Raw genomic sequence first — 57,671 nt, 5'->3', positions numbered from 1 at the left:
CAGGAAGGCCGCCGCCGTACCCGGAGCCGTCGGTGTATTGATGGGCGACCTTCCCGGGGTAGGGCGGGTTGTGTCCGTAGGCGGCCACCACCAGTCGGATGCCCGCTGGTTTGTTCGGCCACAAGTTGTTCAGGTCACCGACATTGCCGTATCCGATCACCTTGGCAGTCGAGCCGACGAACGCACCGACGGCCTCATATGCCGCGTTGATGCCCGCCGACTGATTGCCGCGGATCTGTCCGCTCCACGACTCGACATCGAGCATCACCGCCATCTTCGGATGCGGCCTGCCGACCATCTCCTTGAACACCTCGACCGTTTGCTGCCAATTGGGCCGCCAGACAAAGTAAACGATGAAGAAGGTCAGCCTTCCGGCCTCGGCGTTGCGCAGACACCAGCCATAGTTGTTGGTCCAGCGACGATCTCGATGCGTGCCGTCGTTGGACCGGATGCACAGCACCGGATACGGATAACTGTCGTTGACGCCGACCTGCCACTCGGACACATCGGCGTAGAGCGTGTCAGCCACACTTCCAGTCTGCGGGCAACTACGACAAGGGGACGTCGACGCCGGTACTCGTCGGCTCCCCGTGCACTTCGAGCGATTCGGCGGAGGTCCCCGGTGGCACATCGAAAGCGATTGCTACATCTGCAGAACCGTTCGGATCCAGGTCCGCCCAGGTGCCGTTGAGATAGGCGGTGGCCTGGTCGTCGACGTTGTACGTGGTGCCGCCTGCCTTGAGCTTCTGCCAGGTCGCGAGGAACGTGCCTTTCGCGTCACCGGAATTCAGCACGGTCATGTGGACGATCAGGAACTCGCCCTGCGCCTGCTTCTCCACCGGCGCGTCCTGGAACTTGACCGTCGGCGCGTTCTCTACCCCGGTGATCGCGAAGGTCAGTCCGCCGTCGGATGCCTGCGGCCCGGAACCTGAAGGGGCGCTTGGTGATTGGCTCGGGCTTTCGGTGCTGTTGCCCCAGCCGTTGTCCGACGAGGTGGTCGCAGGTGCAGGCTTCGATGTGCTGGTCTTTCCTGAGGACGCCTGGGTGGTGTCGTCGGACTTGGTGAAGAACAGCCCGTAGATGACGACAGCGACGAGCACCGCCAGCAGCGCAGCGCATGCGGCGACGAACTTGACGATCAGGCTGCGGCGCGGATCCGACGGCTGTGGCGTGCCGCCGGCACCGAACGACGTCGGCTCGGTGGCCGACGTGAGTTCAGACGCGGTCGACGTCGGCTCGAAGGCCTGTTGAGGCCTGCGGATCACCGACGTGGCCTGCTCGCTCGGCGCGCTCGGCACCGCGTCGAGGTTGATGACAGCGGTCGGCCCGGGCTCGGACTCCGCCTTCGCCTCTGGCTCGGGCGCCCGATGGGAGCCGACGTGCTCGCCCGCCGGCTCCTGCGCGGCGGGGGCGCGGTGCTCGGTCCAGGTGGACCCGTCCCAATATCGTTGGCCGCCTGAGCCGTCGGGATCCGGATACCAACCTGCGGGTGTGGTCACCGCGGGAGGATATCCCGATTCATATGAAGCGGCGCGCGTTTTGCTCACGCACTCAGTAGGGGGCGGGGTTACGCGCCCATCAACATGCGCCACTGATCCAAATTGCTCGCCCGATACACGTAGTTGGTCCGCTTGACCTCTGACAGCGACGCACTGGGCTCCGCCGAATACCAGTGGCCGGGAAACACCATCGGATCGCCGGGCAACTGCGCCAGCGCCTGCAGGCTGTGGAAGATCGCGTCGACGTCACCGCCGGGGAAGTCGGTGCGCCCGCAGCCCTCGAGGAACAGTGTGTCGCCCGCGACCAGCCGTCCGTCGACGAGAAAGCATTGGCTGCCAGGGGTGTGGCCGGGAGTGTGCAGCAACTCGATGTCGATATCGCCGACCTTGACGACATCGCCGTGCTCATGTCCGGTCAGCTCCGACCGGGCGATGCCGGTGACGCGCGAAACCCAGTCCGCCTCAAGGGAATTCACGTGCACAGGCACGCTGGTCCGCTCCAGCAGCTCGGCGAGGCCCTTCAATTCGAAGCCCATCATCGACCCGCCGACATGGTCTGGGTGGTGGTGGGTGACCAGCACACCGGACAGCCGCATGCCGTCGGCCTCGATAGCGTCGGCCAAATCACCCGCGGCGTAGGCAGGGTCGACGACGACAGCGTCGCCGGTTTCGCGGTCACCGATCAGGTAAGCGAAGTTGCGCATCTGCGCGGCGATCATGTCGCCTGCCGCGAAGTCGCGCCCCGAGAGCAGCTGCCGAAAATACAGGCGGTCGGTCATGTGCTCAGACTAGGTGGCGGTGGTCTTGAGCCGCACCAGGCGGGTGGTGCTGCTCTCGTCGAGGTCGACCACGTCGGTGCGCGCGCGCAGGAAGTCGCTGAACGACTTGTAACCCAACGACTTTTCGGAGAACGACGGGTCCATTCGCTTCATCTGCGCCTTGACCGCCGAGTTGTGCAACCAGTCGGCGTCGTCCTTCTCGTGGCCGATCCGCAGGGCGCGCTCCAGCAGTCCCGTCGCGGCGGCCTGCGGATCGGGCTGCTCGGGCTCGTCGTCGGGTTCGGCCGCCTTGGCGCGCCTTGCCCGTTTCTTCGGCTCGGCGACGGGGACGCCGGGCAGCGCGTCGTAGCTGACGAACTCGTCGCAGGCGGCCGTCAGCGACTTGCTGATCGAGCCGGTGATGCCGATGCCCACGACGTAGCGGCCAAGGCGTTTACACCGCTGGGCGAGCGCGATGTAGTCGGAATCGCCTGCGACGATCACGACGTGGGTCAGGTCGGGCAGCCGGAACATATCCTCGACCGCGTCGACGGCCAACCGGATGTCGGCCCCGTTCTTGGCGTATGCGGCGGCAGGAAACAACTGGACGAGGTCGACCGCCCTGCCGACCAACTGCCCGCGGTAGTCGGCGTTGACGTCGGCCGACCAGTCGGCGTAGGCCTTCGTCAGCACCAGCGTCCCGAACGACGACGCGAAGTCGATGATGGCGCCGACGTCGACGGTCGCCTGGGTAAGCCGCCCCGGCTGCTTGTGAAAGCCCGCCGTTCTGTCCTTCTGGAACGAGTTGCGGCCGTGCACCTGGTCGTAGCGGGAGATGACGATGTTGTCGAAGTCGAGGTAGACGGCCACGCGGGGTGCGCCGGGATCAGTCACGCTTACGGTCTATCACCTCCTCGGCCCCGGCGCGCCGCCATCGAAGTCATGGCTAACGGGGTTCCAATTGCTGCGTGCCCAGACATGCCGCCACCCCCAAGCGGTCGGGTCGTGAGCGGGCCCTGCTCGTTGGCATGGGTGTGGCGGTCGTCGCCGTCGTCGGTGCCATCGTTGCGGGAGTGATCCTGGCGCTGAGGATGAATGTCGCCGCACCGACTGTCACGGCGCAAACCAGCAGCGCAGCACCGTCGGCTACGGCCGCGGTGCCCGGACCGACTGCGACCGAACCCACGGCGACCGACGTCGCCAGGCCCGACGTGCCGCCTGCCGCGATGGGCCAGGAGGTGCGCGACGGCGACTTCTCGTTCGTCGTCACCGGCGTGCAGCGCATGGATGCCGTGGTCAATCCCGAGCACCCCGACATCGAGAAGACGGCGCAGGGCGAATACGTCGTTGTCCAGATGACCGTGACGAACACCAGCGCCGAACCGCAGACCTATTCCGGGTCGTTCAACACGCTGTCCGACGGCGGCACGGTCTATAAATCCGACGACGAGGCCTGGCTCTACTTCGGCCACTTACCGCCACGGCTCAACCCCGGCGACTCTTTCGACACCGCCGTCGTGTTCGACGTGCCGAAGGGCACGGAGGTCCAGTCCGTCGACCTGCACGACGGGCCAACCTCGACAGGCGTCACGGTCGCGCTGTAGCGCGGCGAAGACCAGCGGTTTGGCGCGTTAAACCGCGAGAATGTACCCTCTTTAAGGCCCACGCCACGGCTGCGCGGGTCAGGCCCCCTTAGCTCAGTCGGTAGAGCGTTTCCATGGTAAGGAAAAGGTCAACGGTTCGATTCCGTTAGGGGGCTCGGTGGTCGCCAAGCTTTTCCAAGGCGAAGTGGCACCCGGATGGCGGTGTAGCTCAGCTGGTTAGAGCGCACGACTCATAATCGTGAGGTCGGGGGATCGAGTCCCCCCACCGCTACAAGACAACCGCAGTATTTGAGAAAGAGGCACTTGACGTGGCGTCCAGTACAGACGTACGGCCGAAGATCACTTTGGCCTGCGAGGTGTGCAAGCACCGCAACTACATCACCAAGAAGAACCGTCGCAACGATCCCGACCGGCTCGAGATCAAGAAGTTCTGCCCGAACTGCGGCAAGCACCAAGCTCACAAGGAATCGCGCTAACGCGCCAGCCCGAGGGCGCCTGCCCGGGGTTGACCAGAGGTTCATCGAACGTGGGCTTGTCACAGAGCATCGTCGGCATGCACTACCGGCACCCTGACCACTACGTCGTCGGCCGGGAGAAGCTTCGTGAGTATGCCGTCGCCGTCAAGAACGACGACGCGGCGTTCTTCGACGAGAAGGTCGCTGCCGAACTCGGGCACGATGCGTTGCCCGCCCCGCTGACGTTCATCTCGATCTTCGGCTACCAGGCGCAGTCGGCGTTCTTCGCCGCCGCCAACATCGGGATCACCGAGATGCAGATCGTCCAGGTCGACCAGGCGCTGAAGTTCGTCAAGCCGATTCATGCCGGCGACACGCTGCACTGCGACGTGTACGTGGACTCCGTCCGTCAGGCGCACGGCACAGACATCATCGTGACCAAGAACATCGTCACCAACGACAAAGGTGACATCGTGCAGGAGTCCTACACGACCCTGGCGGGCCGTACGGGTGAAGAAGGAGAAGAGGGTTTTTCCGATGCCACTGCGTGAGTTCGATTCGGTGAAGGTGGGTGACACGCTTCCCGAGAAGGTGATCCCGCTGACGCGGCAGGACCTGGTCAACTACGCCGGCGTTTCCGGCGACCTCAACCCGATCCACTGGGATGACGACATCGCCAAGCAGGTCGGTCTGGACACCGCGATCGCCCACGGCATGCTGACCATGGGCCTTGGCGGCGGTTACGTGACGTCGTGGGTGGGCGATCCCGCCGCGGTGACCGAATACAACGTGCGCTTCACCGCTGTGGTGCCCGTCCCAAATGACGGCGTCGGCGCGGAAATCGTGTTCAATGGACGCGTGAAATCCGTTGAACCCGAGACGAAGTCAGTGACCATCGCGTTGTCGGCCACCACCGGGGGGAAAAAGATCTTCGGCCGCGCTGTCGCGACCGCAAAGCTGGCATAACTGATGGCACTCAAAACCGATATTCGGGGAATGGTCTGGCATTACCCGGACACCTTTGTTGTGGGACGCGAGCAGGTTCGGCAGTACGCGCGGGCGGTCAAGTCGCTCGATCCGGCCACACATGACGACAAGGCCGCCGCCGAACTGGGGCATGACGCGCTCATCGCTCCGCTCACCTTCGCCTCGATCTTCGCGGTGATGATCCAGAACCATTTCTTTCAGCACGTCGACGTCGGCCTGGAGACCATGCAGATCGTCCAGGTGGATCAGAAGTTCAAGTTTCACCGGCCGATCAAGGTTGGTGACGCGTTGACAGGAACCATGCACATCGAGTCTGTCGACGAGCGGTTCGGCGCCGATATCGTCACCACTCGCAACGTCTGCACCGATGTCGACGGTGAGGTCGTGATGGAGGCGTTCACGACGCTCATGGGCCACGAGGGCGACAACTCGATTTCGGCGAAGTGGGATCCCGAGACTGGCCAGGTCGTGCGCACTGCCGTCGCCAAGAATGGGCAGACCGCGGATTAGTAACTAGTACGGGTGGCGCGCTACACTCGGACCTCGGGGTTTTCCCAGTCCAGCGCGCTGTCCATCGGTTACCAAGCGACCGAACGGGGAGCGCGCAAATTGTGTGAGCCCCGGGTTTGAAGGGGCGTAGCTCAACTGGCAGAGCAGCGGTCTCCAAAACCGCAGGTTGCAGGTTCAAGTCCTGTCGCCCCTGCTCAACTGAATACTCGACAAGTGTGGACACTGGTAGGTGACCACACAAACCCAGACGAAAGGCATGCGGTGAGCGATTCCGACCCGGCACGCCGCGACTCGATAGACGACGGCACGGTAACCGACAGCGTCACTGACAGCACCGGTCAGACCGCGGTGGTGACCCGTCCGGCGCGTCCGACAGGCAAGCGGTCGCGGCGCGGCGCGGTGGATGCCGACAGCGAGGCCGTCGACCTGGAGACGGGCACGAAGGCCAGCCCCACCAAGAACGGCGGGGGCACCGCGACGAAGACGGCCAAGAAGTCCGCCGATCGGCCGTCACGCAACCCGTTCACGTTCGTCTGGAACTTCCTGCTGCAGGTCGTCGCCGAGCTGCGCAAGGTGATCTGGCCGAACCGCAAGCAGATGGTCAACTACACCGCGGTGGTGCTGGTATTCCTGGCGTTCATGGTGGCGTTGATCGGCCTGGTCGACCTGGGCCTGGCCAAGCTCGTCATGCTGGTGTTCGGCTGACGAGAACTAGAGAGGACTGACAAGTGACTTCCTTCGAGGGCGAATCGCCTTCGGCCGTGTCGGATGCGCTCGCCGAGGCAGCGGACCCGGCGACCGTGATCGTGGACGAGGCCGCTGAGCGTCTGGAGGACAGCACAGCCGCCGAGGCCGTGGAAGACGCTGCGCCGGTCGAGGAGGCTGCGGCTGACGAGGCTGCCGCTGACGAGGCGCCGGCCGAGGAAGTCGACGAGGATGAAGATCCCGCCGTCGCGCTGAAGAAAGACCTGCGCACCCGGCCGGGCGACTGGTACGTCATCCACTCCTACGCGGGCTACGAGAACAAGGTGAAGGCCAACCTCGAGACCCGCGTGCAGAACCTCGACGTCGGCGACTACATCTTCCAGGTCGAGGTACCGACCGAAGAGGTCACCGAGATCAAGAACGGCCAGCGCAAGCAGGTCAACCGCAAGGTGCTGCCGGGCTACATCCTGGTGCGCATGGAGCTCAACGACGAGTCCTGGGGCGCGGTGCGCAACACTCCGGGCGTCACCGGCTTCGTCGGGGCGACGTCGCGACCCTCGCCGCTGTCGCTCGACGATGTGGTGAAGTTCCTGCTGCCGCCCGCGGCCGCCAAGAAGCCGGCCAAGAGCACCGCAGGCGCGGCCGCGTCCTCCGAGGCATCGATGGAGCGTCCGGAGATCCTCGTCGACTTCGAGGTCGGCGAGTCGGTCACCGTCATGGACGGGCCGTTTGCGACGCTGCCTGCCTCGATCAGCGAGGTCAACGCCGAACAACAGAAGCTCAAGGTGCTGGTGTCCATCTTCGGTCGCGAAACACCTGTCGAACTGACCTTCAACCAGGTCGCCAAGATCTGATCGCGGACGCGATCCCTAGAAAGGAACACCAACACTCATGGCCCCGAAGAAGAAAGTCGCCGGGCTGATCAAGCTGCAGATCCAGGCCGGGCAGGCCAACCCCGCCCCGCCGGTGGGTCCGGCACTCGGCCAGCACGGCGTCAACATCATGGAGTTCTGCAAGGCGTACAACGCCGCGACGGAGAACCAGCGCGGCAACGTCATCCCCGTGGAGATCACCGTCTACGAGGACCGCAGCTTCACCTTCAACCTGAAGACGCCCCCCGCGGCCAAGCTGCTGCTCAAGGCCGCCGGTGTGCAGAAGGGCTCGGGCGAGCCGCACAAGACCAAGGTCGCCAAGGTGACCTGGGATCAGGTGCGCGAGATCGCCGAGACCAAGAAGGAAGACTTGAACGCCAACGACATCGATCAGGCGGCCAAGATCATCGCCGGCACTGCCCGGTCGATGGGGATCACCGTCGAATAAGACGGCTCCCGTGGGAGGGCCAGCTGCGGCCCGCCAACCACAACTCATCAATTAGGAGATTTCAATGAGCAAGACCAGCAAGGCATATCGCGAAGCCGCCGAGAAGATCGACCGCGAGCGGCTGTACACCCCGCTCGAGGCCGCGAAGTTGGCCAAGGAGACGTCGTCGAAGAAGCAGGACGCCACCGTCGAGGTCGCAATCCGGCTCGGCGTCGATCCGCGTAAGGCCGACCAGATGGTGCGCGGCACCGTCAACCTGCCGCACGGCACCGGCAAGACCGCCCGGGTCGCCGTGTTCGCCGTCGGCGACAAGGCCGAGGAGGCCACGGCGGCCGGCGCCGACATCGTCGGCAGTGACGACCTGATCGAGAAGATCCAGGGCGGGTTCCTGGATTTCGACGCCGCGATCGCAACGCCCGACCAGATGGCAAAAGTGGGCCGCATTGCGCGCATCCTCGGTCCGCGTGGTTTGATGCCGAATCCGAAGACCGGCACCGTGACGCCCGATATCACCAAGGCGGTCAACGACATCAAGGGCGGCAAGATCAACTTCCGCGTCGACAAGCAGGCCAACCTACACTTCGTGATCGGCAAAGCGTCGTTCGACGAGAAGTCGCTCGCCGAGAACTACGGTGCTGCGCTTGACGAGATCCTGCGTGCCAAGCCGTCGTCGTCGAAGGGCCGCTACCTGAAGAAGGTCACCGTCTCGACGACCACCGGTCCGGGTATCCCGGTCGACCCGCAGATCACTCGCAACTTCGCCGAGGCGTAGGAGTCAACGCCTACCCGACGGCGTGAGCCGCTGGGGTACCCCCGGCTGGTGGCCACGTTGATCCGAGCAACACATCCGAACTGAGTCGCTCGACGGGAATCCCGGCTTGTTTGCATGTCTGGACGACGCTGTCGGGGGAGTACGCGCTGAAGGTTGCGTAGAGCACTTCGTCGGCGGGGACGGCGAGTGTCATCAGCAATTGCACCTGAATGCCTTTGGCACGCATTGCACTGGCGGCGGTTTGGAGCGCGGCGACGATGTCGTCGATGGTTCGTGAGGTGACGTCGGGTCGATACCACTCCGCGAGGAAGCACGACGACGGCGAAACGTTGCTCACCGTCGTTAGGTTAATGACCCCCGGCGCTGTGCGAATCGGTTGATTCCCCCAGATTGAGCTGGCTGATCTGCTGCCCTAATTCGGCGCGGGAGTGGATTCCGAGCTTGCGGTAGGCGCGTGCCAGGTTGTGTTCAACGGTTTTCGGACTGATGAACAGGGTGGCGGCGACGTCGCGGTTGGTCATCCCCGAAGCGGCGAGTTCGGCTACACGCAGCTCTGACGGGGTCAGCCCCAGATCGTGGGTCGCGCTGACACGGGTGCGCGCGATCTCCGCTTGGACCCGCTCTGCCCACAGGGGTGTGCCCATCTCCTCGAATGCGTCGAGCGCCTCGTGCAGAGCGGCTGCCGCGAGATCCTTTCGGCGTTGCCGACGTAACAACTGGCCGCGCAGTAGCTGGGTGCGCGCGCGCTCGAAAGGCATGGCCAATCGCTCATGCTCGTGTAGCGCTTGTTGGGCCATCTGATCGGCAGCCGCGACATCACCGTGCGCGGCCAGCCACATGCTTCGACAGCGGGCCCCCACGGCCAACATCCAAGGACGGTCGAGCCATTGGCCGTTGTGCTCCAGCGCGTCGATGAGCAGTTCGGCATCGTCGAGCCTGCCAACGGCAATCATCGCCTCGATCGCGTCGGGCAGAAACGAGGCGGTGATGATCTCAGTGCCTGGTATCGCGTCGAATTCGGAGAGTAAAGGCTCCAACGCAGCGAGCGCCTCGGCGTAGTTGCCGAGCGAGACTTCCAGGAATCCCAGAGTCACGGCAGGCCATTGGGTCAGGCTGCGCGCCCCACAGCGCTCTGCGGCCTCCAATGCGGTGCGCGCATGGGCGCGGGCCTCCTCGTCGTGGCCGGCGTATGCGTCGACCGCGGATTGGATTGCCATTGCGACAGCAAGCATTTGGTCGCCGCCGAGTTGCTCTGCGCGTTCCATCGCGTCGGTGGCAATCTGTGCGGCGTCAACGAAGCTCCCGCGCCAGATTTCGATCAAGGCGCAGTGCAGGGACAGGTCCATGAGGAGGCCCTCTGCACCACGTTCGATGCAGTGGCGGCGCACCTCGTACATCTGTCTGCGCGCCTCGGCCAGTCGTCCTGTCCAGGCCAGTGTCAGGGCGTAGGCGGTACTGGCGCGCATCGGATACGGCACGTCGAGCTCGGGGTCTTCGAGTTCCAGTGCACGCGACAGGCTGAGCTCGTCGACTCCCTGGCCGCACATGCAACTCACCTTCACCCACATCGCCAGCGCCTGACTGCTCAGCATCGGATTGCCGAGTTCTTCTGCCAGCACCACGGCTTGCCGGGTGTGGTGCAGGCTCTCGTCGTATTCACACGTGGCGATCAGTGAGTTCGACAACAACAGCAGTATTTGCACCAACAATGGGTGATCGTCTGCGGCGTCGCTCAGCGCTGTCCACAGCAGATCGACGGCCTGCTCGAAACTACCGTCAGCGATCAGCATTTCGGCGGACAGGGTGAGTGCGGTCGCGCGCTGCGGTCCGGGTTCGAGCTGGCTGATCGTCGGCTCGAGCAGGGCACGGGCCCGCTTGTTATCGCCGGCCTGGAAGTAGTGGTCGGCCGCCCGCAACCGGCGCGATGGGGTGTCACCGCCGAGTCGAATCGCCGATTCGACCAACTCGGCTGCCGCCGCTGGGGCTCCGCGGGCCCGCGCGGCGTCCGCGCCTTCGTCGAGTGCGCGAAGAGTGACCGGGTCGGTATTGGTGGTGGCAAGCGCGAGGTGCTTGGCCTTCAGTTCGGGCAGGGCCTCGACGTCAGCGAGTGCCCGGTGCATTGCTCGGCGGCGCGACGGTGTGGCGTCGGTATAGACGCCGCGGGCCAATAGCGGGTGGGAGAACTGCACATGGTTGCCGTCGATGCCGATGATGTCCTCACTCTCGGCCTCTTCGAGTAACTCGACGGTTTGTTCAATGGAATTCCCTGTGGCCCTTGCCAATAGGTCGACCGTCGGCTCGGCGGAGCAGGCGGTCGCCAACAACATCTCCTGCGCTTGGGTGTCCAGGCGTCCGATTCGTGCGCGTACCAGGTCGGCGAGCGTGGCGGGTAAGTCTGATTCTTCAGATGGTGAGCCCGTGAGCATTGTGCGTGCCAACTCGAGCGCGAAATACGGGTTGCCGCCGGATATCTCGGCTATTCGTACGATTGTCGGGCGGGGAAATGATCGACCAAGTTTCTCATCGAACAAGTCGCGTAGACGGCCTAGGCTCAACGGGCGCACGCGAATTCGCTCGACGCCGTCGGGTCTGCGCAGCCGCAGCCACGATGTCGCGGTCTCGACGCCGCGTTGCGACCGTTCGGTGACGAGCACTCCGACGCGGCCCGTCAAACGACGTGCGACGAACGCGAGTATGGCCTTGCTCGACGGGTCCAGCCATTGGACGTCGTCGATCGCCACCAGCACCGGTGTCGTGTGTGCGAGCCCTTCCACCACAGAGAGGAAAGCGGTTGCGACGACCCGTTGGTCGCAAGGCATGCCGCCGCTGAGGTCGGATCGCAACAGAACACGGTCCAGCGCGACACGTTGCACCTCTGGAAGTTGGTCCAAGACAGACGCTTCGATCTCGCCGACCAGGTCGGCTGCGGCCGCGTAGGCCAGCCAGGATTCGGCCTGGCCCGCCTGGGCGGAAAGCACTCGAAAGCCACGCTCGCGCGCCTGTGCGATCGCAGCCAGCCAGAGTGTGGTCTTGCCGATGCCGGCTTCGCCGTCGACGACAAGGCACGACGGCTGCGCACTGGCCTCCGTCAAGAAGTCCCCTACCGCCGCCAGCTTCCCAAAGCGGTTCACGCCGACCCCCGACACAGGGTGGAGTATTCACCTAGCAAATCCCGATTTTGCCAGAATCCTTCAAGTTTCTCGTTATGATTTACCTAGGCGTTAATAAGTTTCCCGCGGGGTGCAGAGATGGCAAAGCTGAGTGTTCGGCGCAGACCGAAAATCAACTTTTTGCGTCTGCAACTGTCCGCTGCGCTGAACCAGAGTGCGCCGCCGTCTGCGATATCCGGCCTGAACAGCGTGTTTACCGGGGGCGGTATGTTGCAGAGGCAGCTTGGGGACTTCGCAAATCGGACATTGGCTACTGCGCCGAACACGCACAGCGGTGCAGATATAGCAAGCAATGGCCGCTTCGACGGCCGAGTCGATGTCCCAATCACTCAAAATCACCGTCGCCGGGAGCGGTGGTTCGGGCTGGGCCGGGGGGCCCGGAAAGCGAGGGCAGCAAATGATTAGTTGCTTTCCCAAAGAGAACACAATCCATACGGCGCTGTCGCTCGCAACGCGTGCGCCGTCGGTCGGCGACTGCCAACCGTGGCTATGGCGGGTGGGCACGCAGAGTCTGCATCTCTACGCGGACGCGAACCGGCGCGGCGCTCACACGGACGCGGAAGATCGAGACGTATTGCTGAGCTGTGGCGCGTCGCTGCACCACTGCCTCGTCGCGCTGGCGGCGATGGGCTGGCGTGCGAGGGTGCAGCGATTGCCCGATGCCGCCGAACCCGAACATCTCGCGGACTTGGAGTTGTATCCGCACTCGGCCAGTGCACTCGACGTCGCGCTTGCCTCCGCAATACCGAGGCAGCGAAATGACTGGCGGCCATACAGCTCGTGGCCGGTGTCTGCCGCTGACCTGGCGCTGATCGGCGCACGCACCGCAGTTACAGGGGTGACGACGCGGCGGGTCGAAGGCGTGGAGAATGTGCAACACGTTGTGGCCCAAGAAGTCTGGCGACACCGGACAGGCCACGAACACCATGGCGACGCGGCCGGCCAAAGCGAACGCCATGTGACGTTTGCCGACGGTCCGCACTGGAACGCGGCAAAATCCGACGCTGATGCCGCGGTTGACAACGCGGTCGTATTGGCGCTTGGAACCAAAGATGACAGTAGGCTCGCACGCCTGCGCGCTGGTGAAGCGATGAGCGTGGTGCTGCTGTCGGCTACCGCGTTGGGACTTGCGAGTTGTCCTGTCACGGAGGCGCTTCAGTGCGGCGACGTACGAGACACCATGCACACAAACTTGTTCAGTGTGGTTGGAGTTCCGCAGATTTTGATGCGTGTCGGCTGGCCTCAGGTGGACGCCGATCCGCTTCCTTCGACTCCGCGCCGGCCGTTGGCGGAGGTCTGTCAGTGGCCGAACGATCAGTCGCTGACCAGCGCCTGACGTCGCTGACACGTTGTTGTAACGATCTGCTGATTGCTCTGCGCACAGTCGTTAGCTGGCGGGTACCTGCGGTCCTGGGCGGCAAACGGCTGGGGGTAGGGGAGGCAAAGCAGGGGAAAACAACCGATTCATCACCATTCCCCCTCGCAATAGTGTCGGTTCAATAGCGACAGTGGCCGCATCGAGCGGCTTCGGACGCGCCGGCAATATGCGGTGGAACCGGTGCGACGTGATGCGTGTTGCCACGAGGAGGGGTTCGTGATCAACGGTTTGGTTGGACGGATACTCGGTGTCGCTGGTGCGGCGGTCCTCTCGGCGGTGCTCAGTTGCGGCATCGCGTCCGCAGCTGACCCATTGGCCGGGCAGAAATACGGCGACGCTGCATCGGCGATCGCCAAGTGGAACGGCAAGCCCGTGATTGGGACGATCACCGGAAGCGAACTGACGACGGACGACTGCATCGTGACGAGTTGGCACATGTCGAAGTTCCTCGATGCCAGCGGTCACAATATGCGGAAAAACGAGTACATACTCAACTTAAACTGCACCAACCGCGTCGCCTCGCCAGGTCATCCCGGCAACTCGGTGATGACCCCGCAAGGCGCCATGGGGAAGAGAGATCAGAAAGCAGCGGCAATCATCAACAAGGACCCCACATGGTGCAATTCGAGCGACGAGCGCCTGCATCAATGCCAGGTCATCTGCAAACGTTCAGGGCTATGTGAAATCTGAGCGGGCGGAAGGCGCGGCTGGTGACCCAGTGCACACGTGGCGAAAAACGGCTCTGCCGTTTAGTTCTCGAACGCGCAACCCAGATTGCCCAATCATTTCAACGTAATTCGTTGCGCGACCTTGCGGATTGAATGGGACCCGCCGATCACGGTGTTGCGCTAACGCATGGGCTCGCGGCGTGAGGGTGCCCACGCAATTCCCTGTCGCGCAGACAGAGCGCCGACGGGTCTATCCCTAAAGAATGCGCCTATAGCTGTGAATTCCGGGGGTACTCACGCCAAAAACGTTAGGGAAACACCTCATTTCGTAAAGCGCCCGGGGTGAATAGGCTAAAGATCAGGTGAGGCAGTGTCACTCGGCACCGACAAGTCGGCTCTGAGACTGTCACTCTCACGGGCCAAGTCGTTATCGGCGGCAACAGGGGGCTACGGATGTTTTCTTGGCAGGACGCGCGCGAACATGCACTTGCGGCCAACGCAGCTCCGACATGGGGACGGCCGACAGTCCACGTCCGCACGCCAGGTGTTAAACAGTGACCGGTGTCCTCGATCCCATGACGGTGACTGCTCCTCGGCAGTCCCCGGTCGCCGATGTCAATGCTCGCGGTGATCTACCGACCAGCGTCCTCACCCTCGACAATCCACTAGCGGGCCCTGATCTACCTGCGGCTGCCGGGAGCAATGATCGCACAACGGTTCTCGATAGTGCAGAAGATGGGCGTCGTACCAATTCCTATAACTGCAACAGTGGTCTCAGCGTGCGATCCGACAGTCATTTCTCCGCGCGCATGGTCGTCCCGATTGTCGACTTTGTCCTGATTCTTACTCCCCTTCTCTGGCGTCCCGCCCAGTTCTCTTCGATGGCGATGATGGCAGTGCTGGGCGCCTACCTCCTGTCTGATGGCGGTCGGTACGTTGTACCCCTGCACATCAGCGCGCTAGATGAGCTGCCCTCTATCGTCGGTCGGTTGCTGACCGCCATGGCGATTGCGTCCATAGCCGTCCTCTACCTTCGCCCACGGCCGGAGGTAGTGCCTTTCCTCCAAACTGCGTGCGAGGCAGCTCTTCTGGTTGTTTTCGGCCGGGTCCTAATCATGTGGATACTTGTCATAAGTCGGCGAAGAGGGATAATGCGGCGTCGCGCTATCCTCATCGGCGGCGGGCCGGTAGCAGCAGAACTCGCACGAACTCTATTGCAGCACAGGGAGTATGGACTCGATCTGACGGGCTTCCTCGATGATGGCGACCACTGTCCAGTCGAGAACTATCTACCATGCCTCGGCCATCTTGCTGATCTAGACAGGGTGGTGTCGACAACTGGTGCAGACAGTCTGATGTTGGCGGACAGCGGTATTGATGAACGTGCCTTGATTGAATCGGTTCGTACCGAGACGTGTCGAGACGCGGAGCTGCTCGTTGTCCCACGTTTGCATCACTTCTACACCGCGACGGGGAGAGCTGACCGTATTGGCTCCATCCCGATCATGCGTATCCGCAGTCCCCGTCTCTACGGTCCCGCCCAGGCCGTAAAGCGAGGGCTGGACGTCGTAGTTGCGACCGTCGCGCTGATTGTCTTGCTGCCGGTCATCATTGGTGCTGCGGTGGCCACCAGGATCGAGGGTGGTCGCGGGGTCATCTTCAGGCAAGTCAGAGTTGGGCGCGATGGAAGGCACTTCCAGCTTCTTAAGTTTCGTTCTATGCGGCCTGCCAATGATGCCGAGTCAGAAACGATGTGGTGTGTGGCCAATGACAGCCGCGTTGGCCCGGTCGGACGGTTTCTGCGATGCACTTCGATCGACGAGTTGCCTCAGCTGTGGAACATTCTTCGAGGCGACATGGCTGTGGTAGGTCCGCGGCCGGAACGGCCGCACTTTGTGGCGCAGTTCTCCATGCAGTTCGATCGGTATAACGCGCGTCATCGCGTGCAAGTCGGGCTTACCGGCTTGGCTCAGGTCTGTGGCCTCAGAGGTGATACGTCTATCGCCGACCGCACTCGGTACGACAACTTTTACATTGAAAACTGGTCGCTTTGGCTCGATATCAAGATCATCTTGCGGACATTCCGCCAGGTCTTTTGCTACCGGGGTCGGTGATCTCCATGTCGAACGCACAATGCCTCAGTGGGGCCGCCCGCCCCGTAACCATGCCTGCAAGGGCGGACATTACATAATGGCGGGGGTCATCATTCACGAGTGGATATCGGCACACGGCGGGTCTGAAAAGGTTTTCGCGGCGATGAGCCGAGCATTTCCTGATGCGGACTTGCGCACGCTTTGGCGCGATTCCGGATCCGTTATGGCCGGACGCGATATCTCCGAATCGTGGCTTTCGAGTACACCACTCCGTCGTTCCAAGGCTCTTGCGTTGCCCTTTATGCCCACGACGTGGCGTGCGCTTCGGAGTGATCATCAGTACGACTGGGTCTTGGCGAGCTCTCACCTGTTCGCTCATCATGCTCGGTTCTCGGGTGTGAATCTGTCTGCGCCGAAGTTTGTGTACGCCTATACGCCGGCGCGCTATATCTGGACACCGGAAGTTGACATTCGTGGTAACAATCCACTCGTACGCGTCGCTTCGTCCCATTACCGGCAGCTCGACCGTCGTCGGGCCGCTGAGGCCGTTGCAATCGCCGGAATCAGCGGATACGTGCGAGATCGCATCCGCAGGTACTGGAATCGGGACGCTAAAGTGATCTTTCCGCCCGTCGCGGTGGAGGCGATCGCAGAGTCTGCGCGAACCGGTGCAGGCCTAAGCGATTCTGATCGCCGCGTCATTGACCAACTGCCAGCCCAATTCATCCTTGGTGCATCACGTTTCGTCCCCTACAAAGGGCTGGACAAGGTAATCAAAGTCGGTGAACTCATCGGACTCCCAGTCGTGATCGCAGGTAGCGGCCCAGAGGAGTCGCGCCTGAAAGCTCTGGCGGCAAGTGCCGCAGTGCCCGTCGAGTTGGTGTTGTCACCTTCGGATGCCCTTCTTCATGCGCTCTACGCGAGAACGGCCGCCTACGTGTTTCCGTCCGTCGAAGACTTCGGCATGATGCCCGTCGAGGCGATGGCGGCGGGAGCACCCACAATTGTGAACTTCGCCGGCGGCGCCCGGGAGGCGGTTGCGAGTTCGTTGGCAAGCGCAGCAGTAGATTTCGCGGATCTCCATGAAGTCGCAGAGCAGACACGACAGCTGATAAACGAGGGATGTCGCCCGACCCTCTGCGAACTGCTGGAGCTCTCTGAATCCAGATTCGCTGAACGCCTCGTCGCCTGGGTCACCGGCGGTCCCAGCCCCGACGAGATGCGCAATGCGCGAAATGCCCGCTCAACACGTCAACCACTCACATTCACTCACAGGTATCACCCGCAGGAGGTCAAGTGAACACACACGGCAAAAACGCTCTTGTCACGGGCATCACCGGACAAGATGGTGGGCATCTTGCGGCCCTGTTGCACGAGAAGGGCTATCACGTTTACGCGATAGTGCGCGGTCAGAGCAACCTCAAGAAGGAGCAGATCCTCGAGGAGTTTCCCTTTGCCGTCCTCCTCGAGGCGGACTTGTTGGATCCAGCGTCAATTCTCCGCGCCGTCGACCAGTCTGATCCGGATGAGTTCTATAACCTGGCGGCGATCAGCCACGTCGGGTACTCGTTCAAAAATCCGGCACTGACGATGGACACTACGGGTCGAGGGGTCTTGGCCTGCCTCGAGGCAATTCGGATGACGGGCAGGTCCGGCAAGACGCGGTTCTATCAGGCGTCGACATCTGAGATGTTCGGCGGCCTCGAATATAACCGCCCTGTGTTGGGCTACGACGAGAACTCAACCTTCCATCCCCGTAGCCCGTATGGGGCGGCCAAGCTATACGGTCACTGGATCGCGAGAAACTATCGCGAGAGCCACGGAATCTTCACGTCGTGCGGCATCTTGTTCAACCACGAAGGAGAGCGACGTGGCGTCGAATTCGTAACTCGCAAGATCACCCATGCGGTCGCCCGGATTTACCTCGGCCTACAACAGTACGTGGAGCTAGGTGACCTTTGGCCAGAGCGGGATTGGGGTTACGCCGGCGACTACGTTCGCGGAATGTGGCAAATGTTGCAACACGATGAACCGGACGATTTCGTCCTCGCTACCGGTGAGACACACTCGATTGGTGACTTTTTGACCTTGGCGTTCAAGGAGATTGGTATTGACGATTGGTCGCCATATGTCAAACGTAATCCGGCGTTCGTGCGCCCCGCCGAAGTCGACATCTTGCTGGGCAATCCGGCGAAGGCGGAGACGGTACTCGGCTGGAAGCGTGAAGTAGATTTCCCGGAGCTGGTTAGCCGAATGGTCCACCACGACATCGCATTACAGCGCGGCCGCTATGGTGCCCTTGCAATTCCGGTTAGCGCATGAGGCCCGTCCGCCCAGGGGATCGGATCGCAGTGACGGGCGCAACGGGTTTCGTCGGCCAAGTGTTGGTAGAAAACCTCGCGACCGCCGGCTATCGCGTCATCGGGATATCCGATCCGGACGAGCCGCCTGCGCGTATCACACAGTGGCTAGAGGAGTATTACCCCTTCGACCTGACGCGAGGCTGGCCGAAGGTAGGCCCGATCAATGGGCTGGTTCATCTGGCCGGCTTGGCGGCTGTCGGACCGTCGTTCGACAACCCCCAGGAATACATCAACACCAATAGCTCGATGGTGACCCACATTTTCGAAAGCGCTCTCAAAGCCGAATGGCGGGGGCGAGCGATCGTTGTCAGCTCCGGCGCCGTCTATGACAACACCCGAGAGAGCCTCGGGCTGACAGAAGGATCTCCGCTGCTGGCTACGTCACCGTACGTCGTTTCAAAGTTGTTGGTGGAACGGCAGACTGAGTACTACATGCAGCGAGGAGTTGACGCGGTCGTTGTTCGCCCGTTCAACCACGTCGGGCCGGGGCAATCCCCAAACTTCATCGTGCCCGATCTGGTTGCGAAGGTGAAAGAATGGGAACCAGGAACAGTAATGTCTGTTGGAAACCTCGATTCGGCAAGAGATTACACCGATGTTCGCGACATTGCCTGGGCGTACCGGCTTCTGCTAGAGCAGCCTGAGCCGCGCCACACGACCTACAACGTATGCACCGGCATCGCCCGATCAGGCTGGCAGATGCTGGAGGCGGTGTGCGCCGCGTTAAGTAAGCCGATCCCGCCCACGGACGTCACAGTTGATCGCGTAATCGATCCTTCGGCCAATATCGGGAATGCTCAACGCCTTTGCGCCGAGACGGGATGGCGGCCAGGAATCCAACTGCAGTCATCAGTCGAGGACTATGTGAGCATCGCGGTTGACTCAAGCAGCTCACTCGGCTCGGCCGACGGCGGCGCAATGGTCGGAGCCTGCCGATGACGACTTTTGTTGTGCCTCTGCTGGGCGGACACATAGTTTCGCGCTCGGGCCGTGGCCGGTGTCGATTGCACGAGATACTCGGATGTAAGGAGTAGGACGAGTGGAGCTACGCGACTACATCCGAGTGATCCGGAAACGATGGCTACTTATCGCTTTGTCAGCAATGGCTGGGCTCGCCATCGGTGCTACTGCGAGCATCCTGATTACCCCGCAGTATGAAGCAAGGACGCTGTCTTTTGTCTCCGTGCAGAACGCGGGGACGATGCAGGAGTTCAATCAGGGAGCTCTTTACACCCAAAGCATGATCAAGTCGTTCACTGAGGCGATTTCCTCGCCAGCAGTACTGAGCAAGGTTGTAGATGACCCGCAACTCGGGCTCACCGAGACGGTCGCGGATCTCGCATCTGACATCACAGCGAAGGTAGCGCCAAACACGGTGAACATTGAAATCGCCGTTACACGTGAGAACCCAGTAGAGGCCGCGAACATCGCGAACGCCGTCACCGCCAGTTTTCGCGATGAAGCGTCGATGCTGACCCGCCCCCGGGCGGATGAGCAGTCTCCCGTGGCGGTGACGATTCTGACGCCAGCCCAAGTCCCAACTGCCCCAGTGGTGCCCAGAACCAAGTTGTACCTTGCCGCGAGCCTGCTTGTGGGCCTTGCGGTTGGCGTCGTCACGGCAGTGCTGATCGACGCGCTCGACACGCGCATCCGCGGTCGTCAGCATGTCCGCGGCATCACCGATGCACCAATCCTAGGTGGCGTCGCGTTCGACGAATCCGCGCAGACGCGCCCCCTGATCGTCCAGTCTGCGCCGACAGATCCACGGGCGGAAGCATTCCGAAGCCTACGCACCAACCTGCAGTTCCTTGATGTCGAAGGCGGCCCGCGAAGCTTCGTCATTACGTCAGCATCGGTCGCCGAAGGTAAGTCAACAACGACCGCGAATCTTGCCATCGTCATCGCGCAGTCCGATGTCCGCGTGCTCGTGATCGACGCGGACTTGCGGCATCCCAACGTCGCTCCTATTTTCGGCCTGGAGGGCGCAGTCGGGCTTACAGATGTACTCATCGGAAAAGTGGAGCTGCCTGACGCAGTGCAGAACTGGGGCCTGCGAAATCTCGACATCTTGCCCGCCGGCAGGATCCCCCCGAACCCCAGCGAATTACTTGGGTCAGAAGCGATGATGAAATTGCTTCAGTTGGTGGAGAAGGAATATGACGTCGTGTTGGTTGACACCCCGCCACTGCTGCCCGTTACTGACGCCGCCGTGCTGTCAAAGCATGTACGTGGTGCATTACTGGTAGTCGCATCCGGGCGTACCCATAAGGCGCAGCTCCAGTCGGCAATCGATGCCCTGAACAACGTCGATGCCCGGATTGCCGGAATCGTGTTAACGATGATGCCGACTAAGGGGGCCGAGGCGTACGGGTACGCCCGATATGGATACCGGGCGTACGGGATCGCCGGCCGAGAGACGAATGGGTCACCTTTGGACCCGGGCCAATTTCTGAACATGAGCAAGACAGTGACCAATACGAGGGGAACCTGAAACTTGTCCGCCGCACCTCAGTCTGCACGCTTCTGCATCCTCTCGGTATGCACCGGGAACGTCTGCCGATCCCCCTATGCCGCGCTGCTGCTACGCGCGGCGATCGCTCGTCTCGGGTGGGCTGACGGAGTTGAGATTATTAGTGCCGGAACTGAGGCACTACGTGGCGCCGTGATTGCACCCCAAATGGCCGTTCTTGCAGGAGATGTTGTTGTGGACGTCACGAGCCGCACTGCGCGTCAGTTGGACCGACTACAAGCCGAACAGGCTGACTTAGTCCTCGCGATGACCCGCAATCACCGGCGCGAGACCGCACTGCTCGTGCCCTCGAAGAGCCGGGTTTCCTTCACACTCAACGAGTTTGCCCGGTTGACAGAAGACGCCCGCGCTGCGGGACTCTTGCGTTTCAAGGAAAGGGTTCCGGTGCCGGAGATGATGTCTACATTTGTTCGCATCGTCGCTTCTCGACGCGGATTCGCAGTTCCGCCAGCGGATCTCGCCGATGACGACATACCCGATCCATACGGCCGCGATGATGGCGCGTACGCGGCGTCGGCCGCCCTCATCGCCAATGCCGTCGCGCGAATCGAGCGCGCAGCCTCAGCGGCGATATCAGAGGTGGCCGCATGAAGAACCAGAAGACCCTGGCCAACAGTCGGGGGATGTTGCTATGGAGGTGGCAGATAATCGCCCTCATCGTCATGGTGATTGCAAACATCATGCTGGTGTCGGCGTCGCTGCGTCCGCCTCATGTAGACCTGGGCGGGCAAATGCTGCTGCCGATGTCCTCCTTCGAGACGACACCTAGCCCCGGATGATCAACACGATAGCCCTTTCTGCGCTGGGAGGCTTGAATTGAAGACAGCTTGGGTACACTCGAAACTTCGTGTGTTGGCGACTGTTTCGGATATAAGGGCGAAAATCGCTGGGCCACACTGCCTCGGCTTCCTCAACGAGGTAGACGGCATGTTCCTGATCGCCGCGGCTAGGGATTTCGGTGTCGGACGCAGATTGGCGTTCGATGGCTGCTACGACGCGCGAAACCTCGAGGAGTACCGGTCCCTGGTGACGCCCGAGACGCGGCTGTTGGTGGTCGGTACCCACGTCGGCGCCATCATGTTGCCGCTTGCCGCAGTCGTACGGGAGGCGGTCGGGGTCGAACCGAATCCCGAGAGCTACCGACTGTTAGAGATGAATGTGGCGATCAATGGACTGACAAACTGCCGGCTTTACAACCTGGCGGCGTCCGAAGCGCCCGGTGTGCTCGAGTTCGTGGCGTCGAAGGCGAACAGCGGTGGCGCGAAGATCATGCCGCCCGATCGACAGTTTGAGTTCTTCTACGACCAACCGGAAATCATCAGCGTGCGCGGCGCTAGCCTGGACGACGAATTGAGTGGACAGTTCGACGTCGTCATCATGGACATCGAAGGTGCGGAATACCGCGCGATGGCAGGCATGCAGCGCATTCTCTCGAGTGCAAGGCATTTCGTCTGCGAGATCGTGCCCAACCACGTCGAACACGCCTACGGGTGCTCATTCGAGCAGTTCGTTGAGCGGATTCCTCCTCAGTTCCAATGCTTTTCACTGACCACCGACAAGCGCGTCGTGGAACGAAGTCGACTTCCAGAGCTCTACCAGACTGTCCGCCGCGACTACTACTACGGCGGCTCCGACTTGATCTGTTCCGTGCGACCCAGGTAACGATGAACCGCATGCCTAACGTTCGGGACACGGTGCGCATGAGCGAAGCATCGGGCGCGATAGAGGCTGCCGGGCATGTTGGAGCAGTTGTATTGACGTGGCGCGATACCGAGAAGACTGCACGCTGTGTCTCCGAGCTCATCAGATCTCCGCTGCTGACGAACATCGTCGCTGTGGACAACGAATCTGACGGTAGCCTCGAAAGTGCGCTCCCCTCGGATGCGAGGATACGCATCATTCAGCACCGTCTGAATATTGGTTTTGCTGCCGGAGTCAATTCGGGTATCCGCGACTTACTGAGCCATCCGAATGTTGAATCAGTCTTGGTGATAAATAATGATGCCGTTCTTTCGGCTGAATCCCTAGCAAGATTGGTTGCCGCTCTGAATGACGACACATCGTTGTCAATGGTCGGCCCGAAAAACTTGACGCCACAAGGCGAACTCATCTCCTCAGGCGGTGTCATTAATCGTTGGACCTGGAACATGGACGAGCGCAGTCGCCGGGGCGACATAGATTTTCTGACCTGGGCTTGTGTGCTGGTGCGCGCCTCAGCATTTCGACAAATCGGACTGCTCGACGAACGATTCTTTATGTACTGGGAGGACGTAGATTTCGGATTGCGAATGAAGCAAGCCTCATTGCGATTCGCTGTGGTGCCCTCTGCTCATTTGATCCATGAAGTGGCGTCATCCCACGCTCGTGCAGGTACACGTGTGACAGCGTATGAGACAGCCTCATTTCGTTACTTCTTACACCTGCATGCCGGCGGTCGAATATGGATCGGCGTCCTTCGCCTATGGGCGAGGCTGGCTCGTTCGTTGCTGTCGGGAGATGGATGCCGAGCCCGGTACATAACTGAAGGCTGGCGATTAGGTCGAACAGTAACGGGTCCGGCATACATCGCGTTTGAGGGCCTGCGTTAGCGCTCCCTCGGCCGTGTTTGCGCGAGCAAGGGCTACCATTGCGCCAAAAACAATCCATCCGATCAGGTTCGCAACCTTGCCATAGAAACCAGTGTTGATGAACCCGGCAATCGCAACCTGAGAAAAGAAATATATCGCAATTGCGAATGGAATGTGCTTGAAGCTGAGGGGGAAGCTGTGGTACGCCCGCACCGCTCGAAAAATGACTGCCAACAAAAACAGAAGCGTCGGAAGGAAGAGGAATAGCCCACCCTCGACTAAGGTAGAGTAGTGGAATCCATCTGTGATCACCACTGACGACATCGCGTTCTCTGAGTATTGGCTCTGGGTACCAAGACCGATCCCGAACACCGGATGTCGTGAAAACGATTCAATCGCAAATGTCGCGTATTGGTAATGCCGTTTATTTGATCCTGCCGCCGTGGCATTCTCGCCGAGGAAAAGTCCTTTCCAGATAAAGGATCCCGTCAGCGTATCCCGCCAGCTCTCGTTGCCGATGAAGCCGATCGCCAAGAGTGCACCAGCCAGCGACAATGACGCCAGCAGCGGGATGCGGCGGCTCGGACGGATGCGCCACAGCACAGCGGCCAGCATGCAGAAACTAATCAATGCCGCGCAGAGTATGGATGCACGGGAAAAGGTGGTGACGATGCCGGCCGCCATTAGCGCTGCGTTCGCGAAGGTCATGACGCGAGGACGCCACAGCGCCTGGGCCAGCCAGAGCGAGTAAATGAGCACCAACAGCGTCGCAAAAATTATCGAGTTACCTACCAATCCAGTTGAACGGGATATGTCGGTGCCATAATAGGAAAACAGAATAGTGTCACGCGAGAAAAGGAGCCATTCGGGCAAGATATCGCGGAAGAAAAACTGCACACAGCCGAATGCCGCGAGCACCAGACCCAATCGCATAACGAGGGTCATGATCGACATTGCACCATCTCTGTCTCGAACTGCGACAGCGGTATATAAGCCCGCAAATGCGTAGAAGACCTGATTGCGGACCGCCCGGAACTGTGGTCCTACGGCCTCGGGTCCCTGAAGCATTAGTACCACGCTGGCCACGAGCAATAGAATCAAAGCAATCATCCAGAATTCCAACGAAGCACCACGGCACAAGGCGATGAACGCTAAAAGCGCCATAGCGGCGACGATCGAGTCAATGAGGAATGTGGCGGGCATGAATTCGCCAGCTGGGATCAGATTGATAAACCCGCTGAACATTGCAACAACTACCAGCGCCTTGACGAGTAGGAGTCCGCCGGCGGGCGCGGTTACTGCGATAGTTCTTGCGGCAGCCGGTTCGCGAACGATGGTCACCTAGTAACTGTAGGCGTAGCCTAGCTGTCTTGTGTGGCTTTCGCCGCGTCAACATTCGCGGTGTGCAGGGATCGGCGGCGGCGCCCAAAAGGCGTTTCTTGTTGATCGCAAGTGAATGCTGTGTCAGTAGTTATTTGTGTTATCGATCGAGCTCAGAAAGAGCTGCTGCTGCTGCAAAATCGGCGTCCTCATTAGAATTTTGTCGAGATCGAACGGGAGAGGTGGTACGTGGCTAAGCTGGCGTTGTACAAATGTGGAATCTGCGGGCGTAGGGAAAATGGCGATGCGGGTTTTGGTCCTTTGGGCTGACGGAACCAAGAATTACAACCTTGGTGTACGAGCGCTAGCAGAGGGCATGTCGATGCTGGCTCGGCGGACGTGGGGTGACGACACCAAGGTCGAACTACAGGACTTCGCGTGGGGCGAATCCGGCGTTAGTTTTGGCAAACGATCGGCCGCTCAAGAGCTTCTTTCGTTTAGAGGGCCAATCACGAAGCGCCTGAGCGACTTCGACATGGTCCTTGACTCAGGCGCGGGTGATAGCTTCACCGACGCCTACGGCTTCAAGCGCCTCCTGCTCATGGTTTACGTCCAGAGCGTTGCGCATCGGCTTGGTATCCCAGTCGTCTTTGGTCCACAGACGATCGGGCCATTTAGCACCCGTATCGGTCAGATGTTGGCGCGCCGCGCGATCTCCCGCGTCGCGTGCATCGTTACTCGGGACAGCGTCAGTGCGGAAGCTGTTGCACGGCTGGCTCGACCGGCAGACGCGATCTCAACTGACGTGGTGTTCGCGCTACCGCAAGTTCCGGTAGAGAAGACCCGGGACGTCATCTTCAACGTGTCTGGCTTGCTGTGGCCGCCGAACCATCATGTGGATAATCTCGCTTACCAGCGGGCAGTGCGCAGCTCGATCAAAGATCTCCTCAATCGGGGCCGCCGGGTGACGCTGTTGGCCCATGTTGTGGGTCCAGACGTTCCCATTAATGAACCTGGTGCCGGAGACAATGACGTACCCCCCTTGAAGCTCTTGGAGCGAGAGTATGGCGGGGACAGCAGCCTCGAGTTTCTGGCCCCGCCGAATCTCACTGTGGCCCGGGTGATTCTAGGTAGCGGCAGGCTCGTCATTGGCTCGCGGATGCACGCTTGCCTTAATGCGCTGTCCATGGGTACTCCAGCCATACCCCTTGCCTACTCCCGCAAGTTCGAGCCACTCCTGAGGGACATCGGGTGGAATCACATCATCGACCTTCGAGAAACTCCGGACTTCTCTTGCCGATTGTCTGAATTGCTCGACGACATGACACTCGAGGGACGTCTTCTAGAGCAGCTGCCGATCAGTCTCGCCATCGCTCAAAGCCGTTTGGAAGAAGCGGTCTCGACGCTAAGGCGCATAAGGCCATGACTGGTCGAGACGAACTTGAAGAACGCATCGCACATGTCGTCCGCCGAGCAGATACCTGCTCGGGCTGCGGCGCCTGTTCGCATGTGTCGTCTAGGGTGACCCTTGCGTTGGACGAGCGTGGTCACTTACGGCCGCGGGTCAGTTGTCCGCCAGCTACGGCGGCGGAAGCCCGCGAGGAACGACACCAATTCGACGCGATATGTCCCGGCCTCCGGTTAGAGGCTCCTGACCTCGCAAAGCTCAAGCATCACAAGGTTTTTGGCGGCTACGTTTCGGCGTGGGAGGGTCAGGCAAGCGATGCGCAGATCCGTTTCGCCGGAGGCAGCGCAGGCGTACTCACCGCGTTGACGTTATGGATGATCGACTCTGGAATCGCGAAAGGCGCGGTCGGCGTCGCTCCAGATGCCGACGAGTCGCGCCGGACCGTCTCCGTATCCGTCATGAAGCGCGAAGAGGCGCTGCGCTCCGCCGGTTCGCGTTACGCGCCCGTCTCCACGCTAGCCGCCTACGATGTCACAGGGCGAGATGTCTATGTGGGCAGGCCGTGTGAGGCAGGCGCGCTTCGTCAGCTGCAAGACTATCGACTTGTTCCCGCCGGCGATCGGCCTCCATCGCTGAGCTTCTTCTGCGCCGGCGTGCCGAGCCAAGCTGCTACCGATGATCTGATCCGTTCATTCGGGACGGAACCGGCGAAGGCTCGCATCCTGAGGTATCGCGGCAACGGGTGGCCGGGCGACTTCACATTTGAGGACGAATGCGGCAACGCGAAACGGCTGTCGTACGAGAAATCCTGGGGTGAGCACCTTGGGCGTGACCTGCCTTGGCGATGCAAATTGTGCCCCGACGGGACCGGAGCATCTGCCGACATCGCGGTAGGCGACTTCTGGGAAGCAGATGAGCGTGGGTTTCCAACATTTTCCGACAGGGACGGAACGTCGGTTGTTATCGCCAGGACCGAGCGTGGGCATAACTGGCTCCTGCGGGCAGCCAGCGAGGGTGTACTCCACCTCTCCAGCATCGACCTGGATGGCGTGGCCCGAGTCCAGCCATTACAGACTGAACGCAAGCGCACCCTGGTCGTGCGGCTTATCGGGCGCGTACTCGCGGGCCGACCGGTTCCGAGCTACCACGGCTATCACCTTGTTGCTTCTACGACTTTGAATCCGAAGAAGTTGGCCAAAGCGTTCTTAGGGACACTCGAACGGAGTCTCTTCAAGGCGAGGTACCGAACTCCAGAATTATGACGATGCAAGCGGGTCTGCTGAGGCAGCGATCCGTCCGTCGTCAATCGCGTCTCAGCCGTTGGATCACGCCGGTGAAGTCACGCGCGTGAGGAACAAACGTTCGTGACGAAACACGATGGGAGCCAAGCAGTATCGCTAAGAGCGTGAAGTAGCCGAGAGTCGAGGCAATTGCTGCTCCGACTGCGCCAAGCGCGGGGCCCATGACCACCAAGCCGACGAGCCCAGTAATGAGCGAGACCACTTGGGCGATTGTCATCTTGATTCCTCTACCGGCGGCGGCGAGTGACATCGATGCAACATAGGCGGCCAACATCGCGGCGCTTCCCAGCAGCGAGATCATGGTCACCGGGACGGAGGCCGAAAACGCTTCGCCGAACAGCACAGGTATTGCAACCCAGGCCATCACTGCAATGAGCGGTGTAGTCATCAACGCGACCGCGATAGCCGCGCGGATTGCCTCGCTCTGTATCTGTAACCGGCGTTTACCTTCTGCCTGCGCGACCGGAGCGAAATAGCTGGCACCCAGCGCATGCCCAATTGCCAACGGAACTGCACCGATCGTGGCGGCAACTGAGTAAAGCCCCGCTTGGTAAGCACCTATGAGGGGCAACGCCAGTACCTGATCCGCTCTACTGGTCGCCGCCTCCGCGACAGCGCTTCCAGAGAACGAAAGACCCTTCCGCAAGAGTGATTTCGCGTCGACACGCTGACCTCGAACCGAAACACGCACCAGCAGTTGCCCGGCGAAGAACGTGGCCGCTGTGCCGCCAATACTTGCCGAGAGAATGGTTGCCACCGTCGCAATGTCGAGGACCCAGAACAGAAGAATGAGTGCGACGTATACGGCCGGCTGTAACAATTGCATCAGTAAGACAGCGCCGTACCGCCGATGCGCGACGAGGACGCTGACGTCAATCGCCCAGCTCGTCGACAACGGCGCTAACGCGATGCCCAACGTTGCGATTGCACGTCCGCCAGAGCTGAAGCCGGAAAAGATTGTGAAGTAGGTGAGCGCCGCGATCGCTGCGGCGCCGGTCGTTGAAAGAACGACAAGTGTTCTGGCTGTGCGCATGACAGCGTGCCCGTCGGACGTCGCGGCCTGTCGCCGTACTTCTAACGGGATTCCCAACCCGAGGACGACCGGCACGATGAGGAACAGGGCAAGGGCGGCGGCCGTTTCGCCGCGGCCCTGCGGGCCAAGGGTCCGCGCGACTATGGGCGCACTCACAAGTGCCAGGGATACGGCACCAAGGCGACCAATGATGAGAAGTGACGGTGATCGGCGGCGAGGCGCTGCTGCTGTCGCAGATCGATTGGCTGCGAACACTAGCCGCGCGGCTTGTCACGGATTGAGATGAGCGCTCGTGCTGCTTCTGCGGGCGGCAGGAGCCACGGTTTCGCGTCAAAGAGCGCGTCGCGCTCGGACTCAGTGAGCCGCGTGCCAATGGTTCGTGCGGGGTTGCCCGCTACCATGGTGAAGTCGGGGACATCCTTGGTCACAACTGATCCCGCGCCAATCACCGCGCCCACGCCGATCTTTCTGCAGCCTGGAAGGATCGTGACGTTGGCTCCAATCCACGAATCGTGACCGATCGATATCGCCGTGCGCGGAACGTCGCTACCGCTGGGTACTACGCCGAGCGCCGGGTTGTACCAAAAGGGATGCAGGCTGAGACTCGACATGGGGTGAGCAGCACCGAATCTGCGCACATTCGGCCCGATAGAGACGTACGCTCCAATGACCGTATGGCGATCAGCATTTCCCGGAATTAGCAAAGATCCGTACGAATACGGCCCGACCTCGACGTCGTACCACCGCCGCAAGGCTGCTCTGAGAGTGGTCGAATAAAGCTGGCCCCCTTCGACCTTGACAATCAGCGCCAGCATTCGATCCCGCCAAGGGATGCGGCGGCAGTGCTGGGAAAACCATCGGCCGAACGCGCTGCTACGCATGACTGTTTCAGCGTGACTGATTTCGAGGTTTGTTCTCTGGAGGACAGGAGTAACGCGTTCGTTCGTCTCGGCGGTCGTGTCAGATCGTCGAGATACACGGGAGGCAGTGGGTCCGCTCTTCATTCGTTCAAATTTCAGTTTTTGACTGGTCCGATGGCACTGTCGAGGGCTTCTTCTTCGCGATGAACATGAAATAGGAAGCCAGGCGGGGGTTGCCGAGCGCGTTGCGCAGGTAGTCGAACCCGAGGTGTGCGAGGAACAGGGGCACGAAGAACCGAAAATATCCCGCGGAGAAGAAGCTTGCGTACGCGCGCTCGACCTCGAAGCCAGAGTTGACCAGAAGTCGTTTGAATTCGCGGTAACTCGCGCGATCATAGAATGCCCTGAAGCCGAGGAGCCCAGACGTGCCTGGCACGAGGCGTGATAGGAGCCATTCCGAAACACGTTGGGGGAGAGCCTGGTTCAACAGCGCGAATGGAGCATGCTTGCTTGCAAAGGTGACAATGAGACGGCCGTCTTCGCGAAGGGCCCGATTTGCGTTCACCAGGAACGCCCCGTTGTCATGGAGATGCTCGATCACGGCCCGCGCCATGATCAGATCCACGGATTGGTCGGGCACCCCCAGGCTTGCGCACGCGTCTCCGGAGACTCTCTGATCGAGCAATAGATTCTGCGCCATCTCGGAGCTGTCGATGTCAAAGCCGATCAGAACCATGTCCCGCGTCTTGAGCGAAGGTTCGAAATGCCATTGTCTACCGGCGCCCACGTCGAGGACACACCGCGGCTCGCGCTGGAGTAGGGCTACGCCTGCCTCTCGATACTTTTCGTACGCATGTGTCCGCTGGACGATGGAAGGCGTGATGCGGTCGCAGAGTTCGACGTTCGCTTGGACGAACTGACGCAGAGCGTCGCAGAACATCAGCCAGCCCCGATTGAGGAATCTTGGGCCGGTCTTCCCGGCTCGGATCTCATGCCCGCCGTCGCTGGGGATGACGTCTTCGTTGATGTGCATCATCGAATCAGGCGCGTACATGATCGGCCCTCATTCCAGCCCGGAACATATGGCCTCCGCGGCCGCGGAGAATGAAATCGTCGATTGTCGTCGGGTGACGTGAGACCAGCCGCGTTCAGTCAGTTGCGCACGGGCCTCCTGATCGGAGCAATACCTTCGCATGAGGTATGCCAGTTCTTCAGGATCGTGGGGATCGAAGTAGTCGGCGCCATCCCCGCAGGTTTCTCTCAGCGCTGGGATGTCTGACGCGAGTACAGCAGTGCGGCATGCCATTGCTTCGAGCGGAGGGAGTCCAGCACCTTCGTGCAGCGACGGTAAAACCAGAAGATCTGCACCTGCGACAAGCGAACGGAGAGCGTCGAAGTCGAGTCTCCCCACCAGCTCAATGTTGTGCGCGTTATTGCCGACGAGAAGTTCGACTCTTTCGTCGACTCTGCTGGCAACATTACCGCCCCCGGCTATCACGAGTTTGTGGGGTACCTCCGACGCAATTGCGGCGTGAGCATTGATTAGAAGGGGTAGGTTCTTATGGCGCTTGGGCAACCCGACATACAAAATGTACTTCCCTTGGATGGGTGACAGGGTGGTGTCGACGGGCTCAAACCAGGAACTGTCAATTGGGATCGGTGCCATTGTCACCGGTGCGGTTGGCGCCAGGCGAAGGAGATTCCTCGCCGTTGCGTACGAAGGTGTAATTATTTGACGGCATCTTCGCACGTCGAGGCTTAGCATTGTGCGCGCGTACATTCGGCGCCCGAATCCCAAGCCGCTGATATTTCTTTCCAAGAGGTGGATCGTATCCAGCACCGTGACAAAGAGCTTGACTTCACTATTGCGCGGTCGAAATAGAGCAAGCGGGCATGGATAATGTGGCAGCCAAACCGCGCGTGGCCGAACCGAGTCCAAAGCATCACTCCAAGCTTTCTGCTCGCGAATTGAATACATTGGAGCGGCGGATTGAGGAGATGATATAACTTTCGTGCTTCCACGGACAGGTGGTACTGCGTCTTCATCCGCCAAGACGGCGAGCGACTTCTGACGTTGAAACAGCGCCTCTTCCAGATATGGTAATTGGGCGCTTATGTAGCTGCCGATGCCGGTCTGCCGAATGTGTCGCGCATCGAATAACAGATCAACCTGGTCCAATGTGGTTTTCTTCGCCGTGAAGGTCGACGTAGCCGTCGAGTCAATGCCGCTTCTGCGGCTTATCCCCTGCACTCGGGCACCTTGACGACGGGACTGATGTTGTCGACGAGTGGCTGGGTGGGCACCTGCGGTGTGCCGGGGGAGGTAGGTTCGGACAGCTGGAAGCGCAGCTCGCCCCACTTGCCGGGGGGTATGGCGACCTGTACCTCGAAGCTCGGATGGCCCCGTTCTGTGTTCGTGAAGGCGGGCACCTTCTGGCCATTTGCAAGTACGCTCAGCAGTTTGGCATTTTTCGTCGCGAGTAGGCGGACGGAGGTGAGCATTGTGCCGGCCGGCGCCTCGATCGGTATTTGGGGTGATATGCCAGCTAAACCAGATACGTAGTCGGGAAGAGATTTGTCCGGCGCAATACTCATTATCTGGACAACTACTATAGATTTCCTCGTATCTCCTGCGCATCCGTCCGCCGTGTATTCGATGTGCCGTCGCAGATAATAGTCGAGCTTATTGCCACCGAGATTGTTGATCACAACCTCGGCGTACGGGGCGGAGTCGTCGGGAATTACATGTGCCAGCGGCGTTTCCTCAAGTAGCTTCTGATCGGCAGGCGATGAACTCCATACCGCGATGCGACGCTCGCTGATAGCTCTCCCCAGGGCATCGAGCAGCTGGCGTGGTGAGTCTACCCGTCCAGTCATTCGTTTCACCACTTGATTTGCGATGTCCTGTAGATATTGCTTGCGCGCAGTTTGGTCTGTCGGGAACCGGCGATAGGCAGTCGACTCCGTTAATTCAACGACATTATCTTTCGTTACCACCTCACCATTCGGAATCGTAACCGGGCCGACCGCGCCGAGGATATAACTCAACGCGACGGGGTCGATAGCGATGACCCCGTCTACGTTCATCCCGGACCGCTGCGCCCACATGGATTGCCAAATTTGGGCAGCGTATGGGAAGTGGGAGCTCAAATTGCTATTGCGAAAGTCCGTAAAAGGATTGGTGAACCCGTACACGCCCGAAAATTCCGAGCCGAGATCAAGGGAAGCGGACGCGCCCTTGAGTTCAGTGTCGGCTGCCAATGTATCCACGGTCGCGGTTCCATTGTCGAACCGAAGTATCCCGAATCCGCCGAGGAGCCCGCCAGTCCCTCGGGCTTCTGCGTTCGTTTGAAAGCCCATGAAATATGTGCGCGGCCCATCGGCGCCCATCATCGATGGCGCAAGACGCGCGGTTAGGGCAGTGTTTTCAAGTACCTTTGCGATTTCCGACGTTTGCCCCTGAATCGCGGACCGAGCTTCGCGGAGACGCGAGACATATGTGGGGTCTGAGATTGCCTTGGCCTCAACATTCAATCGCGCGGCATCCGCCGATATCTTGCTGAGTCGGGGTTCTTCGTTTCGGAGTAGTTCTAAGTCCACCCGGCCGTTGTTGAGCAACCGGTCCGGCGAGATCGCTACGCCGATACGCGTGGTGGGCTGCAGCACCTCTGTCGTCAGGTCCACAACAACGTCGGTCATCTGCTGACCACTCTTGAACGGGCTGCCTAACCACGGTACAGCCGCGACAATGTTCCACGGCAATGAGTGAGCGGCCGCTCGTGCGGATAGAGCCTGCGAATTTGCGTCGTCCGCGAAGCGCGCGGCGTCAGCGGTTTGTCCTTTGACCAGAGCATCTTTCGCATGCTGGGCGCTATAACGCGCCTGTTCGAGATTCGACTTTGCTTCGAGGGCTCGGACGCCCAGCCAGCAACCGAACGCTATGCCGCCTATCAGCAGTGCCAGCCCAGCCCACATCATGCGGCGGTGACGCCGAGACGTCTTTTTCGGGGACTGGTGATCTCCGCCGTTCGGTTCATCGCTAAACGGCTGTCGCGAAAGGATATGCACTTGAGAGTTCCCGTGCTCTAAGGCGAGGTCCGTGCTACGAGGGGTGCAGCACCGACCGGACTAGCTCGGGCGCCGCACTAGCTGGGTGACTCGCGTCGGACTAAAACTAGGCACAGCCTCGACTGTATGAGCCACTGACGGCACCGTAAGGCCCGATGTGCAACGTGAAGCCCAAGATGCACGCTTCGTAGTTGATGTCTGCGAACCAACTGAAGAGCGGCCGGATGAAACCCGGAAGCAAGTTCAGCGGGTAAAAGGTGAAGACAGGCGTTTGTGTCGGGGGATTCGTATTGGGCGGCCCGAACCACCACAACGGATTTTGCAAGATTGTGTTACCGCCAGGAAGAAGGCTCGGGAGTGCGGCCGCGCTCGGCGCGAGCGTGGTGGCGCAATCTGACGGCGTCGTGGGGACGCAGTCCGTCGGGATGGCGATGAGCTCAGCTCCGCCACCTGCCGACCCGCCCAGTGAACCCGGCGAGGCCGCCTGGGCCGCCGGCAGCGGCATCAACACTGCAGCGGCGGCGACCGCGCATGTAGCAGTGCCAATCTGAAGCTTCGTACCGAGCTTGTTCATTGCGGCCCCCTTGACCTATTCGACATTGCTGTCAATAAGTCGAGGCTAGCCAAGCGCAACCCGCCGCGAATCGGTTGTTTCCCTAACGCTGTGTCGCCTACGAACCCCCCCAGTGGTCGTTCCGGGCCCAGGGTTGTCGGAGCGCCTCAACTACCAAGCCGACCAGCTTCTTTCTCCGAACTCGTCCTTGTCGTCGGAGTGCCTGCCAGCCCGGGTGCGTCGGGTTACCCGCAGCTTCGTGTGTAGCGATGCCGCGAACCGTGTCCGCCGAACAGTCGACGCCAGATGTAGCTAACCGAATACGCGCCCGGGCCCCGCTGATTGCCGCTGGCCGATCTGCGACTGCGCAAGGCTGCTCCGACGTTTGCCTGATGCAAACCTGCGTGCTCGGCAACTCGGTCATTTTAAACGGCAGCGTTAATTATAGCAAAGTTTTACCCAGTTCCTGTAATCGCGAGCGTGCGGTCGCCCAGCGGCCATTAATACGAGGTAGAACGGGTTAGCAGAACGTAAATATAGGGAAACACCTGATTCGCTGGCCACTACCTGGTTAATACGCTATGTTTCACTTTGAGAAGTTTGGAGGCCGTGCTGTTGGTTCGCACGAGGGGTTGCAGCAGGCACGAAGTGGTCGAAAAGACAGGGCAGCGTTTCCGGACTCTCAGCAGCAAAGTTGCCGATGTACGACAACCGGGGGGTTGAGGATGCTAACGGCGAGCGTCGCGCGGGGGCGCGTGATTGACGTGTGCCGAGGCCGCGATGCGGGGGTCTTGCGATGACCGTCGTCGATCCGGGCCGGCCGACTGGTCCTTGGACATCAGAGCACCCGAGCGGGCCGATCCCGCTCGTTTCGCAACTTGACGCCGCTGCGCTAAGAGAAGCTTCATCCCTGACGGCCCCACCCGAGGCCGTGGGGGTAGGGGTCCTGCGCCGTGTCCGGGCCTGGATGCTTGTACCGCTGGTCGACTTCGTGCTGATCATGCTGCCACTGCTATGGCGGCCGCATCAGGTTCACGCGGTCGTGGCGATGGCGGTGCTGGGCACCCTGTTCTTGACCGGCGGAGGTCGTTATCGCGCACGGTTGCACCTGAGCGTGCTGGATGAGTTGCCGACCATCCTGACTCGGATGCTGACCGCGACCGCTGCGGTGGCCGCGGTGATTCTGTATCTACATCAACGTGAAGCGGTCATCACGTTCCTCGAAACCGCGTGTCAGGCCATCGCGCTGCTCGTCGTGGGCCGTGTCATCACCACCCGGCTGATCGGTTTCGCGCGACGCCGGGGGATCGCGCAGTATCACACCATCCTGATCGGCGGCGGCCCCATGGCCGCTGAGTTGGCCAAAATCCTTGAGCAGCACCCGGTTTACGGTCTCAAGGTGGACGGGTTCGTCGACGACGGCGAGCACTTCCCCGCCGAAGACCACCTGCCTCGGTTGGGCCGCCTGTCTGATCTCGATATTGCCGTCGAAACGACGAACGCGAGCACTCTGCTGGTCGCTGACGGTAATTTCGACGAACGCGAGTTGATGGACGCGGTGCGCACCGAGGAGTGCCAGGCGGCCGACCTGCTCGTGGTCCCGCGGATGCATCACTTCCACACCCAGACCGGAATGGCCGATCACATCGGCTCCATACCGATCATGCGGATTCGCAATCCCAATCTTCAAGGGCCGGCACGCCTGATCAAGCGGGCCTTCGACATCGCTTTCGCGATCACGGCGCTATCAGTTCTGTCGCCACTGCTGATCACTGCCGCACTAGCGGTCCGCCTAGAGGGTGGCCCCGGTGTGATCTTCCGCCAAGTACGGGTGGGCCGCGACGGAAAACAGTTCGAGCTGTTGAAGTTTCGCTCCATGCGCCCTGCTGATGAGTGTGAGTCGCAAACGAAGTGGTGTGTAGCCACCGACGATCGCATCGGTCCGGTGGGACGGTTCTTGCGCAGCACCTCGATCGACGAACTACCGCAGCTGTGGAACATCGTTCGCGGCGATATGACGCTCGTGGGGCCAAGACCCGAACGGCCACACTTCGTCGAACTTTTCTCCGCCCAGTACGACCGCTATGCCCAACGTCACCGCGTCCAGGCGGGACTCACCGGTTTCGCTCAAGTCAGCGGACTACGCGGGGATACCTCGATCGCCGAACGGGCTCGTCACGACAACTTCTACATCGAAAACTGGTCGCTGTGGCTCGACATCAAAATCATTCTCAGAACATTCCGAGAGGTGCTTCTTCGCCGCGGATGCTGAGCGGCAAGGCCATTCACTGCGTGCGCTTGAACAACGCGTCGACTTGAGTTGGTCCGTACTCACGTGTGGCGATCTGATCGAAGACGCCTGCGATGGTGAATCCGCGGCCGGCGAGATACTCTGCGACCTCCCGGAATAGCGGTTGGGCCTCGTAGACTTCCACGAACCCGAGCTCCGCGTAGACGAAGTCGAACTCCCCTAGCGCGTCACAGCCCGCAAACACGCTGAGCTCGCCGCCTTGCACATCGACCTTCAACAGGCTTGGGCGATTGAGCGATGCGACGTCGACGCACTCATCGAGTCGCCGGACCGGCACCTCGATTGTCCTTGCTCGGTGTAAGCGGTCCTGGCCCTTGGCCGGTCTGAGAAGCGAAGAGCTGTCGGTCCTGTCGGTGACGTAGAACTGCGCCTTGCCACTGCTGGTCGAGAGCGCTACACGCTGGATGCTGACCAAGCCGTCTTGGGCGAAGACCTTCTCGTAGACGTCAGCCGCTTCGGGCAACGGCTCGAAGGCAATGATTTGCGCGTCGGGACGCACAGCCCGGAACGCAAGACTGAATTGGCCTTTGTTCGCGCCGACATCGACCAAGGTGTTGGCCGCGCAGAGACGAATCGCCTCCAGGTGTTCGGTGGCGGCGGCGACGCGATGGCCGACCATTGCCCGGACAAAGGCCGGGTGACTTAGAACGACCGCTCCTTTTCGCAACCATCGACGGTTCTGGTCCCTGGCACGCGCGCTGATCGCCAACTTCACCCTCACTCCCTCGGCCCAGCCAGGATATCGGCACGCAGCTTCAACTTGTGGCAAACTCCAGCAAACACTTTACGGACCCCCTAGCCGCCAATAAATGGTATTGTGCACTGCGAGGGGAGCAGGGGGATCGGGATGCAGCGAACGATTCAGGTTGAGTTCAACGAGCTGAGTCCTGTCTTGATCGACGAGTTCATCGAAGCCGGCGAGCTACCGAACTTCCGACTGCTGCGCGATAGTTCGGAAGTCTTTGTCACGGATGCCTCGAACGAAGTCAGTCTCAACCCCTGGGTCCAGTGGCCGACGCTTCACACCGGCATCGACGACAGTGAACACGGCATACGGGATCTCGGCGAGGCGAACCGTGTCAAGGGCCGGGGCGTGGCCCGCGAATTGGCGGCCGCCGGGTTCAAGGTCGGAGTGTTCGGCTCGATGAATCTCGAATACGGACCTCTCGACTCGTTTGTCGTGCCGGATCCGTGGAACCCCGAGGCGACTCCGCATCCTGCTTCGCTGCGGGCCTTTACCGATTTCGTCAACTCGGCTGTGCAGGAGAACTCCGCGGATCGGCTGGACAAGCGAGCAGCCATCCCGTTTCTCGCTTACCTTGCAAGCCACGGCCTTTCGGCGGCGACTGTAGTCGCCGCAGTTCGACAACTCCTCGACGAACGACGCGATCCCGGACTGAAGTGGCGACGTTCCCTCGTCCTGGATTCCATGTCGTATGACTTGTTTCGGAGCCTGATGCGCCGTCACGATGTCGCCTATGCCACGTTCTTCTCGAACTCCACCGCCCACTTCCAGCATTACTTTTGGAGAAACTTTCGGCCCCAGGGCTTTTCGATACCACCGCCGCCGGAGGACCATCCCTCGCTGTCCGATGCCGTACTCACCGGATACAAGAACTACGACCGTCTGATCGGCCGATTCCGATCGGACTTCCCCAACGAGCGGTTGATCTTCGCCACGGCCCTGAGTCAAGAACCGTGGGACACCACCTGGTGTACGTATCGGCCTCACGACTTCGACCAGTTACTCGAGGCGCTGGGCATCGATAAGCTCAGCGCCACAGTAGAACCCGTCATGGCCGACGAGTTCTTCTTGTCCTTTGCCGACGGGCCGGCCGTCGACGACGCGATGGTGCGACTCAAGGCTTCTCGTATTGGCGACGAACCGCTGTTCCGGATCCTGCAGAACGAGCCGTTGCGGGTCAAGCTATGTTGCGCGGTAAATGACTGGAATGTCGAGGGCCAGACACTCGTCGAACTGCCCGACGGGCGACAGGATCGCTTCGACAATCTCTTCTACCGGATTCACAGCCTGCGCAGCGGCGTGCATCACCCCGACGGCTGCTTCTGGGTGCAATCGTCGATGCCGCGTTGGATCGACGAGAAGATGCCGTTGACGGCAGTGGCACCCACCATCCTGCGGCTGTTTGGCGTCGATCCGCCGTCGTACATGAAGCAACCAGCAGTCGAATTGGCCGGATTGTCATAAGGTTTCGCCGCTACTTGCAGGACGATGTCAAACCGATCGTTTTCAAGTCGTCCATCAGCCGTCGGGTGAACTCCCGGTAGCCATCCCGATTCGGGTGAATCTCGTCTGAGCTGAACATGTTCGGATCGGTGGCCAGCCATTGCTCGTCGATAGGGCTGATGTAAGGAATTCCAGCTTCGCCCGCGGCCGCGGCCAGTGCAGCCGATACGCGCCTCAGTTCTTCCGGCACGGTGTACTGTCCGGTCGTCATCAGTGGGCCGATTGCGACCACCGTGCCGGTGGGGATCCTTTCCTTGATCGCGGTAAACGTTCTCGCGGCGATCGCGGTGATCTCCTCAGACGTGGGTGCGCCCTGATCGTTCAGACCGCCCTCGACAAGGACAACGTCGGGCTTTCCCGCGGTCACCGCCGGTACCCGATCGAGATAACGCGCCGTCCCCGGATCGCGACCCGCTGTGGTGAAACCGGTCCCGTGCTGAATGCCGGCCCCGTGTTCGCCCGAGGCCGGTGTCAACGTCCAGCACATCCTGTCGCTGAGGAGGCGGACCCAGCCGCTGGCCCAACCAGGCCCATAACCCTCCGCATAGCTGTCGCCGAGCACCGCGAACGTCGGATACGCCTGACCGGCCGGTACCTCGAGCGAGACGGGCGCCGATGGCGGGGGCGTGATCCGATCACGCTGGTTTGCCCACAGCACGCCGCCGATCAGTGTGATGAGGCTCAACACGACGATCGACCCCGGCCACCTCCGTTTGGTGACAGAACCAGTAGCCATCGGTCGGCCTCTCGAGCCCGGATCAACATAGCGAATTATCGCTCATGCGCCTGTCATCATACATCTCCGCATATCTGGCTGGTCGAGTAAGGTTTTCTTAGAGCAGCAATCCGAGAACGATCCACGTCAGCAACAACCGAAGGACTGGGTATGGCGACCATCTCTTGGCGCGCGCGCAAGGACAGCGTCCCTGCGCTGCTTCAGAAGAGGTGGGCGGTCATCGTCGGCACGGCGATTGTTTTCGGGTACGCCGCACTTACGTTTTCATTGCTACAGAAGCCGGTGTACGAAGCCGTCACCACCCTCTACATCACCGCGGGGACCACCGGTGCCTCCTCGGAGAACGACATCGTGGAGGCGTCGAAGCAGCGGGTCGACACCTACGGTCAGCTCGCCTATTCCGGAGCAGTGCTCACCCCCGCCCTCTCGGCTGCGGGTCTTGACTGGTCGCTCGAAGAGGCGCGTCAAAAGATTACGGTGCAGAGTAGGCCCGAAGTTGTCACGCTGACGGTCTCGGTGCGCGATTCGAACCCGCACGCCGCTCAGAAGCTTGCCGCCGCCATCGCCGACTCGATGACGCGGGCGGTCGCGACGTTAGAAGTCCCAGCGAGCGGGTTCGAGCCGGCCGCCAGACTGTCGATAGTGACACCCGCAACTGTCGCCAGTGAACCCGTTGCTCCAACGACCAATATGAATGTCGTGCTAGCGGCGACGATCGGTCTGTTCGTTGCTGCCCTTGCAGTGTTGCTGCGAGACGGGCGAATTACGCAGGTCGGTGACGCGAGCGGTGCCGACTCGACCTTGCGCACAGCGGATTCGACCGGCGATGGACCGCCGAGTAACGGTCGAGCGGTGGGCTTGGACGGCGAGCCGGCCAAGGTGGTCGGGCCGTGAAGTTCTCCATAGTCACTGTTGTGCTGAACAACAAGGAGGGCTTTGCGCGAACGGCCAAATCGGTTGTAGCACAGAGGGATGCTGAATACGAGTGGATTGTGATCGACGGGGGTTCGACCGACGGCACACTCGACGTCATCGCTGAATACCAGGGGTCGATTGACTACTGGCAATCTCAGAAGGATGACGGAATCTACGATGCCATGAATGCGGGTCTGGCCCAGGCAAGCGCCGACTATGTCGGATTTCTCAACTCAGGAGATTGCTTCGCCGCCGACAACACCCTGAACAGCGTCGCGCGATCAGTTGCCGATCTGCCGCGGATGCCCGCAATGATCTTGGGCGGAGCCCTTTTTCAGTATCCTCACGGGCACTGCGTGATCCAGAAGCCACGAAGAGTCGAAACCTACATCCGCCATAGCAACCCGACTTCGCATCAGGCGATCTTTTTCGATCGCCGTCTTCACCAGCAGGTTCCCTATGACACGACATACCGCATCGTCGGCGACTACGACTCGATCTGCCGAGTCTTCCTGCGCGATCAGAGCTGCAGTTACATCGACGATCCCCTCGTCGTCGCCCAGCGCGGCGGGGAATCCTTCTCGCACAGCCACCCTGTGCGCCATGCACGAGAATGCGTGCGTGTGCAGCGCGACGTCTTACACACGGGGTACGGGAGCATTCTGCAGAGCCTGCTGCGCCGAGGACGCTCTTACGTCGCGGAGTATCTGATGTCCAGAAGGCGTCTGGCGCAGTTGACTTGGCCGATTATTCGCGCTGTTCGATCGACAGCGGATTAAGACTCGCTCGGTCGAACGCTGCGGGCGTACTGAACGAATTCGAGAGCACCGCAGACGACAAGGCCGAGCAGGACACCGCCCAGCGCACCGGAAGTTCCTGCGAACACCGCGCCGAGCCCAACCGCAGGCAGGCCGACCACAGCGCTCGCGACGATTGCTTTGGCCGCGACGTCGAGCCTGGCGGACGGTGCTAGCGCGACAAGTTCAAAGGCGCGCACGGCAAAGTTCAGGGCGATGCAGGCGGCAATCAGCACGACCACCCCCGTTGACACCGAGATCTCGCCATTACCAAGCCAACTCATGAGTGCGCGGCCGACTGCCACCAGCCCGAGACCCATGGCGATGGAGAATCCGACAGACGCCAGAAGTGCGGTCCGCACGCGTCTGGCGCGCGCTGCGCCGGTGGCTCTCGGGACCCATCCCTGCAGCACGGTACGCGCCGGCGCGAGGGCGACATCCGCCTGTCTACCGAACCGGTCCGCGAGCGCGAACGTGGGCTGTATCGCTGGAGCGACGGTTGACACGATCATCAGCGGTGCGGCGGCAAAGGTCGTCATCGCAAAGTCGGCCGCGACGCCGTGCCTGCGTGCAGAAAGTACCTCGCGCAGTGCACGAGCGCGAACGCGGTGAGCACCTTCACGTGCTGTCGAGCGCAAGATCCACGTTGTCGAGATGGCGAACGCAGCGAGCATCCCGACCAACGCGCAAGCAGGCAGTGTCACCGCGCTGAAGCCGTTGTCCATCAAGGCTATTCCTGCCGCGAGACCGCATGCCCGAGGAAGTGTCTCGAGCAGTAGCATGGTGTAGGGCCGCGCTAAGCCTACGAAGTACCAATTTGCGCTGAGTCCCATGCTGGTGGCTGAAACTGCTCCGACCGCTGCGAATATCGGCCAGCCAGGCGCCAACGCAGATGCCAGAGCGGCCGCGACCAGGGCGACCGGCAAGACCAACGTCATCCGGGTCGTCACCGACTCGAGGTATCCGGATCGCCGCTCTGACGCGGTGGCAGTGGCGACTTCGGCGGGGCCGAACAGTCCCCAGCCGTAAGCGGCGATCACACCGCCGCTCGTGCCGATGGCTTGTCCCAGCGCGATGGCGCCCCAGGCCACCTTGCCGTCGGTGGCGATCATTGCGGGAATGGCTGCAAGGGACAGAACTCCGAGAGTGAGCACGGACAGCCCGAAGCCAAACAGCCGGGACAGCCCGGCGCCGATACGCCCGCCTCCACGATTCGTCACATTTGCTGCCTTGGCCGCCTGGCTCACCGGCACCCCTTCTGCCGCGCCGTGGTCAACTGGCTGCCCACGCGGACGTCGACCACTGTCATGCGCATTTGCAGGGCTGAGTGTAGTCTCTGATTCGAGCGGTCAGAGCGATTTGCTACGAGAATCCGAACAGGTCGCAAAGCCTATGCCAACACCGTGAAGCATGGTCACCACTGAGTCTTACCGGGCGCAGGACGAGCTGTTAGCTGGTCCGCGTAATACCGTTGCGGTCCGGCTCGCCCTCGTCCCGTTGCTACTCGCTTCGTTCACGTGCACGTGGTCGATCGTGAAGCCGCTGGGCGGTCAGCTCGCGATATCTGACTACCTACTCGCGCTCTCGCTTCTTGTCACCATTCCGATCGTGGTTCTCGGCGGTCGGCCAATCAGCATTCCCGGGTGGATCTTCATCCCTGCCGTGGTCATCCCGGTGTGCCTACTCGTTCGGCAACTCGACCCACCCCGAGACCCGTGGCGCGTGCTGAGGTTGCAGGTGCAGGAGCAGAACCCGGACAACGTTCATAAAGCGCTGATCTGGCTGGCGGCCCTGTACGTTGTTCCGCTGGCCATCACCGCGAGCGCTGCCATTGAACGCCGAGTTGTGGAATGGGTGATCGGCGCGTACGTGTCAGGGGTTGCGGTCTCTTGCGTCGTGGCCATGACCGACAGTCTGAGGCTGACCCATATCGCGTCGAACCTGACCTACCACCGCGAAATCGCAAACCCGTTGGACTACCGGTGGGGTGAGCGTCAGGCCGGGCTGGCGGATCATCCGAATATGCTCGGACTGATATGCGCGATCTCGCTACCGTTCGCGATCTATTTCATGGGGCGCAGAGGGCGAACCTGGATCTCCGCCATCGCACTCATCGCCTTGTTCGCGGGCCTGCTTGCCTCGGGATCCCGTGGCGCTCAAGCAATTTCACCTTTGATAGTCACGGTCTCGGTGCTATGTCTGCCAAACAAGCGCGCCATCGTCCGAGCCATCGCGGTCAGCGCAACCGTCTTGGTTGCAGCCGGGACTGTGCTGCTGTCTACGGTGCTTGCTGATGACCGGCGTTGGTTTCTCCGGTTCACCGGCGGTGGTGACCCGTACGAAGCGCAACGCAGCGACAAAATGCGCCTTGGACTAATGGATCAGGCGTGGACCGACTTTCAGAAGTATCCACTGTTCGGTGCTGGCATACGGCACATCAGTGAAGCGCACAACATCTACCTGCAACTCCTGGCCGCCGGTGGAGTCGTGCTCGTGGCGGGCATGCTCGCCTACTTTCTCTGCATCTTGCGAGACTGCCGCCGGCTATCGCGCAACGGAATTCTCCTGGCGCGCTTCCTGACGATATCCATCGCTGTGTGGCTGGTTCTCGGCGTGGTGGAAAACCAGATAGTCGACCGCGAACTGTACTTCACGGTGGGATGTGTTGCGGCGTTGGTTGCAACCGCTAATGCGAGCGGTCTTAAGGATCTAAACGGCCATCGTCGCGCGCACGTCAGAATCGCCCCACAGCGCCTCGAGTCGGGAGGCGTTCAACGCATCTTGACTGCTTCGGCCCGTGGCCATGTAGCGAAGGCCACTTGACGTCACCAGATCTGGGTCCAGTAAGCGCCACACATCCAGGAAGACGGCGCCTCGAGCAGCGCGCCCGAGTTCTTCTCTGGTCAAAGCGCGAAAGACTTGATCTGGCGTTGTCAGCAGAATGATTTCAGCGTCCTCGAGACAATCAGTGACGGTTTCGGCGATCCGCACCGACTCGCCGAATTCCGCACGTGCTGCCTCGCCTGCGAGGGGATCGTAGGCGGTTACTCGCACACCGAGGTTCAGCAATCGGCGGACGATTTTCGTCGAGTGTGACTGCTCGATCACATGCGAAAGAGGCTTATAGGAGAGTCCTAGTACCGACGCTTTGACGCCAGGGCGGAGGTGCGGTTGCAAACGCTCAATCAGGACGTCTGGGCGGGCCTCGTTCAAGCCGTGGACGATGTCGGGCAATGTATTTGTCGCGTCCAGGGCCCTCGCGACAAAGCCCAGTGCGACGTTATCGCGGGGGAAGCACGGCCCACCAAAGCCCATGCCGCCCGTGAGATAACTCCGGCCGATTCGATGATCGAGGCCGAGAGCGTCGCTGACGGTTTCGACGTCCCCGCCAGGTATGCGTTCGCACATTGTCGCCAGCATGTTCGCGAATGTGATCTTCGTGGTGACGAACGAGTTCAATGCGATCTTCGTCAGCTCGGCGTTCTCCAGGCTCATTCGCCGCACCGGCGGGCTGTTCTTCATGATCTCCGAATAGCACTGCTGCAGAAGCTCTCCCGCTCGACTGTCGAACTCCCCGATCAGCGTGAAATCTGGATGCAGGAAGTCCCGGATCACCGAACCCAATGCGATGAATTCGGGGCTGTAACACACGCCGAAGTCTCGTCCACAGACCTTGCCCGACGCCCGTTCGATGACCGGTATCAGGCCATAACGGGTGGCTCCGGGCAAGACGGTGCTCGTCAGCACGACGAGGTGATAGCCGGCCTTGCGCGCAAGCGAACGGCCGATCTCGTGAAACGCCTCCTCGGCGTACGCGATTGAGAAGGCACCGTCGTCGTCACTCGGGGTCGGAACGACGACGAAGGTGACGTCCGAATTCAGGACGGCGTCTGCGAAGTCACTCGTGGCCCTCAGTCGCGACAGATTCTCCTGTATCAACTGTTCGAGGTCGGTCTCCTGGACTGGCGCCCTTCCTTCGTTCAATAGGTCGACGGCCCGGCGATTGACGTCGATTCCAACAACATCCAGTCCGCGGGACGCGATCGCCGCGGCCATGCTGGCGCCGAGCTTGCCGAGCCCAACCACCGAATACCTGGTCATTTCTTTTCCCCCGTAAGAAGTTCCGGTCCATCTGAAAGTGCCTGCTGAAGAACCGAGTTGATCCGCTGGATGGCTGCGTCGGGACTCAGCTTTTGTTCCGCATAGGTTTGTCCGGCCGCCCCGAGACACGCAGCCTTCTCGGGGCTCCGGCGCAGGGCGTCGATGGCTGACAGCAGAGCCTGCGGATCATCGGGCGCTACGACGATGCCGGCGTTCGCGCCACGAATTTCGGTAGCCGTCTCGTCTTCCTCGTCTACTGCCGCGATAACCGGAACGCCGGCGGCGAAGTAGCTACCCAACTTGGCTGGGAAAGACATGTTGCGGACTGTCGGGCGCTGATAGAGCAGGAGAGCATCAGCGGCTGCCAGGATGCTGGAGTACTCCTCCTCCGGAGCGAGCGGCGCGAACGTGACGTTGGGCAACTGCAGCTGCTGCGCCATCGACTCGAGCTCAGCCCGCATGCTTCCTTCCCCCTGGAGGATGAAACGAAGATGGGGCTGATTCCTGGCATGGTCGGCCGTTCTGAGCAAGCCCTCGAGGCCTTGCTTGTAGCTGATCGCCCCCGAGTGGAGAACGATGAAATCCTCTTCGGCCCAATTCATTCGACGGCGCACACTTGCGCGGTCCTCCGTGGGCGGTTTGAGTCGAGCGGGATTACGCACCCTGTGAATACGTGAGGGGTCGACACCCCCTTGCACAAAGTAGTCGCGGAAACCGTCGGCGACCACAGCTACTGCGCTGGCCCGCCGCGCAAGCCACGTCTCGACTTTCGCAACCGAGCCGGCCACTCGGCCCGCGCCGCTGATGCCGCTGCGCTCTGCGGCCCGCCCCACGATGTCTTGAATCAGGAGCACGTAGGGGACGCGATACCTGGCAGCTGCCGCGGCGGCGAGCGCGGCGCCCCCGAGGTTGGGCACGATTCCCATTACCAAATCGACTTCGCGCCGAGCGGTCAGCACCGGCAAAGATGAAGCGACCCAACTGCTTTCGTACAGCAGGCGTTGGCCCACGCTCTGTCGCGGGGGAACGTGGTGCCGACGCCTGATTACCTGGACGGGGTAGTCAGGCGGCATCGGTGGCGCCGGACGGGCCTCCCACCACGGATAGTGTGGGATTCCAGTGACCACCGTGACGTCCCAGCCGAGCTCCGTCAGCGCTTCTGCTTGCCAGGTGGTGTTTACCCCGGTGCTGATCGGCTCCGGTGCATAAGAGATGCCGAAAGTCAGTAAGTTGGGCGTCATTTGGGCCTACAGCGCCACCTTCTGCATGGCGTACGCGTCGCCCTGGGTGACGAGTTGGTCGTATATCCACCGGTAGGTGCGCTCGAGGCCGTCGGCAAGCGTGGTCGAGGGCTCCCAACCGTAGATATCGCGGATCATCGTGTTGTCGCTGTTGCGTCCGCGAACTCCGAGTGGCGCATCGAGCTTGTAGGTGCGCTTGACGTGGATGCCGGCAATTTGCTCGATGATGTCCACCATTTGGTTGATGCTGACGAGCTCGCTGCTGCCGAGGTTGACTGGCTCGATGCTGTCGCCGGCGGCGATTCGCAGCGTGCCCTCAACGCAGTCGTCGATGTACATGAAGCTTCGGGTTTGCTCGCCGTCGCCCCATATCTCGATCTCGTGGTGTCCACTGAGTTCGGCTTCGGCGATTTTTCGGCATAAGGCTGCCGGCGCCTTCTCGCGGCCACCGTCGTAAGTGCCATTGGGCCCGTAGACGTTGTGGTAGCGCGCCACCCGGGTCACGAGGCCGAAATCCTCGAGGAAGTGCCGGCACATCCGCTCGGTGAACAGCTTTTCCCAGCCATAGCCGTCTTCGGACATGGCGGGATAGGCGTCCGCCTCCTTCAGCGCGGCCACGTCGGCGCTGGTCTGCTTGTGCAGCGGGTAGATGCAGGCCGAACTCGAGTAGAAGTAACGACCAACGTTCGCGTCCCGCGCCGCCAGCAGCATATGGGTGCTGGTCAGCACGGACAGCATGCAATCGGCCTTGTGGCTCTCGATGAAACCCATGCCTCCCATGTCAGCGGCGAGCATGTAGACCGTGTCGACCCCGCGCACCGCCTCGTGGCACGCCTCGATCTTGGATAGGTCGAGCTGCACGGCATCCACCCCGTAGGGCAGCTGGTACCACTCATGAAGAGGCTTGATGTCCACGCCCCGCACCTCGGCGCCCTGTTCTAGCAGGGTGGCTACGAGGTGGCCCCCGATGAAACCTCCTGCACCGGCAACCAAGACCGTCTGTTGCTTTCCCACGACCAACCCCCGTTTCGTGCGCTGGAACGACGCCGTCCCCCTTCGCTCAAGATAGCGCAGCGACGTCTTTCGCGTTTGCCAAAATGAACGATTCGCTTCATCATCGCGCAGACATCGAGCGTTGCCAAGCTTCCACGCGTCGCCGGGTTTGACGTCGCGGATCAGCGTGGGTTGACGAGGTGCGATGGGGGCGAGCGTAGAAATAACCTGACTTACGCCACCGTCAATATTTGTTCGCTAATCTTTGCGATCGACGGGAGGAGTGCATGCGCCCGCAGTGATGTTGAGTTTGCGGACATGTACCGTCGCTATTTAGTCGAGTAGTTTTCGTCCGGTTCTCACGCCCGGAAACTGTCGTGACTCCCGCCTGCCTTCGCCCATTCGATAGGACTTGCTTTTCGCGAAGCGCAGATCATGGCCGTCGTCCGCGTCCCAAGCACGACTTTCGAGTGGACGCGATCGACCAGTCGATGACGGTTCTGGTCGGCTAGGACGGCATCCACATCTCTTTGTGCACCGTTGCTGTGCCACCAGTGTTCCTCACGTCAGTCCCTTGATTATCGGGGCTTTTGCATCGGCTAAGAGTTCGCTGTGGCTACGCTTACACACAGCATCCAAAGCGCATGTGGGGTGTCCGCGGACTGTGGGCGCCCGGGGAAGGTGGAGATTGCCACAACGCCGCAGTGTCCGCACTGTTCGCATTCACGACTTTGCTCGGGGCTTCGGGACGGCTTTGTCGATGCCGCGGCAAGCAAAATTGCAGGGCCACCTGCGCGCCGCTACCACCGTGGACGACCGATGATCAACGCCGCAACAGCTGCAGCAGTCGTTGCGGTCTCCGCGATTGCGTTCCTCGTGCTGCTCAACGCGCTTCAGAAAACAATCGCAGCCTCTGAGTGGGACAGTGCCGCTCTGCTCGGAGCGCTGTCGGTTGTGTTGTTCGGCCTTGCATATGTCGTGGTGACCTATTCGGGCGCATGGGACCTCGTAACCGAGCAATACCAAGACATGGAGCTCAAGCCCCGTTGGGGGAACTTGCTGATAATGGGAGTAGGTGCGGTGCTTGTCGCCGTTTGCGCGGCGATTTTCTTCCTAACACTGCGCCGGAACAAGTTCCGAAACATATATAACCCCGCGGCAGTGCTGGCCCTTGCGCTCGCCATCATCTCGATCGTTTCAACAATTCTGAACGGAGATAACCCAATTCGCCCGGCGGCCGGACTGATGCTGGCCGTTCTGGTGGCGTGCACCGTCGCGCCACGCGGGCTGGGAGTCCATGTGGGCATCGGCGCGTTCTGCGTGATCGCAGCGATTGCAAGCGGTTTCGCGATTGTGGTGCACAAAGACTTTAGCGTTATGCCATGCCCCTGGGACAAGTGCGGAATTCTCGGCTTCCAGTTCCGAGGCATCTTCCATCACGAGAACGCGTTCGCAATATTCCTCACGCTTGCAATGCCATTCGTCTACATCGGGTTCGCCTCCTGGGAAGGCCCCCTACTGAGTGCCTATCTGCTCGGCATGGTCCTCCTGTCGGGAAGTCGGTCAAGCATGGCGGCGGCGGTCCTAACGTTTGTCGTCCTGATCCTGCTGCGGCCGAACATCCGGAAGGCGGTATCGGCCCGGAAACGGACAGCCCTGCTCAATCTTGTGCTGGCAGTCTCGTTCGTGTCCGGCTTCGCGCTGCCGTTCGTGATCAACGATCCAGGTTTCCTCTCTGAGCGAGGCCACATGTGGATGTTGGTGAAGGACGCGCTATCTGATCCGGCTACGTTGATCTATGGCACCGGAATGTTGGGTTGGCAGCATGTGGTGGATGCGGGCCGCCTCCACATCTCCATGGGTTACTCCGCCCACAACCAGTGGCTCCACGTCCTGTTCACGACGGGTGTAATAGGGCTCCTGCTGTTCGTAGGCCTTCTAGCTGTCCTCGTTTGGCAAGCCGGCCGAACGTATGGATTAGTCGTGGGATGCGTGCTGCTTCCGGTGTTCCTACTGGCGGTGACCGAGCGGCCTTGGCCCATCGACAGCGCCGATTGGGTGTTGTGGATCGTTCCTGGCGCACTTCTCAGCTACCCAGCGGTCAGGCGATTGTCAGGCGATCAAACTATGGACCATCCGGATGTCTCAGATGAGCTGATATCGCCTTTACCTGTCCGGGGTAGGCACCGGACTGCCAAAAGCTCTCGATTCGGTTGGATCCGTCGCCCCAAGCCACCGCGCGACAATGTGAGCGGCCTTGCTCTCAAAAGTGGAAGCTAGACCCCCTACAGAGGGGTTGCTGGGTATATTCTCCGCAACGGGCAAACATCGGGGTTGAACGTGGCGACCACCCAAAATGAGGTCCAACACAAATCACGGCGCCGTCGGCGGCGAGGCGTGCGGGGACATCAGCGCCTGGATATTCAGGGACTGCGGATGGTGGCGGTCCTCACGGTGTTCGCGTTTCACCTGTGCGGGTGGCCGCGGGGCGGCTTCATCGGCGTGGACGTGTTCTTCGTAATTTCGGGGTTCCTGATCACCGGAAACCTGCTGCGAGTGGCCGAGATTCGCGGGAACGTATCGTTCAAGAAGTTCTACTGGAATCGGGTCCGGCGGATCGTTCCGGCCGCCACAGTCGTGCTGGTCCTCACTTACCTGGCAGCTGTACTGGTGTTCCTGCCCTTCCGGGCCAACCAAGTCGGGGTGGATGCCTTCTTCGCGTTCATCTTCATGTCGAACTGGCAGTTCGCCGTCCAGCAAACGGATTACTTCGTAGCCGGTGATGTGGTCTCTCCGATTCAGCACTACTGGTCGCTGTCCATCGAAGAACAGTTCTACTTCGTTTGGCCCGCGCTGATTTTCATTATCGGGCTTGCTGTCGCTCGCAAGGCGTGGACGCATAGTCGCCGGATGGGGATCGCTGGGTTCGTGATGGCGTGCGTCGTAACGGTCTCGCTGGGGTGGGCGCTGTTAGAGACCGCTTCATCCCCGACCTGGGCGTACTTCAGCACTTTCGCCCGGGTGTGGGAGTTGGGCGTTGGTGCATTGCTGGCGACTGCGGTCGGAGTGCTGGCCCGGATACCGGCGGCGGTCAAGCCGTGGCTGTCGTGGGCCGGGCTCGGCCTCATCGCCGCGGGCGTGGTTCTGATCGGTGAGGAGTCAGTGGGTTTTCCGGCTCCGTGGGCATTGCTGCCGGTGACAGGTGCGGCACTCGTCATCGCCGCGGGTGTGGGAGGCGAACCGGCACAAGGGTTTCTGCGAAACCGGGTCAGCGTCTATGTCGGGAACATCTCGTACTCCCTGTATCTGGTGCACTGGCCCGTCATCGTCATCCTCGGCGCGCTCATGCCCAGCGGGATCTCCTTCTCTCTCGTGGCCGTGGCGCTCATATCCGGTTCGGCGATCGCGTCCTATCACTTCGTCGAGAATCCGCTGCGGTACGGCGACTGGCGAAAGGTCCGCTCCACGATTCGGGAGATACGTCGCCGCCGCTTCCGTCCGCAGAAGTCGAGCCGCTACGCTGCCGTCGCGGTCATGGCGTCGTTGTTGGTGGCCCTGACCGCTTACGTGATGCGGCCTGCTGATCACGTCCATGGGTCGCCGCCGCCGGCGGCGGACGCCTCATCGGACATGCCACTGAAACCGGCCGGAGCGCAACTAGGGCCGCTGGCGTCGGCGCTGCAACAGCAAATCACGACAGCGCTCTCCGCCACCGAGTGGCCGGAGCTCAATCCGTCAATGGAATCGGCCATCGCCGAGACCTGGCCGGATGAAATGAAGCCGTGCCTCTGGGCTACGCCCCCAGGTGATCAAGAGTGCACATGGGGTTCACCGTCAGCGCCGACCCGGATCGTCGTGGTAGGCGACTCTGTCGCCGCGCATTATGCTAATTCGCTGCGCGCACTGGCTTTGAACTCCGGTGACGAGATCCAGGTTCACGTCGAGGCGATGGCGGGGTGCCCTTTCAACAACGACCAGGTGTTCACCACGGATCAGGCCTTGATCGATGCTTGCCCTGCTCGCAAGCAACACGCCGTCGATTACATCAACGCGAATAAGCCGACCGTCGTGATTATCTCGAACAGCTACTTACCTTATCGCCGGGTTGGTGTTGACCAGGCAATGACGCCGGACGAGTGGATTGAATCGGTGCGTCAGATGGTCGACAAGGTCCGCGAAAGCGCCGCCAAGATTGCGTGGCTGTCCGCGCCTCCCCTAGACGAGGACAAGGACATCAAAGATTGTTATGGCAATCGCGCAAGTGTCCCGGCGGATTGCATCGCCCGCATCACTACTAAGTGGCTTTCGATGGCTGCGACTGAGCGGCGCCTTGCCGAATCCGTGGGCGGGGTGTGGGTGGACTCCAGACCTTTGTTTTGCAGCGAGGACGGGTTGTGTCCAAGTTTTGTGGATTCGACACCGACGAAACATGATGCGGTGCACTCGACCCAGGCCTACGAGGAGATGATCTCTCCTGTACTTGGCGAGTCATTGCGGTCCGCCGGCGTTTTCTGAACGGTTCTGAGCGCGCGTCAAGCGTCGGTGGTACTACCAGCTAATCGGACGCGACAGGGGCGGAGCGCCGGACAAGCTCGAGGATCGGCGGCAGGAGTTCCGCGATTTGTAAGCCGACCATCGCAAAGACTTCTCTACTTTGACCAATGGGGTCGGGAATGTCCCGCACTTCGTGCCTTGCCAACTGCGGGCGGACCGCCGCGAGCTCTGCGACAGTTCGTGCATTGCACTCTGAGGCGAGTCGTGCGGCTTCACACAGCGTGAAAGTTCGGTGGAGCTGATGCGGAGCGAGTTCAAGCACATTGTCGCGGTGGCTAGCCGTCATAGTCAGAACAAGGTCGGCAGCCGAAGCAATCCTCGATGTGAGTTGTCGCGCAGCGAAGTTGGAGACGTCTCCACCCAGCTTCTCGACGTAGAGCGCCGCCTCGGGGTGAATCGGATGCGCGACGACTGCGCGGGTACCAGCGCTGGAGGTACTGAGTCCCGGAACCTGAGACTGAGCGGCATAGGCGGCGGCGAGTCGCTCGGCAATCGGCGACCGGCAGATGTTTCCAGTGCACACAAACAAGACGTGCACAGCGAACCTCCACTTCACAGCAGACCTTGCGACGCCCACCTGAACGGCATCGGATCGCAATAGCACTGTACTGGCCTCGTCCGATCTCCCTATCCACCCCGGTCGATGCACGTGTCACCGGCTCCGGCGCCGAGCGCCAGGCTGCGGACCGAAGTCTCCACTGAGCGCCATCGGGCGCAGCGGCTCCGTTCGTTGGATGCAGGCGCCGAGCCCGATCGCCGGGTGCGAAGCGAGCAGACGCGCTCACCGCAGCTATCGCCGCGCGAGGGTATCCGGGCCCCATCCCGAACGCGGCGCAGGCTGCCAGCGCAGACAATTGCATAATTGACGCCGACATTTATTTTGAGCCAACTGGCGCAATTGTCGCAAATATCCTCGGAGTTGTTGCCGAGGTCGCCCGCGGCGCAAAACAGGCCTACTACCGGCGCAAAAACCGAAAACATAGGGAAACACCTGATTCGCCGATCGGCGGTTGGTTAATACGCTACGGTTTGCTTGAAAGATTGGGGATGGCCGGTAGTTCGGATCTGCTAGGTGGCTTGCCACTGGCGGGCCAAACGACGGCCGCGCTGTCAGGCCACCTCTTGGCAGCTACGTGTCGCCGCACGACACTGGGGGTTTTACATGCAAACACGGGGGCAGCACATACGCGCGAGAACGCCATCGGTGGGCCGTCAGCGCCGACCCAGCTGGCACTTGTCGACCACTCATATCCCGGCTCGGGCGCCGGGACTGGAAGTCAATCACACAGCCTCGCTGCTGGGTCGACGCCGCGCGTTCGACGGCGGTTGCTATCTGACGCTAGAGGTGGTCTAGATGACTCTCGCCGAAACATTTGATTCCTCGCGATCCGACTCTTCCCGGTCAGCCCTTCCGCTGGGCCGCGTCGCTGTCGTTGGGCTCGGATATGTCGGCCTGCCCACCGCGCTCGCGTTCGTCGCCGCCGGTGCTGACGTCGAAGGTATTGACATCAGCCAGTCCCGTCTCGATGCCATCCGTGCGCTCGACGTCGACATACTTGACCGCGATCGTTTGCGCCTGCGAGGGGCACTCGATGGCAAGCGACTTCGCGTGGGGCATGACTTCGAGATTCTGAGCGGCGCTGACACTGTGGCGATTTGTGTCCCGACCCCCGTCGACCAGCATCGCGCCCCGGATCTCGGCGCGCTGGCTTCCGCTTGCGCGACCGTCGTCGATTATGCGCGACCCGGTCAGCTTCTCCTACTCAGCTCGACTACCTACGTGGGCTGCACCCGTGACTTTCTCATCGAGCCGCTACGACGCCGAGGCCTCCTAGTCGGTCGCGATATCGCGGTGGCGTTCAGCCCGGAACGCGTTGACCCTGCCAACGAGCGGTTCCCCGCTGACCGGGTGCCACGAGTGGTTGGGGGTGCGAGCGCCTCATGCGCTGCAAAGGCCAGCCAAGTGGTCGCGAGGATTGCAGCCGAGGTCTACGTGGTCAGTTCCGCCGAGGCGGCGGAGATGACGAAGCTCTACGAGAATACCTTCCGTGCCGTAAACATCGCGCTTGCAAACGAAATGGCCTCTGTGAGCCGGGCTCTCGACCTCGATGCCATGGAAGTGATCGAGGCTGCGGCTACCAAACCATATGGATTCATGCCGTTCTACCCCGGGCCCGGCGTCGGCGGGCACTGCATCCCTTGCGATCCGCATTACCTGTTGTGGCAGCTGCGTGCACTGCACCACCGTGCGCCGCTTGTCGAGGAAGCCATGTCGTGCATCGACGCCAGGCCGGCGGAGGTGGTGCGGCGTTGCGCTGACGTACTCGGCCAACACGGCAAGGCACTGCGCACCGCCTCGGTCCATGTAGTCGGCGTGACCTACAAGGCAGGCGTCGCCGATCTACGGGAATCTCCTGCGCTCCAGATTCTTTCGAGTCTCGATGCGCTGGGTGTGCACGTGAGCTACTCCGACCCGTACGTGCCGCGGGTGAATCTGCCCGGCGGGCTCCGGTTCGACAACGTTGAGGAGCCGGCGACCACAGCACCCGACCTTGTGCTCGTTCACACGTTGCATCCTGACGTCGACCACAGGTGGCTTGCGGACCAGCCCATCGTGCTCGACGCAACGTATCGCCTTGGCATCGACCATTGCGCGGTCCCGTGACGCGACCCTCAGCCAGATTGAGTCGCCACCACGTGGAGTATCAGAACCTGCTGGCCGAGATTCTTACGCGAACGCCGCGGGTGGGAAAGTTCATTTTCAGACTAAGGAACGCCGTAAAAGGGTCCCCCCGATTCAGTTCATCAGCCGAGTATTGGGCGGAGAATTACCGCCAGGGCGGTAACTCGGGCCCGGGGTCATACGGTCGACTTGCGGCCTTCAAAGCCGAGGTCCTTAACGGGTTTGTCGCTGAGAATGAGATCAAAAGCGTTATCGAGTTCGGTTCGGGTGACGGCGCCCAATTGAGTTTGGCGAAATACCCGAAATATACCGGAGTCGACTTGTCCGAAATAGCGTTGGACTCAGCGCGGCGCAGGTGTGCTGACGTCCCAGGGATTCGTTTCTTGCATACCAGTGAAGTGACACCCGATGAGCGCGCCGAACTCGCCCTTTCGCTCGATGTTGTCTATCATCTTGTCGAGGACGAGCAATTTGAAGTATATATGCGGCGACTATTCGATGCGGCAACGAGATTCGTCATCATCTATTCAAGCAACGTCGAAAGAGAGTGGCCGAGTCAACATATTCGCCACCGGCGATTCACTCCATGGGTTGAGCAGAACGAGCCCGATTTCGAGCTGATACAGACGATACGCAACTTGTACCCGTACTGGGTACGAGACCCCGACAACACCAGCTGTGCTGATTTTTTCATATTCGCGAAAATCCGCTGAAAAATGGACCCGCAATTTCGGGTGTTTGTGAAGTCCGCTAGGCTTCGCTGCGGCCGGTTCGAATTTTGCGCCTATACGGTCTCCTCTTGCGCATTCCGACCCACCCAATGCGCAGCGGCGGCTAAGATTCGTCCATGGGGGTAGTAGATCTAGCTAGGTTCGTCATAGCGGCATTTGCCGCGCTTAGTCTTATTGCATCTCGACAAACCATCGCTCACGCATGGCGTCCCGGAGCACGACTCCAAGCCATGTCGGCTCAAGTGCTCGTTACGGGCGGGCTGGGCGCCGCGACTGTCGTGGGGGATCGACACTTCGTTCAGGTCGGGACGATCTTTATCTTCGTGTACTTACTGGTGCTTGCTAAATTGTCCACCCCGAACTCGCGGGCCTACAGCCTTCACTCACGAGATGCGTCTTTGACGCACACGGGGGCGCCGGTGCTGATCGTCCTTGTAATGTGGACCTGGTTGTACGTGGTGAATATATGGTTTGCGACTGGCGCTGATTATCATCAGGCGATTTTCCGGGTCGTATCAGGCATTACACTTTTGGTCTTCTTGATCGCTCAGCGGAATGACCCCTTGGTATTCTCGATTGATCAACGGCATCATCCCCTTGCAGCGCTCCAATATTACTCAGCATCTGTGATTACGCTCGCCAGCCTGCTGATATTATTGCCGCTATTCCCCAGCTGGTTCATCCCTTGCGACGAAGTTCAATTCAAGTGCAATCGAATTGATGCGATTCTCCAGGGCCCGTTGGAATCGGGCAACCTCCTGGGCCTGGCGGCCGCTATGTGCGCAGCTTTGCTAGTGTTCAACTTGGGGATTTCGCGCCGCAGTCTGGTGGTGATGGTGTTTCTCCTCCTCGTTCTATACGCGACGATGTCACGGACATCATTTATAGCCTTGGGTGCAGCGGTGGGCTTCTTCGCGGTTGATCGGCTGCTCTTCCGCAAGCCTTCATTTGAGCGCATCCCAGACTGGTTGGCGGGGACCACGGCCGTTTGCATAGCCGTGGTTCCAATGTCTATAGGGATGTATTTGGTTTTTACTTCTGATCCCGATGCGTTCAGCGCACGGGGCGCTGTGTGGGCTTATGCTCGCGAAGCATTGGTCGACTTCCCAGTAACCGGACGTGGAATAGATACATGGAATCTCCTGAAGTCTTCTGGGTTCTTCGGGTGGCAATTCGAGAAATTCACCCACAGCGAGTACTTGTTGTTTTACTTTTCAGGCGGCGTGATTGGGCTCGTACTAATCGCTGGAGTTTTGTATCGGATCACCTATATTGCGATTAAAGAACAGAACTCCCTTGGCCGCGGAGTCGTGGTACCCCTTACCTTTGCGATTTGCGGCATGATTGAAACCATGTGGAATCCTCTGACCATCGATGCCGGGAGCTGGCTATTTTTTGCTCTGATTTCGGTGGCGTGTGTCACCCGCACAAGTGAGCGCGAAGCGTCAAATGACGCGGCTGGCACTGGCAGTGCAGAGAATCTGCGACGAGCGACGTCTAATTCTTCGAGGTTGCGTCCAGGAGGGAATGGGGGCCGAGATCGGCGGGTTCACACGTTGTCGTAGGCCGGCCGCTGTCGGGACCTTTGCAGGGTTCGGCCTGTCGACAGGCTTGTTGTTTTTCGCTTCGCTTGCGGCGACGCCCGCAATGGTCGCTGCAGATGGCCCGGTCGCGTGGGGAGCTATCGCGCTGGGCCAAAGCGTCGGCGCAGTTTCCTCGCTTGTCGTAGGTTACGGCTGGGCTATGTCCGGCCCTTCGAAAATTGCGCGTGCCAACCTCAGCGAGCGGCTGAAAGAATATGAAGATTCGGTGCGCGTGAAGCTGGCTCTGCTACTTCCCGGTAGTGCCTGCGCCGCACTCGTCGCGGCCGTTCTTACTCCCAGTCATGCGGCTTTCGCTGTAGCCGGTGCAATTTCGACCACAATTGTGGCGCTCACAAGTAATTGGTACTTTGCAGGGCTAATGCGACCCTATTTGTGTCTGGTCCTCGAGACATTACCGCGGGTGGCCGGTACTGTGGCTGGCATAGTTCTAATGATTTTGGGTTACAGCGCAATAATTGGACTTGCTTTCACTTCGATTGGGATGATCACGGCCTTCCTAGTCGTGACGATATGGGTGTATCGTTCGGCGGGACAGGCTGGTGTTGACCGAACACCTAGGGAGAAACTGGCTCGGGTGTTGGCTTCTCGTCGGCACGGTATCGCATCGATGGTTGGAACTCAGGTATTCTTCAGCTTGCCGTTAGCGATCATTTCAGTCTTCTCGCCGGCGGCGCAGCCAGTGTTCGCCTTAGCCGATAGAGTCCGCCAGTTAGTTAGCGCGGGTTTTAGCCCCGTGGTCGTCGTGTACCAAGGATGGGTGCCCAGCGGCGCCGACCATGGAGTAGAGAAACGCAGTCGGACCGCACTTATTGCGACATTTGCGCTGGCGGTTCTC

General features: G+C 60.9%; 53 protein-coding genes and 3 tRNA genes (2 of these 56 cut by a window edge). 37 read left to right on the top strand and 19 right to left on the bottom strand.

All coding sequences use genetic code 11. The annotated features are described in order from the left end of the window. The 4 genes from GGC64_RS10090 to GGC64_RS10075 all read right to left on the bottom strand — a co-directional run. Positions 1-529 carry the 5' portion of a hypothetical protein gene (locus GGC64_RS10090; RefSeq protein WP_192722217.1) on the bottom strand. The gene continues 122 nt to the left of window position 1, outside the view, so only the first 529 of its 651 coding nucleotides appear in the window; its start codon is at positions 527-529; the stop codon falls past the left edge of the window. Between the two features lie 19 nt (positions 530-548). Further along, entirely contained in the window at positions 549-1,499 is a 951-nt protein-coding gene (locus tag GGC64_RS10085; protein ID WP_370582046.1) for a DUF4352 domain-containing protein, read from the bottom strand. Positions 1,500-1,567: 68 nt separating this feature from the next. Next, entirely contained in the window at positions 1,568-2,278 is a 711-nt protein-coding gene (locus GGC64_RS10080; RefSeq protein ID WP_192722215.1) for an MBL fold metallo-hydrolase, read from the bottom strand. Positions 2,279-2,287: 9 nt separating this feature from the next. Next, positions 2,288-3,151 (bottom strand): NYN domain-containing protein, encoded by an 864-nt coding sequence (locus GGC64_RS10075; RefSeq protein WP_192722214.1) that lies wholly within the window; start codon positions 3,149-3,151, stop codon positions 2,288-2,290. 74 nt (positions 3,152-3,225) lie between these two features. Between GGC64_RS10075 and GGC64_RS35275 the strand changes: the two genes are divergently transcribed. From GGC64_RS35275 to rplA, 12 genes are all read left to right on the top strand, one after another. Next, positions 3,226-3,861, top strand: a complete 636-nt coding sequence (locus GGC64_RS35275) for a DUF4352 domain-containing protein (RefSeq protein ID WP_192722213.1) — start codon at positions 3,226-3,228, stop codon at positions 3,859-3,861. A gap of 82 nt (positions 3,862-3,943) precedes the next feature. Then, positions 3,944-4,016: transfer RNA gene (locus GGC64_RS10065), tRNA-Thr, on the top strand. 42 nt (positions 4,017-4,058) lie between these two features. Then, a tRNA-Met gene (locus GGC64_RS10060) sits at positions 4,059-4,132 on the top strand. A 37-nt stretch (positions 4,133-4,169) separates the two neighbouring features. Next, on the top strand, positions 4,170-4,337 hold the full coding sequence (rpmG, locus tag GGC64_RS10055) for a 50S ribosomal protein L33 (RefSeq protein WP_003929651.1): 168 nt from the start codon (positions 4,170-4,172) through the stop codon (positions 4,335-4,337). A gap of 50 nt (positions 4,338-4,387) precedes the next feature. Next, a complete protein-coding gene (gene hadA / locus GGC64_RS10050; RefSeq protein ID WP_192722212.1) occupies positions 4,388-4,867 on the top strand; it encodes a (3R)-hydroxyacyl-ACP dehydratase subunit HadA in 480 nt (159 codons plus the stop codon). Next, positions 4,854-5,282 (top strand): (3R)-hydroxyacyl-ACP dehydratase subunit HadB, encoded by a 429-nt coding sequence (gene hadB, locus GGC64_RS10045; protein WP_192722211.1) that lies wholly within the window; start codon positions 4,854-4,856, stop codon positions 5,280-5,282. Before hadA ends, hadB begins: the two co-directional genes overlap by 14 nt. 3 nt (positions 5,283-5,285) lie before the next feature. After that, positions 5,286-5,813: a (3R)-hydroxyacyl-ACP dehydratase subunit HadC gene (gene hadC, locus GGC64_RS10040; protein ID WP_192722210.1), complete on the top strand. Its 528-nt coding sequence runs from the start codon at positions 5,286-5,288 to the stop codon at positions 5,811-5,813. Between the two features lie 120 nt (positions 5,814-5,933). After that, positions 5,934-6,006: transfer RNA gene (locus GGC64_RS10035), tRNA-Trp, on the top strand. Positions 6,007-6,074: 68 nt separating this feature from the next. Then, a complete protein-coding gene (secE, locus tag GGC64_RS35270) occupies positions 6,075-6,518 on the top strand; it encodes a preprotein translocase subunit SecE (RefSeq protein ID WP_192722209.1) in 444 nt (147 codons plus the stop codon). 122 nt (positions 6,519-6,640) lie between these two features. After that, complete coding sequence (gene nusG / locus GGC64_RS10025) at positions 6,641-7,372, top strand: transcription termination/antitermination protein NusG (RefSeq protein ID WP_225951667.1); 732 nt, start codon at positions 6,641-6,643, stop codon at positions 7,370-7,372. A gap of 37 nt (positions 7,373-7,409) precedes the next feature. Continuing rightward, entirely contained in the window at positions 7,410-7,838 is a 429-nt protein-coding gene (gene rplK, locus GGC64_RS10020; protein ID WP_192722207.1) for a 50S ribosomal protein L11, read from the top strand. 64 nt (positions 7,839-7,902) lie between these two features. Further along, positions 7,903-8,610, top strand: a complete 708-nt coding sequence (gene rplA, locus GGC64_RS10015) for a 50S ribosomal protein L1 (RefSeq protein ID WP_192722206.1) — start codon at positions 7,903-7,905, stop codon at positions 8,608-8,610. Positions 8,611-8,620: 10 nt separating this feature from the next. Here rplA and GGC64_RS10010 read toward each other — a convergent pair whose 3' ends face one another. Both GGC64_RS10010 and GGC64_RS10005 read right to left on the bottom strand, forming a co-directional pair. After that, positions 8,621-8,947: a hypothetical protein gene (locus GGC64_RS10010; RefSeq protein WP_192722205.1), complete on the bottom strand. Its 327-nt coding sequence runs from the start codon at positions 8,945-8,947 to the stop codon at positions 8,621-8,623. 10 nt (positions 8,948-8,957) lie between these two features. Beyond that, positions 8,958-11,741: an AAA family ATPase gene (locus GGC64_RS10005; protein WP_370582045.1), complete on the bottom strand. Its 2,784-nt coding sequence runs from the start codon at positions 11,739-11,741 to the stop codon at positions 8,958-8,960. Between the two features lie 436 nt (positions 11,742-12,177). Between GGC64_RS10005 and GGC64_RS10000 the strand changes: the two genes are divergently transcribed. The 11 genes from GGC64_RS10000 (at position 12,178) to GGC64_RS09950 (ending at position 23,400) form a co-directional block, all read left to right on the top strand. Continuing rightward, positions 12,178-13,116, top strand: a complete 939-nt coding sequence (locus GGC64_RS10000) for an NAD(P)H nitroreductase (RefSeq protein WP_192722203.1) — start codon at positions 12,178-12,180, stop codon at positions 13,114-13,116. Between the two features lie 258 nt (positions 13,117-13,374). Further along, positions 13,375-13,848: a hypothetical protein gene (locus tag GGC64_RS09995; RefSeq protein WP_369434909.1), complete on the top strand. Its 474-nt coding sequence runs from the start codon at positions 13,375-13,377 to the stop codon at positions 13,846-13,848. A 553-nt stretch (positions 13,849-14,401) separates the two neighbouring features. Continuing rightward, complete coding sequence (locus tag GGC64_RS09990; protein ID WP_225951233.1) at positions 14,402-15,940, top strand: sugar transferase; 1,539 nt, start codon at positions 14,402-14,404, stop codon at positions 15,938-15,940. Between the two features lie 76 nt (positions 15,941-16,016). Continuing rightward, positions 16,017-17,219: a glycosyltransferase gene (locus tag GGC64_RS09985; RefSeq protein WP_192722202.1), complete on the top strand. Its 1,203-nt coding sequence runs from the start codon at positions 16,017-16,019 to the stop codon at positions 17,217-17,219. Further along, entirely contained in the window at positions 17,216-18,241 is a 1,026-nt protein-coding gene (locus GGC64_RS09980; protein ID WP_192722201.1) for a GDP-mannose 4,6-dehydratase, read from the top strand. The genes GGC64_RS09985 and GGC64_RS09980 overlap by 4 nt, the downstream gene beginning before the upstream one ends. Before the next feature lie 29 nt (positions 18,242-18,270). After that, positions 18,271-19,221 carry an NAD-dependent epimerase/dehydratase family protein gene (locus GGC64_RS09975; protein ID WP_192722200.1) on the top strand — a complete coding sequence of 317 codons (951 nt, stop codon included), beginning with the start codon at positions 18,271-18,273 and terminating at the stop codon, positions 19,219-19,221. A gap of 100 nt (positions 19,222-19,321) precedes the next feature. Continuing rightward, a complete protein-coding gene (locus tag GGC64_RS09970) occupies positions 19,322-20,773 on the top strand; it encodes a polysaccharide biosynthesis tyrosine autokinase (protein ID WP_192722199.1) in 1,452 nt (483 codons plus the stop codon). A gap of 3 nt (positions 20,774-20,776) precedes the next feature. Further along, complete coding sequence (locus GGC64_RS09965) at positions 20,777-21,403, top strand: low molecular weight phosphatase family protein (protein ID WP_192722198.1); 627 nt, start codon at positions 20,777-20,779, stop codon at positions 21,401-21,403. Further along, on the top strand, positions 21,400-21,591 hold the full coding sequence (locus tag GGC64_RS09960; RefSeq protein WP_192722197.1) for a hypothetical protein: 192 nt from the start codon (positions 21,400-21,402) through the stop codon (positions 21,589-21,591). Before GGC64_RS09965 ends, GGC64_RS09960 begins: the two co-directional genes overlap by 4 nt. A gap of 73 nt (positions 21,592-21,664) precedes the next feature. After that, complete coding sequence (locus tag GGC64_RS09955; protein ID WP_192722196.1) at positions 21,665-22,474, top strand: FkbM family methyltransferase; 810 nt, start codon at positions 21,665-21,667, stop codon at positions 22,472-22,474. 11 nt (positions 22,475-22,485) lie between these two features. Further along, positions 22,486-23,400: a glycosyltransferase gene (locus GGC64_RS09950; RefSeq protein ID WP_192722195.1), complete on the top strand. Its 915-nt coding sequence runs from the start codon at positions 22,486-22,488 to the stop codon at positions 23,398-23,400. Here GGC64_RS09950 and GGC64_RS09945 read toward each other — a convergent pair. Further along, positions 23,347-24,720 carry an O-antigen ligase gene (locus GGC64_RS09945; protein ID WP_192722194.1) on the bottom strand — a complete coding sequence of 458 codons (1,374 nt, stop codon included), beginning with the start codon at positions 24,718-24,720 and terminating at the stop codon, positions 23,347-23,349. The two genes, GGC64_RS09950 and GGC64_RS09945, sit on opposite strands and share 54 nt — an antisense overlap. Before the next feature lie 355 nt (positions 24,721-25,075). Between GGC64_RS09945 and GGC64_RS09940 the strand changes: the two genes are divergently transcribed. Next, positions 25,076-26,125 carry a polysaccharide pyruvyl transferase family protein gene (locus GGC64_RS09940; protein ID WP_192722193.1) on the top strand — a complete coding sequence of 350 codons (1,050 nt, stop codon included), beginning with the start codon at positions 25,076-25,078 and terminating at the stop codon, positions 26,123-26,125. Positions 26,126-26,232: 107 nt separating this feature from the next. Further along, positions 26,233-27,369, top strand: a complete 1,137-nt coding sequence (locus GGC64_RS09935; protein ID WP_192722192.1) for a Coenzyme F420 hydrogenase/dehydrogenase, beta subunit C-terminal domain — start codon at positions 26,233-26,235, stop codon at positions 27,367-27,369. A 40-nt stretch (positions 27,370-27,409) separates the two neighbouring features. On the opposite strand, the gene GGC64_RS09930 is transcribed toward GGC64_RS09935, so the two are convergent. The 5 genes from GGC64_RS09930 to GGC64_RS09910 are packed head-to-tail and all read right to left on the bottom strand — an operon-like array spanning position 27,410 to position 33,276. Further along, positions 27,410-28,696: an oligosaccharide flippase family protein gene (locus GGC64_RS09930; RefSeq protein ID WP_192722191.1), complete on the bottom strand. Its 1,287-nt coding sequence runs from the start codon at positions 28,694-28,696 to the stop codon at positions 27,410-27,412. Next, positions 28,696-29,445 carry a CatB-related O-acetyltransferase gene (locus tag GGC64_RS35140; protein ID WP_304611082.1) on the bottom strand — a complete coding sequence of 250 codons (750 nt, stop codon included), beginning with the start codon at positions 29,443-29,445 and terminating at the stop codon, positions 28,696-28,698. Before GGC64_RS35140 ends, GGC64_RS09930 begins: the two co-directional genes overlap by 1 nt. Before the next feature lie 4 nt (positions 29,446-29,449). Beyond that, positions 29,450-30,355 (bottom strand): bifunctional 2-polyprenyl-6-hydroxyphenol methylase/3-demethylubiquinol 3-O-methyltransferase UbiG, encoded by a 906-nt coding sequence (locus GGC64_RS09920; RefSeq protein ID WP_192722190.1) that lies wholly within the window; start codon positions 30,353-30,355, stop codon positions 29,450-29,452. Positions 30,356-30,364: 9 nt separating this feature from the next. Next, on the bottom strand, positions 30,365-31,552 hold the full coding sequence (locus GGC64_RS09915; protein WP_370582044.1) for a glycosyltransferase family 4 protein: 1,188 nt from the start codon (positions 31,550-31,552) through the stop codon (positions 30,365-30,367). After that, positions 31,540-33,276: a DUF4012 domain-containing protein gene (locus GGC64_RS09910; protein WP_225951230.1), complete on the bottom strand. Its 1,737-nt coding sequence runs from the start codon at positions 33,274-33,276 to the stop codon at positions 31,540-31,542. Before GGC64_RS09910 ends, GGC64_RS09915 begins: the two co-directional genes overlap by 13 nt. Before the next feature lie 497 nt (positions 33,277-33,773). On the opposite strand from GGC64_RS09910, the gene GGC64_RS09905 reads away from it, so the two are divergent. Together GGC64_RS09905 and GGC64_RS09900 are read left to right on the top strand one after the other, a co-directional pair. Then, positions 33,774-33,920, top strand: a complete 147-nt coding sequence (locus GGC64_RS09905; RefSeq protein WP_192722188.1) for a hypothetical protein — start codon at positions 33,774-33,776, stop codon at positions 33,918-33,920. 969 nt (positions 33,921-34,889) lie between these two features. After that, positions 34,890-36,194, top strand: coding sequence for a sugar transferase (locus tag GGC64_RS09900; RefSeq protein WP_192722187.1), 1,305 nt, complete (start codon positions 34,890-34,892; stop codon positions 36,192-36,194). A gap of 13 nt (positions 36,195-36,207) precedes the next feature. On the opposite strand, the gene GGC64_RS09895 is transcribed toward GGC64_RS09900, so the two are convergent. Next, positions 36,208-36,852 (bottom strand): FkbM family methyltransferase, encoded by a 645-nt coding sequence (locus GGC64_RS09895; protein ID WP_192722186.1) that lies wholly within the window; start codon positions 36,850-36,852, stop codon positions 36,208-36,210. Positions 36,853-37,080: 228 nt separating this feature from the next. On the opposite strand from GGC64_RS09895, the gene GGC64_RS09890 reads away from it, so the two are divergent. Further along, positions 37,081-38,442 (top strand): hypothetical protein, encoded by a 1,362-nt coding sequence (locus GGC64_RS09890; RefSeq protein ID WP_192722185.1) that lies wholly within the window; start codon positions 37,081-37,083, stop codon positions 38,440-38,442. A gap of 10 nt (positions 38,443-38,452) precedes the next feature. Here the strand turns inward: GGC64_RS09890 and GGC64_RS09885 are convergent, their stop codons facing one another. Then, positions 38,453-39,217, bottom strand: a complete 765-nt coding sequence (locus GGC64_RS09885) for an SGNH/GDSL hydrolase family protein (RefSeq protein WP_192722184.1) — start codon at positions 39,215-39,217, stop codon at positions 38,453-38,455. A 150-nt stretch (positions 39,218-39,367) separates the two neighbouring features. On the opposite strand from GGC64_RS09885, the gene GGC64_RS09880 reads away from it, so the two are divergent. Next, positions 39,368-40,111: a YveK family protein gene (locus GGC64_RS09880; protein ID WP_192722183.1), complete on the top strand. Its 744-nt coding sequence runs from the start codon at positions 39,368-39,370 to the stop codon at positions 40,109-40,111. Next, positions 40,108-40,911, top strand: a complete 804-nt coding sequence (locus tag GGC64_RS09875; RefSeq protein WP_192722182.1) for a glycosyltransferase family 2 protein — start codon at positions 40,108-40,110, stop codon at positions 40,909-40,911. The genes GGC64_RS09880 and GGC64_RS09875 overlap by 4 nt, the downstream gene beginning before the upstream one ends. On the opposite strand, the gene GGC64_RS09870 is transcribed toward GGC64_RS09875, so the two are convergent. Then, on the bottom strand, positions 40,908-42,149 hold the full coding sequence (locus GGC64_RS09870) for a hypothetical protein (protein ID WP_192722181.1): 1,242 nt from the start codon (positions 42,147-42,149) through the stop codon (positions 40,908-40,910). The genes GGC64_RS09875 and GGC64_RS09870 overlap by 4 nt on opposite strands. 190 nt (positions 42,150-42,339) lie before the next feature. Between GGC64_RS09870 and GGC64_RS09865 the strand changes: the two genes are divergently transcribed. Further along, positions 42,340-43,752: an O-antigen ligase gene (locus GGC64_RS09865; protein ID WP_192722180.1), complete on the top strand. Its 1,413-nt coding sequence runs from the start codon at positions 42,340-42,342 to the stop codon at positions 43,750-43,752. Here GGC64_RS09865 and GGC64_RS09860 read toward each other — a convergent pair. The 3 genes from GGC64_RS09860 to GGC64_RS09850 are packed head-to-tail and all read right to left on the bottom strand — an operon-like array spanning position 43,639 to position 47,285. Beyond that, positions 43,639-45,030, bottom strand: coding sequence for a UDP-glucose/GDP-mannose dehydrogenase family protein (locus GGC64_RS09860; protein ID WP_192722179.1), 1,392 nt, complete (start codon positions 45,028-45,030; stop codon positions 43,639-43,641). The genes GGC64_RS09865 and GGC64_RS09860 overlap by 114 nt on opposite strands. Beyond that, positions 45,027-46,271, bottom strand: coding sequence for a glycosyltransferase (locus GGC64_RS09855; RefSeq protein WP_192722178.1), 1,245 nt, complete (start codon positions 46,269-46,271; stop codon positions 45,027-45,029). The genes GGC64_RS09860 and GGC64_RS09855 overlap by 4 nt, the downstream gene beginning before the upstream one ends. A gap of 6 nt (positions 46,272-46,277) precedes the next feature. Then, entirely contained in the window at positions 46,278-47,285 is a 1,008-nt protein-coding gene (locus tag GGC64_RS09850; protein WP_192722177.1) for an NAD-dependent epimerase/dehydratase family protein, read from the bottom strand. Between the two features lie 798 nt (positions 47,286-48,083). On the opposite strand from GGC64_RS09850, the gene GGC64_RS09845 reads away from it, so the two are divergent. Both GGC64_RS09845 and GGC64_RS09840 read left to right on the top strand, forming a co-directional pair. Continuing rightward, entirely contained in the window at positions 48,084-49,544 is a 1,461-nt protein-coding gene (locus tag GGC64_RS09845; RefSeq protein ID WP_192722176.1) for an O-antigen ligase, read from the top strand. A 60-nt stretch (positions 49,545-49,604) separates the two neighbouring features. After that, complete coding sequence (locus tag GGC64_RS09840; RefSeq protein ID WP_370582043.1) at positions 49,605-51,779, top strand: acyltransferase family protein; 2,175 nt, start codon at positions 49,605-49,607, stop codon at positions 51,777-51,779. Between the two features lie 40 nt (positions 51,780-51,819). On the opposite strand, the gene GGC64_RS09835 is transcribed toward GGC64_RS09840, so the two are convergent. Then, complete coding sequence (locus GGC64_RS09835; RefSeq protein WP_370582062.1) at positions 51,820-52,341, bottom strand: low molecular weight phosphatase family protein; 522 nt, start codon at positions 52,339-52,341, stop codon at positions 51,820-51,822. An 831-nt stretch (positions 52,342-53,172) separates the two neighbouring features. Here GGC64_RS09835 and GGC64_RS09830 point away from each other — a divergent pair. From GGC64_RS09830 to GGC64_RS09815, 4 genes are all read left to right on the top strand, one after another. After that, positions 53,173-54,483, top strand: a complete 1,311-nt coding sequence (locus GGC64_RS09830; protein ID WP_192722173.1) for a nucleotide sugar dehydrogenase — start codon at positions 53,173-53,175, stop codon at positions 54,481-54,483. A 32-nt stretch (positions 54,484-54,515) separates the two neighbouring features. Continuing rightward, positions 54,516-55,214, top strand: a complete 699-nt coding sequence (locus GGC64_RS09825) for a bifunctional 2-polyprenyl-6-hydroxyphenol methylase/3-demethylubiquinol 3-O-methyltransferase UbiG (RefSeq protein WP_225951228.1) — start codon at positions 54,516-54,518, stop codon at positions 55,212-55,214. Positions 55,215-55,348: 134 nt separating this feature from the next. After that, positions 55,349-56,797 (top strand): O-antigen ligase, encoded by a 1,449-nt coding sequence (locus tag GGC64_RS09820; protein ID WP_192722172.1) that lies wholly within the window; start codon positions 55,349-55,351, stop codon positions 56,795-56,797. Then, a protein-coding gene (locus tag GGC64_RS09815; RefSeq protein WP_192722171.1) for a hypothetical protein crosses the window boundary here: on the top strand, positions 56,760-57,671 show its 5' portion. It continues 366 nt past the right edge of the window; 912 of the gene's 1,278 nt are visible here — the first part of the coding sequence; it begins with the start codon at positions 56,760-56,762; the stop codon falls past the right edge of the window. The genes GGC64_RS09820 and GGC64_RS09815 overlap by 38 nt, the downstream gene beginning before the upstream one ends.

The organism is Mycobacterium sp. OAS707, assembly GCF_014873705.1.
Classification (GTDB): Bacteria; Actinomycetota; Actinomycetes; order Mycobacteriales; family Mycobacteriaceae; genus Mycobacterium.
This window is presented reverse-complemented; position numbering and strand designations above follow the sequence as displayed.

What these genes read in the sequence shown, in the direction of transcription:
- GGC64_RS10080 (WP_192722215.1), bottom strand. Translation starts at nt 2,278, where the DNA reads ATGACCGACCGCCTGTATTTTCGGCAGCTGCTCTCGGGGCGCGACTTC.
- hadB (WP_192722211.1), top strand. Translation starts at nt 4,854, where the DNA reads ATGCCACTGCGTGAGTTCGATTCGGTGAAGGTGGGTGACACGCTTCCC.
- hadC (WP_192722210.1), top strand. Translation starts at nt 5,286, where the DNA reads ATGGCACTCAAAACCGATATTCGGGGAATGGTCTGGCATTACCCGGAC.
- rplK (WP_192722207.1), top strand. Translation starts at nt 7,410, where the DNA reads ATGGCCCCGAAGAAGAAAGTCGCCGGGCTGATCAAGCTGCAGATCCAG.
- rplA (WP_192722206.1), top strand. Translation starts at nt 7,903, where the DNA reads ATGAGCAAGACCAGCAAGGCATATCGCGAAGCCGCCGAGAAGATCGAC.
- GGC64_RS10000 (WP_192722203.1), top strand. Translation starts at nt 12,178, where the DNA reads ATGATTAGTTGCTTTCCCAAAGAGAACACAATCCATACGGCGCTGTCG.
- GGC64_RS09990 (WP_225951233.1), top strand. Translation starts at nt 14,402, where the DNA reads ATGACGGTGACTGCTCCTCGGCAGTCCCCGGTCGCCGATGTCAATGCT.
- GGC64_RS09985 (WP_192722202.1), top strand. Translation starts at nt 16,017, where the DNA reads ATGGCGGGGGTCATCATTCACGAGTGGATATCGGCACACGGCGGGTCT.
- GGC64_RS09960 (WP_192722197.1), top strand. Translation starts at nt 21,400, where the DNA reads ATGAAGAACCAGAAGACCCTGGCCAACAGTCGGGGGATGTTGCTATGG.
- GGC64_RS09950 (WP_192722195.1), top strand. Translation starts at nt 22,486, where the DNA reads ATGCCTAACGTTCGGGACACGGTGCGCATGAGCGAAGCATCGGGCGCG.
- GGC64_RS09940 (WP_192722193.1), top strand. Translation starts at nt 25,076, where the DNA reads ATGTCGATGCTGGCTCGGCGGACGTGGGGTGACGACACCAAGGTCGAA.
- GGC64_RS35140 (WP_304611082.1), bottom strand. Translation starts at nt 29,445, where the DNA reads ATGAAGAGCGGACCCACTGCCTCCCGTGTATCTCGACGATCTGACACG.
- GGC64_RS09920 (WP_192722190.1), bottom strand. Translation starts at nt 30,355, where the DNA reads ATGTACGCGCCTGATTCGATGATGCACATCAACGAAGACGTCATCCCC.
- GGC64_RS09910 (WP_225951230.1), bottom strand. Translation starts at nt 33,276, where the DNA reads ATGTGGGCTGGGCTGGCACTGCTGATAGGCGGCATAGCGTTCGGTTGC.
- GGC64_RS09900 (WP_192722187.1), top strand. Translation starts at nt 34,890, where the DNA reads ATGCTTGTACCGCTGGTCGACTTCGTGCTGATCATGCTGCCACTGCTA.
- GGC64_RS09895 (WP_192722186.1), bottom strand. Translation starts at nt 36,852, where the DNA reads ATGGTCGGCCATCGCGTCGCCGCCGCCACCGAACACCTGGAGGCGATT.
- GGC64_RS09890 (WP_192722185.1), top strand. Translation starts at nt 37,081, where the DNA reads ATGCAGCGAACGATTCAGGTTGAGTTCAACGAGCTGAGTCCTGTCTTG.
- GGC64_RS09885 (WP_192722184.1), bottom strand. Translation starts at nt 39,217, where the DNA reads ATGGCTACTGGTTCTGTCACCAAACGGAGGTGGCCGGGGTCGATCGTC.
- GGC64_RS09880 (WP_192722183.1), top strand. Translation starts at nt 39,368, where the DNA reads ATGGCGACCATCTCTTGGCGCGCGCGCAAGGACAGCGTCCCTGCGCTG.
- GGC64_RS09865 (WP_192722180.1), top strand. Translation starts at nt 42,340, where the DNA reads ATGGTCACCACTGAGTCTTACCGGGCGCAGGACGAGCTGTTAGCTGGT.
- GGC64_RS09860 (WP_192722179.1), bottom strand. Translation starts at nt 45,030, where the DNA reads ATGACCAGGTATTCGGTGGTTGGGCTCGGCAAGCTCGGCGCCAGCATG.
- GGC64_RS09855 (WP_192722178.1), bottom strand. Translation starts at nt 46,271, where the DNA reads ATGACGCCCAACTTACTGACTTTCGGCATCTCTTATGCACCGGAGCCG.
- GGC64_RS09845 (WP_192722176.1), top strand. Translation starts at nt 48,084, where the DNA reads ATGATCAACGCCGCAACAGCTGCAGCAGTCGTTGCGGTCTCCGCGATT.
- GGC64_RS09830 (WP_192722173.1), top strand. Translation starts at nt 53,173, where the DNA reads ATGACTCTCGCCGAAACATTTGATTCCTCGCGATCCGACTCTTCCCGG.
- GGC64_RS09820 (WP_192722172.1), top strand. Translation starts at nt 55,349, where the DNA reads ATGGGGGTAGTAGATCTAGCTAGGTTCGTCATAGCGGCATTTGCCGCG.